This is a genomic window from Dyella acidisoli, from assembly GCF_030160295.1.
Taxonomy (GTDB): domain Bacteria; phylum Pseudomonadota; class Gammaproteobacteria; order Xanthomonadales; family Rhodanobacteraceae; genus Dyella_B; species Dyella_B acidisoli.
In genome coordinates this window covers 1-57671 of record NZ_BSOB01000005.1, presented here as the reverse complement: position 1 = coordinate 57671, position 57671 = coordinate 1, and the positions used below count along the sequence as shown (strand labels likewise).

31 protein-coding genes (1 of these 31 running past the window's edge) are annotated in these 57671 nt (G+C 57.6%); 13 read left to right on the top strand and 18 right to left on the bottom strand.

Annotated elements, in window-relative coordinates; translation table 11 throughout:
- The 3 genes from QQJ86_RS02295 to QQJ86_RS02285 form a co-directional block, all read left to right on the top strand.
- Positions 1-13511, top strand: the 3' portion of a protein-coding gene (locus tag QQJ86_RS02295; RefSeq protein WP_284319286.1) for a beta strand repeat-containing protein. Its footprint begins 2713 nt before the window's first position; the window shows 13511 of its 16224 coding nt (coding positions 2714-16224); the start codon falls outside the window, past its left edge; the stop codon is at positions 13509-13511.
- 546 nt (positions 13512-14057) lie between these two features.
- Complete coding sequence (locus QQJ86_RS02290; RefSeq protein ID WP_284319285.1) at positions 14058-14312, top strand: hypothetical protein; 255 nt, start codon at positions 14058-14060, stop codon at positions 14310-14312.
- Between the two features lie 59 nt (positions 14313-14371).
- The gene (locus QQJ86_RS02285) at positions 14372-14599 is read left to right on the top strand and encodes a hypothetical protein (protein WP_284319284.1); all 228 of its coding nucleotides are present in this window, start codon (positions 14372-14374) and stop codon (positions 14597-14599) included.
- A gap of 195 nt (positions 14600-14794) precedes the next feature.
- On the opposite strand, the gene QQJ86_RS02280 is transcribed toward QQJ86_RS02285, so the two are convergent.
- The 13 genes from QQJ86_RS02280 to QQJ86_RS02220 form a co-directional block, all read right to left on the bottom strand.
- Positions 14795-16564, bottom strand: coding sequence for a cellulase family glycosylhydrolase (locus QQJ86_RS02280; RefSeq protein ID WP_284319283.1), 1770 nt, complete (start codon positions 16562-16564; stop codon positions 14795-14797).
- Between the two features lie 740 nt (positions 16565-17304).
- Positions 17305-20079, bottom strand: coding sequence for a GAF domain-containing protein (locus tag QQJ86_RS02275; RefSeq protein WP_284319282.1), 2775 nt, complete (start codon positions 20077-20079; stop codon positions 17305-17307).
- A gap of 20 nt (positions 20080-20099) precedes the next feature.
- Positions 20100-21191, bottom strand: coding sequence for a chemotaxis-specific protein-glutamate methyltransferase CheB (gene cheB, locus QQJ86_RS02270; RefSeq protein ID WP_284319281.1), 1092 nt, complete (start codon positions 21189-21191; stop codon positions 20100-20102).
- A 9-nt stretch (positions 21192-21200) separates the two neighbouring features.
- The gene (locus QQJ86_RS02265) at positions 21201-23528 is read right to left on the bottom strand and encodes a hybrid sensor histidine kinase/response regulator (RefSeq protein ID WP_284319280.1); all 2328 of its coding nucleotides are present in this window, start codon (positions 23526-23528) and stop codon (positions 21201-21203) included.
- Between the two features lie 5 nt (positions 23529-23533).
- Positions 23534-25003, bottom strand: coding sequence for a methyl-accepting chemotaxis protein (locus QQJ86_RS02260; protein WP_284319279.1), 1470 nt, complete (start codon positions 25001-25003; stop codon positions 23534-23536).
- A 39-nt stretch (positions 25004-25042) separates the two neighbouring features.
- Positions 25043-25684 (bottom strand): chemotaxis protein CheW, encoded by a 642-nt coding sequence (locus tag QQJ86_RS02255; RefSeq protein WP_284319278.1) that lies wholly within the window; start codon positions 25682-25684, stop codon positions 25043-25045.
- Positions 25685-25698: 14 nt separating this feature from the next.
- Positions 25699-27132, bottom strand: coding sequence for a CheR family methyltransferase (locus QQJ86_RS02250; protein ID WP_284319277.1), 1434 nt, complete (start codon positions 27130-27132; stop codon positions 25699-25701).
- A complete protein-coding gene (locus QQJ86_RS02245; RefSeq protein ID WP_284319276.1) occupies positions 27129-27596 on the bottom strand; it encodes a chemotaxis protein CheW in 468 nt (155 codons plus the stop codon). Before QQJ86_RS02245 ends, QQJ86_RS02250 begins: the two co-directional genes overlap by 4 nt.
- Before the next feature lie 491 nt (positions 27597-28087).
- A complete protein-coding gene (locus tag QQJ86_RS02240) occupies positions 28088-28231 on the bottom strand; it encodes a hypothetical protein (RefSeq protein WP_284319275.1) in 144 nt (47 codons plus the stop codon).
- A 204-nt stretch (positions 28232-28435) separates the two neighbouring features.
- Positions 28436-29302: a hypothetical protein gene (locus QQJ86_RS02235; RefSeq protein ID WP_284319274.1), complete on the bottom strand. Its 867-nt coding sequence runs from the start codon at positions 29300-29302 to the stop codon at positions 28436-28438.
- A 129-nt stretch (positions 29303-29431) separates the two neighbouring features.
- Positions 29432-29926, bottom strand: coding sequence for a hypothetical protein (locus QQJ86_RS02230; protein WP_284319489.1), 495 nt, complete (start codon positions 29924-29926; stop codon positions 29432-29434).
- Positions 29927-30432: 506 nt separating this feature from the next.
- On the bottom strand, positions 30433-33150 hold the full coding sequence (locus tag QQJ86_RS02225) for an RICIN domain-containing protein (RefSeq protein ID WP_284319273.1): 2718 nt from the start codon (positions 33148-33150) through the stop codon (positions 30433-30435).
- Positions 33151-33494: 344 nt separating this feature from the next.
- Entirely contained in the window at positions 33495-34370 is an 876-nt protein-coding gene (locus QQJ86_RS02220) for a LysR family transcriptional regulator (protein WP_284319272.1), read from the bottom strand.
- A gap of 98 nt (positions 34371-34468) precedes the next feature.
- Here QQJ86_RS02220 and QQJ86_RS02215 point away from each other — a divergent pair, with 98 nt between their 5' ends.
- The 5 genes from QQJ86_RS02215 to QQJ86_RS22775 all read left to right on the top strand — a co-directional run bounded on the left by QQJ86_RS02215 (position 34469) and on the right by QQJ86_RS22775 (position 38778).
- A complete protein-coding gene (locus QQJ86_RS02215) occupies positions 34469-35371 on the top strand; it encodes an SDR family NAD(P)-dependent oxidoreductase (RefSeq protein WP_284319271.1) in 903 nt (300 codons plus the stop codon).
- Between the two features lie 43 nt (positions 35372-35414).
- Positions 35415-36488: an alkene reductase gene (locus tag QQJ86_RS02210; protein ID WP_284319270.1), complete on the top strand. Its 1074-nt coding sequence runs from the start codon at positions 35415-35417 to the stop codon at positions 36486-36488.
- 11 nt (positions 36489-36499) lie between these two features.
- Positions 36500-37243, top strand: coding sequence for a pirin family protein (locus QQJ86_RS02205; protein WP_284319269.1), 744 nt, complete (start codon positions 36500-36502; stop codon positions 37241-37243).
- A 555-nt stretch (positions 37244-37798) separates the two neighbouring features.
- Positions 37799-38320, top strand: coding sequence for a hypothetical protein (locus QQJ86_RS02200; RefSeq protein WP_284319268.1), 522 nt, complete (start codon positions 37799-37801; stop codon positions 38318-38320).
- Entirely contained in the window at positions 38320-38778 is a 459-nt protein-coding gene (locus QQJ86_RS22775; RefSeq protein WP_423372933.1) for a DUF3617 domain-containing protein, read from the top strand. The genes QQJ86_RS02200 and QQJ86_RS22775 overlap by 1 nt, the downstream gene beginning before the upstream one ends.
- A gap of 24 nt (positions 38779-38802) precedes the next feature.
- Here the strand turns inward: QQJ86_RS22775 and QQJ86_RS02195 are convergent, their stop codons facing one another.
- Both QQJ86_RS02195 and QQJ86_RS02190 read right to left on the bottom strand, forming a co-directional pair.
- Positions 38803-39882 (bottom strand): sensor histidine kinase, encoded by a 1080-nt coding sequence (locus QQJ86_RS02195; RefSeq protein WP_284319267.1) that lies wholly within the window; start codon positions 39880-39882, stop codon positions 38803-38805.
- A 3-nt stretch (positions 39883-39885) separates the two neighbouring features.
- Entirely contained in the window at positions 39886-40572 is a 687-nt protein-coding gene (locus QQJ86_RS02190; RefSeq protein ID WP_284319266.1) for a response regulator transcription factor, read from the bottom strand.
- A gap of 153 nt (positions 40573-40725) precedes the next feature.
- Between QQJ86_RS02190 and QQJ86_RS02185 the strand changes: the two genes are divergently transcribed.
- From QQJ86_RS02185 to QQJ86_RS02165, 5 genes are all read left to right on the top strand, one after another.
- Entirely contained in the window at positions 40726-42210 is a 1485-nt protein-coding gene (locus tag QQJ86_RS02185; protein WP_284319265.1) for an efflux transporter outer membrane subunit, read from the top strand.
- A complete protein-coding gene (locus QQJ86_RS02180; RefSeq protein ID WP_284319264.1) occupies positions 42207-43352 on the top strand; it encodes an efflux RND transporter periplasmic adaptor subunit in 1146 nt (381 codons plus the stop codon). The genes QQJ86_RS02185 and QQJ86_RS02180 overlap by 4 nt, the downstream gene beginning before the upstream one ends.
- Positions 43349-46444, top strand: a complete 3096-nt coding sequence (locus tag QQJ86_RS02175) for an efflux RND transporter permease subunit (RefSeq protein ID WP_284319263.1) — start codon at positions 43349-43351, stop codon at positions 46442-46444. Before QQJ86_RS02180 ends, QQJ86_RS02175 begins: the two co-directional genes overlap by 4 nt.
- 79 nt (positions 46445-46523) lie before the next feature.
- Positions 46524-47936, top strand: a complete 1413-nt coding sequence (locus tag QQJ86_RS02170; RefSeq protein WP_284319262.1) for an FAD-dependent monooxygenase — start codon at positions 46524-46526, stop codon at positions 47934-47936.
- Between the two features lie 339 nt (positions 47937-48275).
- Positions 48276-48662: a VOC family protein gene (locus QQJ86_RS02165; RefSeq protein ID WP_284319261.1), complete on the top strand. Its 387-nt coding sequence runs from the start codon at positions 48276-48278 to the stop codon at positions 48660-48662.
- Positions 48663-48755: 93 nt separating this feature from the next.
- On the opposite strand, the gene QQJ86_RS02160 is transcribed toward QQJ86_RS02165, so the two are convergent.
- The 3 genes from QQJ86_RS02160 to QQJ86_RS02150 all read right to left on the bottom strand — a co-directional run bounded on the left by QQJ86_RS02160 (position 48756) and on the right by QQJ86_RS02150 (position 57211).
- The gene (locus QQJ86_RS02160; protein WP_284319260.1) at positions 48756-54251 is read right to left on the bottom strand and encodes an autotransporter-associated beta strand repeat-containing protein; all 5496 of its coding nucleotides are present in this window, start codon (positions 54249-54251) and stop codon (positions 48756-48758) included.
- A 447-nt stretch (positions 54252-54698) separates the two neighbouring features.
- A complete protein-coding gene (locus QQJ86_RS02155) occupies positions 54699-56549 on the bottom strand; it encodes a sensor histidine kinase (RefSeq protein ID WP_284319259.1) in 1851 nt (616 codons plus the stop codon).
- Entirely contained in the window at positions 56546-57211 is a 666-nt protein-coding gene (locus QQJ86_RS02150; RefSeq protein WP_284319258.1) for a response regulator, read from the bottom strand. Before QQJ86_RS02150 ends, QQJ86_RS02155 begins: the two co-directional genes overlap by 4 nt.
- Between the last annotated feature and the right edge of the window lie 460 nt (positions 57212-57671).

Here is a 57671-nt window from a genome sequence, read left to right as displayed (position 1 = left end):
GCGGCAAGCGCTACATGCTGAGCGTGATCGAGCTGGCGGCATTGACCGACGATCCCACGCAGCGGCCCTATCCGCCGAATTTCTGGCCCGATTCGCGCTTTTGGCAATTTGCCAACCGCCACAATCCCTATCTCGACATCCGCTATGCGGGCGCAACCGAGGACGCGCGCATCGCCAAGGCGCAAGCCGATACGGCGGCGATCGCCAAGGTCATGCGAAGAAAGCAGGAGCCCATGCAGATGTATCTGGATACGGACGGCATGGTTGTCTGGCCGATCCTGGGCTTTCCCTTCGACACGCACAGCCAGTCGGTGGATCCCAATCACTTGCTCGAGCTGGCGAACGAAGTCCTCAACCTGCTGAAAGTACAAATTCCCACGGCGCCAGCGCCGGGCATCGGCGTGTCGGAAGGTCAGCAAGTAGTGCTGCCCGGCGCTGCAAACCAGCAGAACCCCTATACCTATGGCGTCGATTTCTCATTGGCCGCAACGGCGGTGGCGACCAGTGCGGTCTCGCTGACAACGGGCACGACAGCAAGCGCGATCAACGGCATCGTGGTACAGAATTTAACCGCCGCGATCAGCACCTCACCATCCAATCTGGACACGGATCTTCGGCTAGCCGATCTGCAGGTACAGAAGACCGCGGCCAATCTTGCCCAGGTGAAGATGAGCGGCCCGCAGTTCGACATCGCGACCGCGCAGAGTACGACGGTCACAACGGCCGAAAGCGTGGTGCCCCAGCAGCAGAAGCCGCAGGTGACTTACGGTTTTTCGGTCTACAACATCAAGACCGGCGAGTGTTACCTGATCGAGCTGGTGCCGACCGACCTCACCACTCCCAACCAATTGCCGGACCCGACGCAGGGCGCGACCTACGACCCCTATTACGTGCGGGTCGTGTTCGTGCAGCGGTTGAAGGCCTATAACATGTCGATCATCGTGCCGTCGCTCGCGCACGATCAGTTCGGTCATCTGGCGCAACCGGACACGGGACCGACCTACACCAATCTGATCGCGAAAACGGACGATTTCTCTCTTGGCTACATGTGGTCGCTTGCCGATCAAGGCAATCGCTTTGACACATTGGCCTTCCATTCCATTATCACGGACAGCACGATAGGTGCCGCGCAAACGTATGTTTGCACCAACCTGCCCTATTATTCGCTTGGCGCACTAGCGACTGCAGCCATCGCTGACATCCGCCCCATCACCTTCGCCTGTCGCCGCCGCAACTGGAACGCCACCTGTACATTGATGGTGTCCACGCGACCCACCAATACACATCTGTTTCTCGCCTTCGGTGGCGGCGACCTGGTGCCGATGCGCCTGGATGACGCATTCAACGTCGACACCAGCCTGCCCGCGCATATGTACAACCTGACGGGGAGTTTTTCTGTCCGCCAGTATGAGGCCGTCCAAACCATCAGCGTTGCCAACGTGCCGTTCGTTATCGCCGCCGGCAATCTGCTGGATACGCCGGTCTTTTCCAGCTTCGCGATCAACGCGACCACGGGCACCACGCAATTGCCGATGAGTGCGGACCAGGTGCTGACGTTCCCGACGGAAATCCAGGTTGTGGGCCTGGCAAGCACCACGCTCGCCGATGTCACCACGCTCGGTTATGGGCTCAGCGACACCAATGGCTTCTTCACGCCTGTGGATCAGAACGGACTGCCCACGCCGCAGTTCAAGGTGATTCCCTATAACAACCTCGTCTATCTGGTGCGCGCGATATCGAATTGCAGCGCGTTGACGGCAGTGGGCGGACTCGGCTGCAGTTCGGGACTGCTGATCGATACCTTTGTGCCAACTTCCGACGGCCATCTCGTGCTGGCGCAGGGCGCGCGCTACAAGCGCAGCGCCATGCAATTCTTCGGTGAAAGCTACACGCCCACCACCATGGTCGATTCCCTCGACACGCTGGATTTCACGAGCATCGCCGGCACCACTTTCCTTGCCCCGACGATCTTCGTGCCGATCCCGGAGCTTGATGCGAGCAAGGGCTTCGTCGCCGACATCGCGAATTTCCTCAGCGAGCAGTTCTGGACCTTCATCTATGCAGAAGTGATCGCGCAGCCTGGCGAAACGGTGAACGGCGTCCCTTATCCGCAGGGTTTCAATCTGGATGGGGACGGCAAGCCGATTCTCTCGCTACAGAAGCTGCATTTCGTCTACGACCCGCTTGCTGTTCTGTTCACACCCAACGACCTGACGCACAAATATTCGCTGAGCCCGAAACAACAGGTGCTGGCGCTGACCAACGGCCAGATCCAGGAAGGCATCTGCTGGCGAACGGACCATTTGCAGGTCGACGACCGGGAACCTCCGTACAACATCTGCGCTCAGCAGGATCTGCCCGGCGGCTGGTACATGGACCGGACCAACATCATCTATTCATCGCACAACCGCCCGGTTTGGACGTCCCTCGGACAGCAGACCAAAGGGCTTTCGGTGAACAGCTTCCTCTCCGTCGCGGGTGGGGTCTACAACATCGAGGAGTCGACGCTTTCCAATTCGCTGTCCAGCGACCAGACCGGCGGACAACTGATTTCCACCGTATCGTCGGTGGCGAACATGCTGATCGCGGTGTTGTTCGACTATGACAACAACGACATGGCCGATCTGAAAGCTTATGACCCTGCGCTCACGAACAAGGGTATGGTGCTGCTGAACGGCTACCTGGGGACGACTGGATACACGTTCTCCAGCCCGGATCATTTCGACGTCAACGACGTGCTGCCCAGCCAGGTGCCACTGCTCGATCAGGTGGCCAACCTCTTTGGCTACGAAGTGGCCATGTACGACACCGACCTCAGCCTGCCTCGGCAATACTGGAGTCTGATCTATGACGCGCAGACCGCACCCGGTCTGCCGAACTACATTCCTAACGTACCGCCCTCGATCGCCGATCCCACCTTCAGCAATCGCACCCGTTCGCTGTTGCTCAACTTCGAGAATCAGGTAAGGCCGCAAGCGATCGGAGTGATGGACACGTTCAGCTCGGTCGTCTCGATCAATCTGCATCTGCGGAACGGCGTGACCGGATCGGTGTTCGTCAACAAGAAGGCGGACCGCGATGTCGCATCGCTCGGCACCAATCCGTCGATATCCAACAGCTTCCCGCTGTATGGACTGCCGACCAAATACGACTTCTTCCTGCTCTCGCGCGATCACTACTACACACTGGACAACGCCACGTTCGAGCTGATCGATCAGGGCTACGCCATGTGTCTTGTCGATGACGGCACGGGGACCGGCAACAAGGTCGCCAAGTATTACGTCGATACAGACGGCAACTACTACGAGCTGTACACCTATGTGCTCTATACGCGTGGCAGCGGCATCCTCGAAACCAACACCTTCACGCTGCGTGTAACACTTGCCGCGCCGCCGAACCCCGCTGCAACACCCGCTGTCGGAGAGACGCCCAACAACGTCAATCCGCAGGATCTGGTCACGCAGATCAACAAGCTGTCGAACATCGCGTACGCCGTGTTCGGCGCTTCTTCGTCAGGTCAGCCGCCCGCTTATATCCCAATACAGGCGGTGGCCGGGCCGCCGGTGCCTGGTTCACCGGTCCCGGCCGCGCCGATCTCCGGCGCGCCAGGCTTCAGCGGCTACAGCTTGAACGTGCTTGGCGCGGGCAAACAGCCGGTGCTGATTTCGCAGATTTACTCGGCCAACATCGCCTATCCCATCGCAGGGTCGACCACTCTCCAACCCCTCGATCCCAAGAAGGGCAAGCCGTTGGCGTTCTACGGGTCGCTGTCGCATGGGTTGGACAAGCAGGTGACGGTCGATCAACTGCAATCGGCTGACAAGAGCAGCTACCTGCCTCGTACCACTTCCCCGCAGACTGTCACCGCCGGGATGTATGGCGGCAACGGCCAGGGCGCACTGATCGGCACATCTTTCAGCCAGGCTTTCCAGGGCGCGGGCGCCATTCCGCCGCAGATTGCTGCCAATCCCAACCCCGGAACAACGATGAAGGGGGATGACAGCGTCTTCTATACCTACAACGCCGTGACTGGCTCGGTGATGGATTCGACCGGCAAGAGCGGCAGCGCTGGTGGCGGACAATATTTCGTCGATACCACCGATCCGCAAAACCCGATCTGGGTGGTGATATCCACGCCCAAATTCTCGTTCAACGGCAACAGCTATGCCGTCAACATCAGCACCACACTGAGCGATGGCGTGACCTCGCGTTACACGCTGGTGGTGGGCGACAAGAGCTATCTGTTCGAGGCTGGCAACACTCAGGTGCAGGTGGACCGCACTCTCTTCACCTTCAATCCGATGAAGGGCGGGATCTATACCGTCACATACGCTTCGCTCGATGCGCCGCAGACCAACGAGGCGCCCTCACCTATCACGCTCAGCCCGTTCTCCATGACAGGCGGTGGGTTGCCTGCGAACGAACAGGTCACCACCGTCGACGTGTTCAACGCACCCGGCAATCTCAACGGTATCGGGCTGGGCGTTGTCGGTCGGCAATACAGTGTCGATCTCATCCACGGCACCGTCACCATCACTGCAGGAGCCACCAGCACCACCGTGCCGATCCAGACTGGAGTGACCTTCGCCTCCAATTCGGCGTATGGCTATGTGATCGGCTTTGAAGACGGCGTCTACACGGCGAACGGCAGCCCGATGTTCCCCTATGCCGCTTCGACAACCGGCAGCCCAGCGAGCTATCCGCTGATGACCGCGCCGCAGATGTTCACCTTCGGCAGCGCTTTCTACACCTTCGATGTCTCCGAAAGCGGCGCTTGGGTCAGCGTCACCGGCAATGGCCAGACGCTGCCCATCAATCCTTACCAGTTCTCGCTCAACGGCGTGGTCTACATCATCAACACCAATCTACAGCCGTACACCGTCAGCGGTGGCGGCAACACGGTGGTGATGACGACGAACAATACGCAGTTCGTGCTGGACGGTGCTCAATACACGGTTACGTTGAAAGGCGGTTCGCTCGCCGGCGCGACGATCTCCGGTCAGTTCAACATCAATCAGGGCAATGTCGTCGCCATCGAGGACTACATTTATCTGCTCGATACGATGAACGGGCAGATCGTCGGCAATGGCACGGCCTATCCGCTGACCACGTCCGGCTTCACGTATACGATCGCGACCGCCAACAACAGCTTCACCGTCACCACCGAGGCCAATGCCGATACGGTGACCATCGGCAACATCGTCTACCGCATCGATGGATCGTCCGTCGTGGGTGACGGCATCACCTACCCCATTCTGGTGTACCGCACCTTCGTCGATGAAACGGTGAGCTACGTCATCGGCAATGACGGCACCGTCAGCCTTCCGCAACCGCTGGCAGTGGCCGCCTTCCAGTTCACCGACGGCGGGCAGACTTATACCGTGAAGCAGAGTGCGGCCTTTGATGGTGCTGCCTACTACCTGATCACCAGCCCCGCCGCCAACGCCGCGCCCCAATTCAAGGCCGGCGCCATCACTTACCAACTGCGCAACGACGCAGCGGCGATTACCGTGGGCGGGAGCAAAACCTTCCTCGTCAACAGCGGTCCGCTTGCTCCCAATCAAGTGCCTTTCGGTGCGAAGACGCTGTTCTTCGGGCGGGCGAGCGATATCGCCGCCTTTGACGGCACGCATTATTTCCCGATCGCCAATAGCCAATTCACCGACTCCAACACCGGCAAGCTCTACACACTGAGCGCAAACACGGCCGTGTGTGATGGCAATAGCTATGAAATCTTCAGCAACCTTGGCCAGGGCGGTTATTTCGAGGTGCCTGGAGGGCCGACCTATTATGTGAACATCGCTGTCGCCGATTTCGGTACGGCCGCGGGCGACATCACCAGCGTCTTCCCGATCAGCGGCAGCAACTTCACCATCCCGCTGGTTTACACGATCACGGTTGCGGGCAGCACGGTCTCGGTCAACGCCTTGACCTTCGGTGCCGTCACCCCGGTCGCGACACTGACAGCGGCGGCGAACGCACTGACGGGTGGTTCCTTTACCGATCCCGTTACCAGCATCGTCTATACCTGCGTGCGGCAGGGCCAACAGGTCGTCTTCATCGATTCCAACAACAACGCCTACCCGCTGCCACTCAGCGGCGGCAACTTCACTGCGCTGGTTCCGGTGGCGACCGGAGTAACCGTGGCGATCGACAACCAGGCGCCGCCCAATGTATTGCTGGTGCAGAACAACAGCTTCATTGCCGGGCCGGCCGCGCAGCCGACGACCTATACCGTCAATCTCTATGTCGCCTTTACGAATGCCGCCGGGCCCTATTGGCCGATGGTGGCCGGACGCTTCATCGTGCCGCAAGCCGCTCCGCTTTCCGCCCTTGCCTATACGGTGAGCGTGGACAAGACCGGCAAGGGCAAAGCGATCAAGGGCTATCTTGTTTCCGAGGACGACGAGTTCTCGCCCGACGGCAAAGCCGTCTATGCCATCAACGCCGTCAATGTCACCAAGGCGACCAATCAGGCGCAGCTGGCGGGCCAGACGGTGACGCTGGATTATCAGGGCCAGGTGCTGAGCTACACGCTCAGCGCCACCACGGCGACGATCAAGCCCGCCGGGCTCACGTACAACAGTGCAACCAAGCAGTTTGCCGTTACCTACCCAGGTGGTGCTGTCACGTACACGGTCGGCGCAAATACCGTCACCGACAATCGCAAGAGCCCGACCGCCTTCCCCGCCACGATCGCCGGCAACATGGTGAGCTTCACCGATACGATCGCCGGCGCCAGCTTCAGCTTCGACAGCAGCGGCAACAACCCGATCTCGGTGAGCTTCCCTTATCGCAGCCAGTTCTTCATCGACACGCTGACCGGCATCACCTTCTACGTCGATACCGCTGACAATCGGGTGGAGGCGCTGCTCATCCTGCCGGAGACGACGCGCTATGCCTTCACGCCTGCGGACGGCAACACCTATCTGATTCACTACAACGCCGTGCAGGTGGTGTTCCCGGTGATTTCGGGCGCCAATGTCAACGCCGGAGTGGCGACGGTTGGCTCCGACATTTTCACCGTCGAGATCGACGAGGTTGATCCCGTAGCAAGCGGCGGCGTGCCTGTGCCGGTGAACCTCGACAGCTTCGAGATCAACGGCGAGCTCTACACCATCACCGCCGGCGCGGTGGGCAACAACTACAGTGCCTGCAAGGTAGTGGGTGCCGGCAAGCCGCCGTTCCCATTCACTGGGCCCAATACGTTCACGCTGAGCGATTCCACCATTGTCTACACGCTCCATCTAGACGAAAACAATCTGCCGCAGACCGTTACCGCCAGCTTCCCGGTGCTGCCCAGCCGCGACCTGATCTCGGTGGGCGACCAGATCTTCGTGATCACTTATGCCAGCACGACCACGGGCACGCTCCGCGGCCAGGGGCAGTCGGCGATCCCTATCGCCAACTCTGCCTTCACCCTCTCCAATCCCTTTGACACCACCACGGCGAAATTCATCTTCGCCGATGCGGACATCTACAACGCTGCGTCCGTGGTGGGGCAGTTCACCGTCAACCAGATTCCCACCTTCACTATCGGCAGTACCACCTTCACGCTCGACACCACCAATCTGGTGGTGACCGACAACAACCGGCGCCCGTACCCGCTCATCGCCAACCCGATGATGTTCAGCATCAACGGCGCCAATTACCTCATCGATACCAATCAGGCACCGCACACCATCGTCGGCAATAACGACCGCTCGCCGCTGCAGACCGATATCACCGTGCAGGCCGGTCAGCCGATCGCCAATTCCACTTTCACGCTCAACGGGCAGATCTATGCCTATGTGGAAGACAGCCAGCACAACCTGCTGACGATCACTGGCACCAAGAGTTATTTGATCGCGCAGCCTGCGCTGACCTTCAAGCTCGACTCGAGCCTGCTGTTCACGCTCAGCATGGGCGCGCCTGGCGCTGGCAATTACGCGGGTTCGGTCGCGCCCATCGGCAAGGTGACAGCCGGAACCACGGTGTTGAACGTCTACCCCGGCACCGCTGAATCGGGTTACGCCGACTTCTTCACTTACAAGAACGTGCTCTACACCTTCGTGAAGTCCAGCGGCGTCTATGTCGCCGTGCAGAAGTCCTATAGCGTCTACGTCTCCGCGCCGGTCGTCGGGCAGCAGCAATTGGCCGTCTTCGATATGGGCGGCACGACTTACATGGTTACGGACGGCACTACGGCGGGTGATGCCAAGCCCGCGGGGATCAATCCCGGTTCGATGTGGTCGGCGACTTCGCTCAACACGGTGGAAAGCCAGTTCGGCCTCGTCTATGGGCTCGCTCAGCAGCCGACCAATGTCATCGTCAACGGCACCACCTTCCAGTTCCCTGCCACCGATGCCTCCGGCAATCCGACGCTGTTCGACATCATCTACACGCAGGGCAGTAGCGCCAACCAGATCGTTGCCGACGTGCCGAAGCTGCTGCCCAGCTTCACGCAAACCGCCACCTTCACCTTCTTGCCCGCCTACGCCCCACTGACTTTCGAGACTGGGGGTTACAACGCTTTCACCACTGCGGTGGATGAAACCGCGAGCCCGGTGGAAAGCTTCTCGGCGGCATGGAACACGCCCGTCGTTTCCTTTGACGACGCCATCACCAACCTGATTACACCGCAGGGCGATTTCACCGTGGAGTTCTGGCATTCGATCCCGGTGACGCCCGTGTGGGAGCAGTCGATCTTCACGTGCATCAGCAACAATTCGCTGATTTACTACACGGATATCACTTTCCCCAACACGTCGCTGATCACCGTCACCGTCAATGACACGGTGATGCAGGCCTCTACGACGCCGTCTACGCTCACCACGGGCTGGCGCCATGTTGCGCTCTCCTACACCCAGCCCTATGTGATGGTGTGCACCGGCTCCCCCTTCGTGGTCGCCAACGGCAGCGGTTTCAATTTCGAGCGCGATTTCACGATCGCCATGACCGTCGCCGCCAGCGCCACCGGAAACACGCAAGGGCTGCTCTACAAGGGCACCGGTTCAGCGATCCCTGCACCGCAGACACATGCCTCTTTCCGGGTGACGCTGGACGCGCAAAACCATGTGGTGCTGGATGTGGTGAACGGCGACGGCACCGTCGGCAGTTTCACCGGCCCGGCGCTGGGGGAAGGGTTCTTTCAGGTACTGATCACCAAGCACACCAAGACCCCGATGGGCTCGGATGACGCCGACACCGATCCCTACTCGCCGCCCTTCGATCCGAACACCATGATGAAAACGCCCAAGGGGCCAAGTTCGGTCAAGATCGGTAACGACAACACTATCGCCGTCGCGCCCGACGACAGCGACGGCGCCACAAACTTCGAGACATTCGCGGCATCGCTGCCGCAACAAAGCACCGACACGGGTTACATCATTTCGATTGCCGTGCGCCCGATGCAGACGGATGGCTCCTATGGTGCGTGGACCAGCCTGGCGAGCCCGCTGATCAACGCCGCCGACGCCGCGCTGCTGGTCGCGAACACTGGAGCGGCCAATCTGGTGATCGGTGGCGCTTACCAGGACGACGGCACCGCGATCCCGTTCGGCGCGAACGGATCGCCCGGCAATATTCGCGAGGTCTATCTCTTCGCCAGCGCGTTCCGCAGCAAGAAGGGCATCCGCACCAGTCAGGGCTTCGTGCAGATCGACCAGGCCAGCTACACCGATCTGCAAGGCGCCGGCTTGGTTGGCTGCTGGAAAGCAGCCTACGATCCAAACGGCATCGTCGCCAATCAAGTGGACAGCAGTGCATACGCCGCATCCAGCAACGGCACGCAGGCGGTGCTGGCGCCTTTGCCGCATCGCGAGATCGAAGGCATCACGCTTTACGTCAACGGCAGCGCGGTTACGTTGAGCCCACTGTCCACCAATGCGGCGAGCCCGTCCGGATTCAACTACCTCAGCTTCAATGCCGGCATTACCTACCGCATCCAGGAAATCAGTTTCTGGAGCATGGCGCGTCAGGCCTATCAGGTGATCAACGATATGTTCGGGCAGTTGGTCACCACCAACGAGCCGTTCCTGACGCTCTATCTGCCCGGCTCGTTCTCTGTCGGTACATCAGGTGTCTACGTGCCGCTGCTGCCGATGGCGAAATACATCGAGAACGTGACGGTAAAGAATGCGGCGGCATTCACTATCGATCTGGTCAATGCCTCGCTCGACCTGCAAGGTTGCCCGGCGATCGGCCGATGCGGCCCGCTGGTCTCACCCAATCTCTACACGCCTCCCGGCGTGGCGCTGACCGTGTGCGATACGCCGCCAAGCCTTACTACCTATTCGATGACGGTCAACTCCGTCACCGGCGGGCTCGCGGGCGTGCTCAACGAAGCCTATGTCTTCATCAGCAACAATGTGCTGACGGTCTATGCCGGCAAGAAAGTGGGCGATCTGTCACTGGTCTGGGTGTCCCAGGAACAGGGTGACGTGCAGATCATCGGCTATGTCGAGGGCGCCCCGCCCGCGCCGATGGCCAACCTCACCAACAAATCAACGTATGCCGGCGCTACCAGCGTCACCTTCAACGCGCCGATTTCGCTCTCTTTCAAATACGCGTACAGCGACGACGGCGCCACGACGAACAAGGGGAGCGGCGGTGCCTCGGGCAACTATGACCCCGCGAGCATCTCTGCGCCTTCGTCGGCGAGCGTGACCATAACCCAGGCGGGCGTAAAACCCTCGGACACCCAATACACGATCACCAATAACACGCCGGACGGAGTTCTTAAGCAGACCTTCAACCAAGACGACACGCTTCAGAAGACGCAGTTTGATACTCCGCCCAAAGGCGGTGGCGGAAACATGTCCTTCCAGATGGGCATCGGTCCGGTGCTTGCGGCTCTGGGCTTCGGGCTGAAAGGCGAAAAACTGACCGTCAACATCGGCATATCCGCGGGACTCACTGTCAGCGGCGGCGGCGGAACCGGCAGTACCACGCAACAAACCGCCACTGAAAAGCTGGATGAGGGCCACAAGTACACCGTCAAGCTGGAAGGCACGATGGCGCCCTATACCGGCGACAGTTTCATGGCCAATCTGAACTCGCTGAGCGTGCCGAGCGCGACGGTGGGAACACCGGCATCAAAAACCCCGATCCTGCCCAGCCCTGCTCTGGGCGGCTTCACCACGTCCAACCCGCCGGGCGCGCTGCCCAAGACCGCGCCCACCGAAGAACGCTTCGGGCAGCGCATGTTCGTGCCCTCATCGTATGGACAGGCCTTCGTCACCTCCACCACGCTGGACGTCTATCAGCAGATCTTGTTGCAGACCAACACCACCTTCGGTTTCATTCGCGTGCCCGACGCGCAAATCCCACGCGATCTCAACATTCTGTCGTTCCGGATGAGCAGCAAATACATCCGCCCGGGCGTGCTGGACGGCATGATCGGCTATCAATACAACGCTGCCCGGCTGGCCTCTGGTGTCACCACCTGGCAAACCACCACCGGCCAGCTCTCGCCCGTTTACGACGGCAATTTCTCGCAGGGAGAGGTCGGGCACAACGCAAGCTACATGCGCGTGGTGGAGGCCTATCAGCTCAAGAAGCAGATCGACCAGCAAGCATTCAACGCCATGGCGCTCTATCAATCCACCTATAACAGCCAGGGTTCGTTGCCGAACGATGCGCTGACACCGGGATTGGATTTCTACAACGAATATGTGTGGACCGCCCGCGGTGGCACGCAGGAGGTGAAGCACACCTACACCACCACTTACGAAGAAGTTTTGACCACGACACAAAGCTCGTCACTGGATGTGAAAGTGGATTTCAACGCGAAGGTCAGTGCTGGCGGATCGCAAGTGCTCGGCTTGTCGGGCGGCTATGAATGGGTGCAAAGCCATACGAAGAAATTCCAAGTCACTTATTCCGGCAATGTCCAATTCGACGTCGCGTCTTCCTTCGACGGCATCGAAAACGACACACAGATGCGCTATGCCGCCAACAATGACGCGCATTTCGTGATGAATTTCAATTCGACGTTCAATCCGGCCAACCAAAGCGGATTGAACCTGGTGATCGGTTCAGACGGGCTGGTCTACAACATCGTGCCCTCGGTTACGTCGGGCGCAGGGCTGCCGATCTCCGACAATATCGACTCCACCTTCAGCTACCAGCAGCCGCAACCTTCTTATGCCACCGGCAACGCCAATGGCCTTACCGGCAATCTGGAACCGTATGATCGACCGGGCAAAACCAAAGGATTCCGCGCGTACACCTTCTACCTGCAGCCCAAACAACAGAACGCGGATGATTTCTGGAACACGGTGGTGGATCAGAACTGGTTGAACAACAGCGGCGACACGGATGCCATCGCGCTGCTGAGCGCGAAGAAGTCCAACAACTCGATACCGTGGCGCCTGTTCCACCGCGTCACGTATTCCGAACGCTTCCTGCCGCCGATCTCCACCGCCAGCACCGTTGTGCCGCAGATCAATCCAGTGTTCGCGGTGCCGGTGATCGACTCGGTGAGCGATTTCCTGTTCCAGCCGCCGCGCAGCCCTGTCACCTCTCCGCGTAATCCGTACAACGATGTAGAGGCGAATGTCGTGCTGGTTGCGCCCACCGCATCAGGCCTCAGCATCGGCACGGTGCCCACCAGCGGCACCGGCCAAGGGCTGCCCGTGCTACCCAACAACGTCATCCCCTTCGACATTCCGAAGAACCCGGCTCAGTTGGTCAACTGGGGCGACAGCGCCAATGCCAAGCTCTTGAGCGCGCTGACACTCTCGATCACGCGGCAGAACACGGTGCCGATGTCGGCGTTTGCGCCGGCAGGCTCCACCAAGGTCACCGATGTCGTCGAACCGGGCGGATCGACGGTGTACACCGTCTATCTCGATCCCAACGGTCTTACCGTGAATGTGCCTATCACCGCAGGAACGTTGGTCTATCAAGACGTGAACGGCAACCCGATCCAGTATTACGACGGCAAGCTCTACCACTCGCTGCAGGCGGATTATGTGCCGACGGTGGACGGCACCATCACCTACTACATCCAGCCGCCCTCCACCTATGACCAGAGCGTGTTCAATCTTGCCGGCGACGACGACCTCTACGGCACTCCCGGCGACCAGTGGCGGTACTACCTCGTCTCCGGGATCAGCTCGGATATGACGGCGAGCGAATCGCTGCAATCCTCCGGTCCGTTCCTGAACTCTGCTGAGTTCACCGGCTTCACCATCGCCGATACCATGCACAGCAAGACCACGGGCCAGTGCCAGGTGAAAGGCTATGTGCTGGTGCAGGGAGTGATGCAATGGCCCAACCTAAACGTGGCGGCGGAAAGCTTCGCCGACGTGCAGGTCTACAAGGCAATGAGCGTGCTCGACACGTTCCCCATCGGCGATCCGGACGTACTGATCCGCTTCCTGCGAGCGCAATATCCCGCTGCATCCTTCGTAGGCAAGACAGTGGGCAGCACCATCACGCCCGACAACACAGAGATCGAACTGGTCTTTGCCAAAAACATCGCCACGTATTTCAACACGCTGCAGCAGGCCCTGGTGCCGCAATAGAGGCAAGGTCCGCAAAAAAGAAGGGACAGATCGGTATCGAAAAAATTGTTGACGGTGTAGTCCAACTTCGCTTGGATTTACACCGTCATGGTTAGCGTTGTTGCTGGCCAATCCCAGATAACGCCCTCTAATCGTGACAAGGGAGATTTATCGCTAATAGAACGAGCCGAAACTTCTCCACGGCTCAATTTCGCCCTCGCCGAAAGGCTCTCCTATAAAGCCCTTCACCTACGAGACGCTTCTTAAAGCACATTTTGACGCGTGATTTACATACAAATTGATATAGTCAAACTCCTGGGGTATTTCGTTAGCTTCATTTTGACCGCCCGTATTTTTGTGGCGGCCTCCAGCATCGCCACCTTGTGGCCGACGTAACTCATACGTCCTCCTAATTAGCATCACAGCTTCGACTTAGATTTTGCGTTGCAAAACGTAGGTCGGTATCACCGAAGCACCAGCACTGCCGCTCATACCGAGCGCAGAGGTCAATTGGCGTGTTCTTGAATTGGACGCGGTTTCCGCGAAGCCAAGAAGGAGATATTTGACATGTCATCCATCACACTTGGAAACATTTACATTGCAAATGGTCAGTCGCAAGGCTGGATCACAACGTGGAATAACTCTGGCTGGCAAGGTGATACGTTCATTCAGCCCCAACCGCTGAATACCGGGGCTTCCTTGCTTTACGCAGGGTCAGAATCCGTCAACTTGAACAACCATGGCCAGTATTCGTTCGGCTACACGGTTAAGAACAATGGCCCAAACTCCACCTACTACAACCTGCAGGTTGGCAGCAATTAACTGCTGGATAACCGGCAGACGACAAGGAACAACAATCCACATGAAATAAGGGGCAGATCATGAAACTCGCAGTCAGCTATGACTCGGATGGAACCATCCTCACCATGTTCGACCCGGAAAAATTGCGTGGTCCCGATTTCACGGTGCACTACGTTCCATCGAAAGGTGAGAAGCACGAAGTTCTTGAGGTTCCAAAAGATCTTGAGGCTGTGCCATTCACAGACCTTCACAAGGTGGCTCGAGTGAATGCACAGAGTGGAAGCCCAAGACTGGAACGCTTCCACTAGGGATTGTAAGTCCAGGCCACCAAAGACTCTCTTTGCGCCGAATCAACGGCGGCAATGCCTAAAACAAAACCGGCGCGGACATAGTCCGCGCCGGCTTATGCACTTTGGAAAGAAGCGCATTAACTACCTCGCCTCCGCAACCGGCGGAGACGAGGTGAAGTTGAAAAACAGCACCAATGTTACGTATCTGGCGAATTATTTAACCAGGATCACTGACCATTTCTGATTGCCTTGACCATCCAATGGCCATTGATCAAGATCCTGCCCCGCCGTCAACGTTGAGCTGGCCCCGGGATCGCCCCTGACGTCCCAAAGCTGGTAATCCTGCTCATTTGCAAAAAACACCGACTGATCCAAGGCAGCTTGAATCGGCAACCATTTTTGGTTCTCTTGATCATTGACGCCGTAGAAGTCGAGACCTGCATTTGAAGAAGTTGAATTTCCGTTGACCTCAACGACCTGGCCATTCTGTGGAACACTGTTATTACCAATGTAATAAAAACCATCGGAGTTCTCCGTGTTGCAAATGTAGAGATTCACGCCTGTTGCTGTTGGACCGGCCGACGCCCAACTTTCTCGGTCATACACGTACCCTCCCGTGCCTTGATAAGAGGCTATGTTTGACTGGGTACCCGAGCATCCATTCTGAAATTCGCCGGAAAGCAGCGTGTACATGCTGCTTTGACCCGCTGCGGCTGACAAAAGTGTGGAGAGACCGGAATTGGCTGGCGTGCTTGAAAGGAGCATGTAGGGTGTCGCTGCATACTGCCCAGCGGATGTTTCCGTACTGCTGCTGAAAAAGTTATAGCCATCCAAGCTGAGGGATTGAGCCGTGGATTGATTCTGTGTGTACGAGCCTTTGAAGCCAGGCCACCAAATCATGCCGGCCCCAAAGGTGTAGGCATAGTTGGCGATGCCCTGTATAGATGGAACTTTCTCGCTGCTGTTGTCATAACCATTGTTTGGATTGTCGTATCCGGTGTTGCTGGTTTCAGCGCCAAATTCCGTAATGACAACCCTGGGCCAGTGCCGATTGATCAACCAGGCAAGATAAGTCGGCCAATCCGTGTGCCTCCTATGCGGAATAAGAGGTTCGCTCGAGATAGTCCCCCCGTGCTGCTCGTCATATACGAACGAATACATATGGAATCCCAACAGGTAGTCATCCCAGTAGGAATCGTTGGCAAGATCCTTGATGTCCTCCTCGACCATGCCACCTGCCAGGATGACTCGATGCTTGATTGAGCTTGGAAGTGACGTGGCACTCGTACCAGTAGCCGTGCCTTGGTAGGCCTGGAGGGCCGTCGATTCCCAGTTCTTATAGAGCTGCTTGAGAGAATCCAAATCTCCGGTGTCATGCAATGCGGAAAGATCTGACTGAATCCAGGTGCTATATCCCCAAGGTTCATTGATAGGTTCGAAGTAGACGGATGGATTGTTGATATAGGCGCTGAGAACCGTACTCCACGCACTATCCCAATTGGCCTGATTCACCGTTCCATACGGAACGCCAAATCCATCTCTGCCATCAGGCCAATAGCAGATGATGACGTTCAAGCCACTTGCGAGCAACCCGTCAATCGCACCTTTATAACTGGCCCAATAATTCGCATCGTTTACCGTGGCGTAGTTGATGGGAATTCGCACTGTGTTGACAGGGGAAAATCCTTTCTTAAACGTTGATGCAACGTATTGCGCAGCAGTAGAGAAATCGTTATAGCCATAGGTAGAAAGCGTTCCGGATAGAACAAGTTCTCCGCTTTGGAAGTTATCGCGAGCATCAGCCCAATTGAACCCGATCAACCGAGTTCTTGTTGAAGCGAGTGCCCATGATTCATCCGCATTGACGGCGGTCGTTCCCAGCACGCACAACAAAACCATCGAAATGAAGAAAGACCACCACTGGCCCTGCCAATTGCTTCTTAGACTTGCACCCTTGAGAAAGTCAGATGTGACATTTTTCATAAGTAACCCCTTAAAAGTCGTTGGCTCCAACAAACCATCGTTTTGACTAAATTTATATGGCTCCTCCTTTCAGCCCAGATCGACGCATCGTGAAAATTCGAAAGGTTCGGCGCCGCTTCTCGCCGACGTCACACGCATCCCCACTGGAAATATCTTTCGGCCCTTGGCCGAGCCCTTCCACCGCTGCCAACCATTGTGCAAAACAGCATTTTCGCCTCAAAGAAGGCGCGTTTCGTAATTTATAGTATTTAATGACCATTTAGATATAGCACCTTGCGAAAGATGTAAATCAGAGGATTCCTAGCCAGTCGCCACCCGATCCGCTTCCGCGTCCAATCAGGCACTTGGGCGTCACCGGGAAGATTTATTTCCGCTCGTACAAGGAATACAGCGGCCTGGGCTGGATCGAGCCGAGCGCCCAAACGATCTGGAGATGGGGAACGCGCGATTGTGTCGCGCATTGTCGGATCCAGTGATCGACAACCAGATCATGCGCGAGATGAGCAAGGGAAACTTCTACGCCCAGCACGACGTCGCCAGGTGGTCGCTCATGTGCGCGAACGCCTGGATCACTCTGAGCGCTGGGTTTTATTGCAATATTTCTGGATGCTTATCGAGCAGTCCGGGCTCTTTTAATTTGGGTAGCCCATCTCTCCCTTGAGAAGAGTGATGGCACGCAACCATTTACGTCGCGCATCGTTTGAGTGGAAAGCATCGCGAACGAGGCGGGAAATGGCCATTCAAAGCTCGCTCGAGACGGACATGGTGCTGTGATGCTCGGGCAAAATAAGTTTGAAGGTAGAGCCACGCCCATATTCACTTTCAAAGGAAATGCTTCCGTTCTGCATACTCGCTAGGCGTTTGGAAAGATAAAGACCCAAGCCGGTTCCTTCGATGGGGTGCTCCGATGCCTGGTCGATCTGCGAAAAAGCCTGGAACAAGGCATTCTGATCTTCCGGCCGAATGCCGCAACCTGTATCGGCAACGCGTATCTCGCAGCAAAACAGGCCATCGATCATGATGCGCTCTGCTTCGAAGGAAATCCTGCCGCCATGATCGGTGAACTTTATGGCGTTATTGCCAAGATTGATCAGGATCTGGCTGAGTGCGCGTCGGTCGGCATAGACATCCAGCTCGGTAGACTGCAAATGGAGTTCAAGCGAAATATTCTTCCGCTTGACCAATGGATGCAGCAAGGATGTCACTTCCTCGATAACTTCCTTGCAGGGAAGGTATCGCATGTTCAGCTCGGTACGCCCTGATTCGATCTTGGCCAGATCAAGGAGGTCGTTGACCAGCGACAGCAAGTGGCTGGCACTGGATTCAACGGTTTGCAGTTGACTTTCCTGCTCCTGGTTCAGCTCGCCGGGCAATCGCGTCAGCAAACAGCCGGTATAGCCGAGGATCGCATTGAGTGGCGTGCGCAACTCATGCGACATGGAGGCCAGAAAGCGATCCTTGGCTTCGGACATGGCACGCAGTTCGATATTTTTTTCGCGCAGCCGACGCTCGTTTTCCTCATTCTGCAAGTGACTCATCGCGAAAGAAATATCGCTGGCTATTTCAATCAGCAGCTGTTTCTCGTCCGTATCGAATGCATCCTTTTCGGACGCATAAAAGCCCAACACGCCAACCAACTTGTCCTGTATCACCAAAGGAAACATGGCTGAAGAATGATAACCTCGCTTGCGCGCCTCTCCACCCAATGGTTGCAGACGATCATCCTCAACCATGTCGTTGCATATCACCGGCCGATTTTGCAGAAGTGGGTGAACGACCCATGCATCCTGCAGGCCAGCATCCTTGGCATCCTTCAACTTAAGGGTGAATCGGTACGTATCATTGTGGCCTCTACACGCAACGGGTGTCACCACCTGGCTTTCTGCATCCATCAGGCCTATCCATGCAAAGGCGAACTTTCCAAGCACCACGGCAATACGGCAGGTTTCCTCGAAAAGCTGCCCGCGCTCCTTCACACGCACGATGGCAGTGTTGATACCGCTGAGTACGGCGTAGAGCCGATTGAGGCGGGCTATCTTCGCCTCATAGATCTTGCGTTCCGTCACGTCGCGAATGGCGACAGCAACCATGGTGCCGCCGTCTGCCTCCATAGGGCTGAGACTGATGTCCACGGGAAATGTTGTCTTGTCGTTGCGCACGCCGAGCAGGGCAACGGCGTGCAAACCCACTTCTCCCAGCCTGATCTTTTTGTGCAAATCCATATGAGCTTCGTCGAGGAGGCGTGGCAAAAGTTTGTCGACTTGCTCGCCGATGAGCTCGTCCCGTCGATAGTCAAACACCTCCTCTGCCTGGCGGTTGACGAGTGCAATCTTGCCACTCCCATCCATGATCAGGACAGCGTCGGGCGCATACTCGAAAAGATTATGAAACTTCAACTCCATCCGCTTGCGTTCAGCAACCTCTAAAGTCAACGCAGCGGTCCGCTCATCCACCAGACGTTCCAGATGTGCGTGCAAATTGGCGCGCTGTAGCGCAGTGGCCAGCTGATGCCCCACGCTGTCAAACGTTTCCAGTTCACTTTCCTTGAAAGCCTCTTCCCCACCAACCAGATTCAGGATGCCCCAGCTCTCCTCACCACCCCATAGCGGCACAAAGGCGTGAGTCCGCGCGTCGCCCCCGGCCTTCGCGAGCCGCTCACAAACTGACACATTTGCCGCTCGATCCTTCCCACTTGCAAAAAATTGGCGCTGGCACTCGCACAAATCATGGGTCGCACACTTGGCGTGCAGCGCTGCCGGAAGATTGTGCATGCCACCAAGCCGAAACGACTCGTCGTCATTTCGCAGATAGATCCATCCGCCCTCCACCCCTGGAAGATGCATCGCATTTTCGAGGGCTTGTTCGCATACCTGCCGCTCGCTCATGGCGCCATTCAAACCCTCGGCAATGCGATAGAGGCCGGCCAAGGTAAGGTTGAACTCAGACAGCTCGCGCTCGCGTTCCTTCAGTTCCGAAGCAAGATGGACAGCTTCTTCGTAAACCGATATCAGCAAATCCACGATTTGCTGCCGCTCTGCCGTAATGAAATGCTTTTCCCCTCCGAGATAGATTTCCACCCCCATGCTTATCTTTTGATTCCGACGCAACTCATTGGTCATCAGCAAATAATCGACCCGTGCAAGCAAATAGTTATCCTCGTACGGCTTGCGTATGAAATTGTCGGCTCCGCATTTCAATCCTTGCATGATGTCCGAGACATCCGAGAGCGAGGTGAGAAGAATCACCGGAACGTCGTGGAGCTGCCCATCACACTTGATTTCGCTGCATAGTTCGAAACCGGTCATCTCCGGCATCATCACGTCGCTGATGATCAGAGCAGGCTTCCGCTGCTTCGCTGCATTCAGTGCGCGGCGACCATTCGACGCAATCGTCACCGTATAACCATGTTCTTCGAGCAGATAGCGCACACGTTCGGCCTGGGTCGAACTGTCTTCGGCAACAAGAATCTCGATATCGCGACTTTTTTCTTTGATCTTACTGATTTCGCGGTTCATGATTCACCTTCCAGTGTGGTTTATATGCGTCGATGAGCGGCCGCTATGAACATGTCGGCAATCTTGTCCAGAGATAGAACGTGCATCGCCGCATGAAGTCGAATGGCTTCACCGGGCATGCCGTGCACGACCGAACTGGCCTCGTCCTGTGCAAACGTGATGGCACCCTTCTCTCTCAGCAATCGCAGCGCTTGGGCACCATCTCGCCCCATGCCGCTCAGTAAGCCGGCGATAACCTCTCCGCCGTAAACCTCGGCAACGGAACGAAATAGATAGGATGCCGATGGACGTGAGCCGCTCTCGGGCGGGTCAGTCGTCAATACGATGGCATCGCCGTACGACACCTTCATCTGAAAACCGTCTGGCGCCACGTAAACATGCCCAGGTTGCATAACCTCATTGTTGCGGGCCACATGGATCGGAAGCTTAATGCTCGGCCTAAGCCATTCGACGAATCCTTCGGTAAAGCTGGTCGTCATGTGCTGCACGATCAACACAGGTATCGGAAATTCTCGTGATAAGCGTTTAAGTACCGCTTGAATCGCCGGCGGACCGCCCGTGGAAGCCCCGATGGCCACCACTCGAATTCTTGCCGGAGCCGATGGGCTCATCGTTTCCGGCAATAACGCGAAAGCCCCGTTATTTGTACGCGGCCAACGGCGTACCAGCTTGATTTCCGACATCAGCTTTACTGTCTGTACCAATTCCTTTGCCGTGCTTGCATGGTGCGGATGACCAATGGCCTTCGGCGTTGCCAACACGGTCAACGCACCAGCCTCGATGGCCTTGAACGTTGCCGCCAACTCGCTTGCACCGCGGCTCGAAGAGACGATAACAATGGGCGTAGGTATGGTTTCCATGATGCGGCGCGTGGCTTCCAGTCCATCCATCTTCGGCATGTGGATGTCCATCGTGATGACATCCGGCCTATAACGACGCACGGCATCCAATGCTTCTTCGCCATCGCGCGCGGTACCGACTACTTTCAGGTCGGGGTCCGAACCCAGCACGTAAACAAGAAAATCGCGGACCGTGGACGAGTCTTCCACGATAAGAACCTTGATCACGCGCGTTTCCTCCTGGAAACCTCTAGAGAAAGGATCGGGATCCATCGGGTGGCGTCATACCAACCTCCTAACGGCATCCAGCAAATTGCTCTGATCAAAACTGCTCTTCACGATGTAGGCATTGGCGCCTACATCGATCCCACGTTCGCGGTGTTCGCGCGATCCCAGCGCCGTCACCAGCACCACTGGTAAATCCGACAGCTGTTTGTCGGCACGTAATTTGGCGGTAAGGTCAAAGCCATCCATGCGCGGCATTTCCACATCGGAGATGACCAGATCGAACTTGCCGGTCTTGAGCGTAGTAAAGCCATCCACACCGTCTACTGCCGTACTGACCCGATAACCCGCTGTCTCGAGGATGCCCTTTAGCAGGGATCGTGAGGTGATCGAGTCCTCGACCACGAGGATCGATAGCTTTTCGGCAACTTCGCTTTTACCGTTGACTGAGTCGGCACTGGCGGCCTGTGGCGTGAACGCTTGCCTCATTGCCGATTTCAGCAAGTCTGAAACGTTCAATACCGGTACGACCTGCCCCGTACCCAGTACGCTCGCACCGGCAACATTGCGTACGCGCACCAGTTGGCGGCCCAGCGGTTTGACCAGCACTTCGTGCTCGCCAAGTATCTCGTCCACGCGGAACGCCACCTTCACGTGTGCCATGTCAACGACCACCGCCAACGTGCTATGCGCTTGTGGTTCGTCCGCACGTGATCGCGGCATCTCCAGCACATCGCCAAGCTTCACCAGTGATACCGCCTGACGATTCACGAGAATCGTTTCCCGATTTTCCACCGTACGAATATCGCTATTCGGCAAACGCGTCACGCGTTCGACGTGGATGGTTGGAATGACGAAAAGTTGGCCGCCTTCGCGAACGATCAAACCGTGGAAATTCGCCAGCATCAACGGAAGGACGATGCGAAACGCTGTCCCGGTATCGCGATGCGATTCAATGGCGATACTTCCGCCCAGCTTCTCGACCTTTTCGCGAACGATCGCCAATCCCAGACCGCGACCGGAGACATCCGTGATGATGGGGCTGGTGCTGAGGCCGGATTTGAATACCAAAGCCAACGCATCCTGCTCATCCGTGCCACCTCCATCCTGCAAGGAGGTGGTTCCGAGCTTGCTGGCTGCTGCCTTCACTGCGGAGACATCGATACCCGCGCCATCGTCAGCGACGACCACCTCGACCTTGCCGCTGTCCTTTTGCGAGATGGCCACCGTAATCATGCCCTGCGGCGACTTGCCCTTGGCGCTTCGCACCGTGGGTGTGCTGATGCCGTGATCAATGCTATTGCGCAGCAAATGAATGAGAGGGTCCTTCATCGCGTCCAGAATGCGCCGATCGATTTCAATGTCACCTCCCTGCATCACCAGTTCCACGGTCTTGCCTTGCTCGCGGGCCAGCCCGCGAACAAGCCGTGGGAAGCCTTCCAGCAGCGAAGAGAACGGTAACAGCTGCATCTCCTTGCAATCGCGCAACAGACTGTCACTCATGCCGGCCAGAGCGCGTTGGTCGTGCTCCCCGGATCGACTGAGTCTGGCCAGGTGATCCTCCAGAACTTTCATTTGCACCTGCTCGCCATCCAAATACTCGAGCAGCTTCAATAGCTCCTGCTTCCGGCTTGTCGCGCCATTCAGAGCGCCATGATCGCCGCCTTCCCCCGTCACACCCAACGACGGAGCCTGCAGCGAATGCTCGATTACGCGCAAGATGGGTTGCAGGCGTGCCCGCTGCTTCTTCCACGTTGCGAGCATCGCAACAGCCTCGCGCAGCTCCAGCAGGCGCTGACTTGCAGCCAGGCGAGGTGCAAGCAGCTCCTCCACGTGCCGCATCACCGTATCCAATTTCGCGATGGAAACACGCACGGTTTCCGGAGCTACGATGGGGGTAACGTGCGGCATCTCGGCTGGCGCTTCGGTAGCGGGCTCGTCAAGCTGTCCAGCGTTTGTCGGCGGCTCCTTCAGCGCATCATCGAGCCGCCGTGCCACTGCCGCCGCCAGTGGTTGGCGCTTGCCTAATAACGCCACGTCCATCGAAAGCAGATGACCAATCGCGTCGAGCGACTCGTGCAGGAGATTGAGCAGCGGTGGCATAAGCTCGAGCCGCCGTGCTTTCAAAGCGGCCAGGACGCTTTCCAGTGACTGACATACCACCCCGATGGGTTCAAGGTTTACCGACTGCGCAGCCCCTTTGAGGCTGTGCGCACTGCGGAATATGGCCTCGACCAGGTTTTTCGATTCGTCTGAGGACGCGTGCTCCAACGTCAGCAAGTCCGATGACATCGACTTCAGATGCTCGTCAGCCTCCGACTGGAAAGTCGCACGCAGCCGCTCGAGAAGATCATCGCTTTTCTTGTCGTGGGGATTCTTGCTCATGACCGTCACACCGCTGCGCGATGGCTTCCGATCAGATCACCCAGCCGCATCCCCAGCTGATGCAGACTTTTCGCCGCTTCTTCCGCCTGGCGCGTACCCGCCACATTTTGCGTGCTGGCCTGCTTGATGCTCTCCATCGCTACCACGACCTGATCCATGCCCACCATCTGCTGTTGGCTGGACGCGGCGATTTGCGTGGCGGCTTGGGCCGCTTCCGTAATGTTGTCAGCCAGCATGCGAATGGAATCACCGGTATCGCCGGTTTGTTTTACGCCGGCCTCCACGGCCTTGCTGCCCTGTTCAGTAGCGAGCACGGCGGCGCTGGTCGCTTTCTGGATGTCACCCAGAATGGTCCGCACCTGGGCCGTTGCTTGCTTGGACTGCTCGGCAAGGCTTTTTATTTCCTGCGCCACCACGCCGAAGCCCTTGCCTTGCTCACCGGCTTTGGTTGCCTCGATCGCGGCGTTGACCGCAAGCAAGTTCGACTGCTCGGCCAATCCATTGACGGTAGCAATGATCTCGCCGATCGCCTGACTTTGCTCGCTCAGCCGGACGATGCTGTCTGCGACGGATTCCATTTGCGATTGAATGCGGTGCATCCCTTGCACGGTATCGTCCACCGCAGTACGGCCCGCCGTAGAAACAGTCGACGCCCTTTGCGCACTGTCCAGAACATAGCGCGCTTTTTCGGTCGCGAGCTGCGCCGTCTGTTTTACCTCTTCCACGGTCGCCGTCGTCTCGCTGACAGCGGTAGCCGTCTGCACGACACTGGAGGCAAGCTGGGTGGTCGTGGCAAGTATTTCCGATGCGGAGGATGCCAGCTTGGTAATGCCTTCCCGAAGCTCGTGCGTAATCTTGCGTACGATCACAAAACCCAGCAACGCCAATGCTGCGCAGGCAATCGGTATGCCATAGGCGATAGTATGAATGGAAGCATTCGATTTGACGGTGAGTTCGGCATCACTCTGGTCCAGCGTCGCCTTTGCCTTGCTGCTCATGTCCGCTATGACAGCCCTTATGTCGTCCATGATCTTCTTGCCCTTATCCGTTTGCACCACCTGCTCGGCGGCTTGAAACCCCTTGTCCCGCCGCAGTGCGATGGTTTCCTTGAGCTCGTCGAACTTGGCGTCTATCAGCGAGTGGAGTTGATCGAGCTCTCGCTGCTGCTCTGCATTGCTGCCGATAAGCGCTTTAAGGTTCTGCAAATTCTTGTATGCACTCACTAATGCTTCATTGTAGGGAGCCAGATAGCGATCCTCGCCTACGATCAAGTAGCCACGCTGCCCTGTTTCTGCATCCTGCATGGACGAAAGCGTGGCAGTTAGATTCTCGATCACCTGATAATCGTTCGCGCGCTGCTGCACGGCGTCCACATAGCCGCTGGCGTTCCGATACGAAGCAATGCCGAACACGGCAATGATGATTAAGGCGACGGCATAACCGGCACCTATTTTCGCCCCAACGGTGAATTTCATATTGCCCCCTTGCCTGGTATTTTGGATGAGTTTTTCCGCTCAACTTTCGTGTATCTGCTCGTTTACGACGATACCCGCGTCGGACAGCAACCTCCCGCCATCCAGAATCGCCACACAGTCCGCTGTCAGGCCTTTGAGATAGGTTTCGTGGATCCGGGTCGTGGCTGGCAATGCCGGTTGAATATCGGCAACTCGAATCTTGTCCACTCTTGCAACGGCATCGACCAATACGCCAAAACTCATGTGCTCCGATTCAAGCACGATAACCTTGTTGAGATCGGGAAGCCCCGTTTTGGGAAGATCGAAAAATACCCGGATGTCGATGACCGAGGTGATCTCGCCCCGCAGATTGACGACGCCGAGTAAGTACGATGGCGTGCATGGCACTGGAGTGAGGTTTTCAAGTGGATAGACCTCACGCACGTAGTGGGATTCGATGGCGTAGCGTTCGTAGGCCAAATTGAATTCCACAACTTCGATATACGTCTCAACTGCCTCATCCGCCAACTTCTCCATGGCCAGCGCCTGCGCTCTCGACGCGAGGATCTTTCGACTCTCTTCGGGTGTCGGCGTCCAGACCGACTCGATGGCGGCATGCGCGGCAGCCAGTTTCCTTTCTATTCTTCCGTAGTCGAAACCAACGGCCGATGTCCTGCTCAATTTGGATTCACCGCTCTGCATACCATGCATCCCCTTTATGAGTTCGCCGCTGCAACCCCATCAAGACTTTCCAGCAAGGTCGTAACAATTTCTTCGAGGCGACCGGCGCTCAGTCCATCCGACTCGGGAACGACCTCTCCCTTGGATAGCGGAAGCAGAAGGTCAAGCGCGTTTCTGAAATATCGTCTTGCATCGCGAGGTCGTCCGATCAACGAATAAAGATTGCCCAACGCAAAATGGGCCAGCACAAACGAAGGGTCGAGATACAAGGCACGCTTTAGCGATTGCACGGCCTGCTCGTACTGGCCTTGCTCTTGCTTGATCATGGCTAGCAAATACTGAGGGTTCGGATCGGTCTTGTTGGCAGCGATGACTGTTTCACAGCACTCCGCGGCTTCGGTCAACTTTCCCTCGTTGGCGTAGCTTCTGGCCTGGTGGTAGGACACCGGTCCCACGTGCTCAATTGATATCGATGCAGTCTCTTTCCGCGTTTCAGGCACCTTGATCTGCTTGCTTGCCGGCACACTCTTCCCGACGGGATGTTTCAAGGAAGGCAATTCGAATGTCGGATAAACTTTCCTTGCCGGCGGCATCGACGCTTCATCGCTCTCATGCTCATGCTTTTGATAAAAAATCGCGCCGGGAAATTCCACCATCTTCAGGCCCTGGCGTGGATGCACCCAGGTCTCAGCAGGCGCGACAATCAACCATCCGCCGTCAATCAACGAATCCTGAAGCTTCCTGCAAACCCGTTCCGCCTGGTCCGCAGTGAAATACTGCATCACGTTGCGGCAAAAAATGATATCCATGGCGTTGGTATTGTTCGCTATGGATGGATAGATATCATCGGCAAGATTTAGATACGAAAACGATACATATTTTCGTATACGTGGCTTTATTTCGCGCTGCGACGCAGAAATGCGTTGAAAGTATCCATCCATGGACTCAGCCCTGACCGACGTGTTTCGGAACGACCATTGCGCATAGACACCTTTTGATGCCCTTCGCAGAAACGAAGGATTTATATCGGTAGCCAGAATGGCCACATTCCAATCATGGACGTCCGGAATAAGCCGATCAATCAACATGGCGATGGAATAAGGTTCCTCGCCAGTGCAACAACCGGCACTCCAAATACGCAAACGCCGCTCACTTTTCATCCGTGCATGAATCAGCTCCGGCAGTACATTCATCTCCAATGCCGTGAAGCAGCACTCATCGCGAAAGAAATACGTTTCACCGATCGTCAGACAACTGGCCAATGTCTCAATCTGACCGCGCGTCGGTGGCGTAGACAGCAACCAATTTGCACAGGACTCGGCGTTGGGCATGCCAAAGGCCGAGGCGGCAGCGGCCATGCCTCGCTCCAGATCGCTCCTGCGCTCCATGGGGAAGTTCAAGCCCATGCGGGTGGCAAGCCAATCGCTGAGCTTCGACAAAGTCTGTGCGGGAATCGTCGGCTGCATCATAGGGAGTGGCTTGCTTCCAATGCGCCATCCAGCAGCTTTTCTTCATCCAGTGACAGAAAAGCATCGAGGTCATGCACCAGGACCAATCCATCATCAAGCTGGATGACACCCCGCACATACTCCATCGCTGGCAGGATGTCCCCGGCATGGGTCACATCCGATTTATCGCACTCGATCACACCCGTGACCATGTCGACCCATAGCGCCACCGTTCGTCGCTCGGTACGCGCAAAAATGATCTGATCAGCCAGGTGAACTTCTCGTTCCGACAGGTGAAACCGCCGACGCACATTGAAGACCGGCACGATCCGCCCCTGCAGGCTTACGACGCCTAGAACGATATCGGGGGCTTTTGCCAGAGGAGTGACGTACACCGCGTGCACCACTCTTTCGACCGCGGTCAAATACAGCGCGTAACGCTTTTCGTCGAGAAGAAAAACGACATAGTTTTCCTGGTCGCACATATCGATCGGCACCCCAGAAGTCGGCCTTGAGCAAGGACACTGGCAATGACACTTTCGATCAGATCACCACTCCCTGGATCACCCCTTTTGCCGCACCCGATACTGGAAGATCGTCGCGACCCGCGCACCACGGTCAGCGATGGCGTAGTGGACGTTATACTTCTGTGTATTGGCAATCAATAACTTTATTGCTTAGCGTTCCGTTCCACTAGAAATGTTAATGGCACGTGTAAATGCGGTCGAGATTATATGAAGGCCGATCTGAAGTATTCGCTTCCGTAACTTCGTCCTGTTACTCGTGCGGCTGCCCTGCCGCTCATGGACCTTGCTGATATGTCAATCGCCTCGGCCGTGCATCGAGCTAGCCAGGGCTCGAGATACCCTACTTTCGCTATTTCTCTCAGGCCGGTTAATGGATTAGGCGTTGACGCTTCTGGGGACCATTGACGTTGAGCTCTCGCCACCGGCTCGGCGTCACTCCTTCCCAATCCCTAGAGCTGACAAGCTACTTCGTCGATATCGGCTGCTGCGTGGGACAACAGTTGGCGCCCCAATTCCTGGCGCGCTTCCACGAGAGGCTCGCGAAAAATCTTTCCTTCGTCGGTGATGCGGCGCTGCAGTGCGCGCTCGCTCATGCCCACAACTCGTGCCGTTGACGCATATCGCCCAGCGATGAAGAGTCAGTGGTTACTGCCAACCGAAACGCTTCGACCACTGAACTCTATCAACTATAAAATCCGACCAATGACATGGTTTCGGCATGTCATATCCACCTCCTGCCTCCGGGTAGGCCACGATTCCGGCGAAGCGTTCAGATGTTTTTAGATGATTATAAGTAGCTACTCTTCTAGCTCATCTTCTATAACCACAGTGCCAAGATTTTTTCTTTTATTAAAAAAATATGCATCTATATTTAGCTGAAAACCAATAATGTGTGGTGAAGTCCTCTTTGCTATCTCATCCTCGATAGCCTTCTCACACTTGGCAATGGCTTCTTTTTTTTTCAAGGCACCGACGGTTGCTGGAAGGCTTTTTGCGGCATTCAATCTCTGTACTAGATTGTAATTCCGATAATCAATTGCTTCCACCTCGAGCACACCACCCTTTCCCTTTCCAATATAACCCACCCCGTTGATACCACGTATAATTATTGGCTTTATGATGCCAGCAGCTATACATTTCTTTGCAATATCAAGACATATGAATTCCAGCGTACTTACTCTTGCGTAGTCATTTTTTTTAACACGACGATGTACGTTGACTATGTGACCTTGATACATCGGTGCTATTAGTTCGCCAGCGCCGCTGCTGCCCATATGAAAACCTCTTCTTGTGGCAACTTCGCAGCACCAAATACTAATCTCGTTGACCTTATACGTTTTTATGCAATGCCACGCGAAGTCAACGACGTCGCCAATGGGTAGGCCGCCCAACCTACGGTCTTCAAAGCGAAGAGGTGCCTCGCTGGGGCCGCCATAGAAGCAAGAATGCCCGGCAAACATCACTTCGTTAAACATCCCTTCAGTGCTGCGCATAAGCTTTTTGAGTTCGTCGGCCGAACGCACATTGACTCTGGTCGGAAAACCGGATCTAGCTTTGACGAGTTCGGCAAAGCCTACTGCCATATTTTCCATGCTGTGATCATCATCGTTTTGCAGAAGACCGACGATGAGAACCTTATTCATTGAACTTGATGTTGCGGCCATCAGCCCTTACCCCGTTGAAGTCCTGCTCACGTTTCCTGCCGCGCCTTCCCTACGAACACAATGTATCGACAAAGTATGGCGCGCCAACCAAAAGATAGCGCGCCATCTACGAGGCGCCGTCGAATATCTTTATTTCTGATCGGCCCCAAGCTTTGCGCCCAACCCACTTTCGAAGGGTTTCGGATCGCTGGTGACGAGGCAGTTGTAATCCTTATCGGCATTAAGAACCAGCACCGACGATTTCGCGCCCTTGAAGTCGAGCCCGATAGAGAACAACACGTAGGTGTCAGGCAGTGCGGTCGGACGGAATGCGCCGAAGGCGTACTGATTCGCCAGACCGAGCGCTGAGAGCTGAATAGTCAGCATAAGCGGTAGCGTGGCTTTCGGAGACGGCAGCGACGATGATGCACTCATCATCAGCGACTGCGCATCGATGGAGTAGCGCGTCGTGACGGTGACGCCAAAGTACCGAGAGTTAGGTGACGACACCTGTTTGCGGCAGGCGGCGGTATCTTCAGGCTTTGGATCGGGCTGACCTGTCTGCAACGTCGCGAACACATGGGTCAACTGCACCTTTGCTGTCCCTGTGACGGGAGCCGCGAAAGCAGCTTCTCCATAAGACATGGCGATCAACGATGACACGCCGCATGCCAGAAAATAGCCTAAGCGAGTGTTCTTCATGCGCATATTGGCTCTCCTTGTTGAAGGGATACAACGAATGGCCCTTACTTCGGTGACATGACTGCCGAAATTTCTCCAGACGGAAAAACTACGGCCAAGACTCAACCGCAGTCGAACTGTCGTTCGATTGCCAACAAAAAGCTTGATGAAATGCACCAGCGTGCAGCTGGAGAAGCAGCCAACCAGTAGAAACGCCAAAATGACGCCGAAAACTCGACGACCATTTCTAGATGCAGCGAATTGACCAATCCTGGCCGACTAAAATGAATTCCTGAATTCCCCAAGAGCGGCGCGAAGCTATCACGAGGCAGCGTGGAAATGGCGTGAATGACGATTTTTTGGGATAAGCACCGATGGCCGGCCGTAGGCAGTTATTGGCTTGTAACAAGCAAAGAGCATCACGGCCCCGCATTCAGCGGGGCCGATTAACCGAATACATCATGTATCTCTCATGGCAACACGGACACATACCATTGCTGGTTGACCGTATTCGCATTGGGGGCCTGAATGATACGTTCCGAGCCCGATGTTTCCTGAGTCATCGCCATGCCGGATGAAGCCGAAATCAGATTGAAATAGCCGTCGCCGGACGGAACCAGGTACCAGCGCTGGAAACTCGCGCCTGTGTCGGCTTGCGTTTGCAAGCTGCTCCAGCCCGCAGCTGATGCCCCCTGCAAGCCAAGCACCTGACCATTACCCGCTTCGATTTTGTACAAGCCACTGCCCGTGTCCGTCAGCATCCATGACTCGCCAGCGGAACCCGCGACGTAAACCGCCTGTTGAACGCTGTTGGCGGAAGCCGTATCCAGCGTGTTGTGATTCCAACGATTGGTCAGGTGATACGTGTCGTTGGCGAGCACATGTCCGCCACGACCTAGCAACTGAAGTTCACCTAGTTGCACATGCGACGAATCACCGTTGTTCGAGGTGATATTGAGCCGGTAGTACCGGTAGTTGCCCGGGTTGGCTACCGCGTAGTTGCGTGTCATGGAGCGGTATGGAAAAGCCTGACTGCTTTGGGTGTCGACGGCAATCCAATTCACGCCATCGTTGGAACCAAGCAGTTGCCAGCCTCTGGGATCGAAGCTCGGCTCGTAGAGCGGACTGGAAAGTGCATAACTCACGATCGACTGAGGCGATCCGAAGTCGTATTCCAACCACCCCGTAGGTGAATTGGTGATCTCCCATTCCGATAGTGGACTGCCGTCGAACGCCGAGGCAGGTGTAAACGGATAGCCATAACTGCTTGCCGATGCCGTACCCCCGGCAAGAGCCAGATTGCTCACCGCTTGAACCGATGTGGCGCTGTCCATAAGCGAGTGACTGCTTTCGCCGGCAGCATTCGTCGCGGTGACAACGTAGTAGTAGGTGGTGCCGTTACTTACGTTGTTGTCGATGTAGGCGTTGTTGGTAGCCGTGGCGATGGTGCTGAACGGCCCATTGGCGCTCGTTGCACGCTTGATGTTGTAGGACGTGGCCAAGTAAGCCGAATCCCATCGCAACGAAACGCTTCCCGCACCCGCGGACGCATAAACGGAGTGCGGCGCCGGCGGAACGTAAACGGAAGCCGCGCCGTCGCCACCGGTGATTTGCACGTCGCCGAAGGTCGCGGTGAACGGTGTGCCTTGTACGTGGGACGTACCGAATAACCCAACGTAGATGGTGGAAGGAAGGTTGGCGAAGTCGGCCACGGAGGCCGGACTCCAGCTTGCCCCGTCGACCGATACAAAGGTCGACACACGCTGCCCGACACGTTGCATCTTCAGCCAGAACGGAACGCCGGGAATCGCACTCACACGGGTTTCGTTGTTTTGGCCGTAAGCGAGACCCGTCCATCCCTTGATGTTACGTTCGAATTGATAGCCTGGCTCGACCGCAAGCCACACGCGTTCATTGGTGTTCTCCAGCGTATCGCGGAACATGACACCCGCCTTGGCGCCGGAGTTCGCGCCCGCACTCAGTGAAGTGACCTTGGCGATGAACGCAAAGTCACCCGTGATGGGTTTATAGGCGAATTGAACGCCATCGTTGCTTTCCCAATAGGGATCCCAGCCGTTGTAACCGGCTTGCAAAGTCCAGACACCGTTGCCGAAGGTGGTATTGCCTGCGGGCGTGGGACTATTCAAATCCTGAGAAGTCAGGCCCCTGGTCAACCAAGTCGTAGCCGGTGGCGTCGGCAAGCTTGGTGTCAGAGCAGTCGAGGCATCGCCGGGCTTCAGATAGACGAAGGAAAACAGATCTTCATATTCGTTGTCCCGCAAACGCTCGATCCACGGTGTTGCCACGCCCATGCGTACCGCGTAAGCGCTATACAAAATATTGGTTGCCATCCGATCTTGCTGATTGGCGAAGTAAGTCGAAGAGATGGTGGAGAACAGCCCCCATGCCGGACCACCCAACGGGATGTATGGCACGGACGGCGTTTGCAGCATCTGCACGTTATAGCGTGCGTAATACTCCCCTATCGCCAGGACGCGATTGTCGAGCACCCCATACACATTGACGCCCTGCTTCCAGAACGCCTCGGCTATCCAGGCGGCGTCAGCCATATAGAGATGCGCATGGCCTTGGTCGCGACCCGAATCGATCACTTCGCCATTGGGATAACTGCCCTGCAAACCGGAATCGGCATCATCGATATACGCCTGCAGCGCCTGGTTAAACTTGGTGTGGTCGTCATCGAAGATGGCGATGGCCACAGCGCCCTGAATCTGCTCCATGCCTTGGGAGCCGCTCATCACGGGGCCCGGTATGTTGAGCGTTGGCCAGAACACCGTGTTGAAATAGTTCTGTACGATTGACGTATCCGCCGACGTCCAGCCGGACCAGGTGCCACGCAAGATGTCTGCAGCAGTCGCGTATTGATACGCCGCATCACCCACATCGAATGCGGCCTCCGCACCACCAAAAGAGGTTTGCGTCTTGGCCCAGGCCAGCAGAATGTCATGCGCCTTTTGCGCATAGGCCGCGTTGCCGGTGAAGTGCCACATCAGCGTCAGTTCGTAGACCGCCGCCATGTCGCTTACCCAGGCGCTGCGGTTGACATCGGGATTGCGGCTTACCTGTGCAAACGGACCTTGCATCGTGTAGCTGAGCGATGCTTTCGAATCGCTTGTTAGCAATTGATACCCCGATGCCCACGGCGCGTTGCCGAGGTTAGCCTTCACGGCATTGAGATCCTGGATAGTCAGCCCGATGCCAGGATGGACAAACGTTGATGACGTTTGTGCATCTGCCAGCATCGGTCCCAAACCACAAAAACATAGCGCCAGTGCTATAGATGTTCGACGAAGACGTCGTGAAATCTTTTTTACCGAATGCAAAGCCATGCCCCTGTCCTTATATGCGCAGAAATCTCCGCAAAGGTAGTGACAGGGCTACAACTGTAAATTTCCCATCAGGACACCGCCAAAGTCATTTTGGGACATCAATAGAAAAACATCGACTGCATCAAACGAGTGCGCTGGAAGCAATCTCATTTTTTGGAACAGCCTGTTGCCAAAAACTAGGATCAGACCTTCCCCAAACGCTCCTTGAGAAACTCGATGAAGCGCTGTGTCTTCGCCGGGAGCAAGCGCGTTTCAGTGAGCGCATAAACGGGCATGGGCTTTCCATGCCAATCAGGCAGCACGGGAACCAGTCGCCCTGCAGCCAAATCATCCGCAACAATTTCCCTTGGCACCAGAACGATGCCCATGCCTAGCGTTGCCAAGCGGCGTATCAGGCCCACATTGTTGACCGTGAATCGGCTCCCCACTGAAACTTGCACCGACTTGGCCCCACGCTGTAGTGCCCATAAACCGCCTCTCACGATGTTGAGGCATTCGTGCTGTTTGAGCTCAGCGGGTTCTTTGGGCTTGCCTGAGCGTTTGAGATACTGAGGCGACGCGTAGAGATGCGGCAGCAGAGAGGCCACTGGACGCGCGATGAGGCGAGAGTTCTCCGGCTGCCCCATTCGAATGGCCACATCGAAAGGTTCACTCACCAGATCCACTTGCCGTGACGTGAGATCAAAATCAAAAGTTATACCCGGATAGCGCCCCGCAAACTCGGCAATTAACGGCGCCATGTAAGTCACTGCAAAATCCACAGGCAGTGATGCGCGCAATAGGCCACTCGGTTGCGCAAGCATTTCACCCAGCTGTTCATGGGCCAGTTTGGCCTCGTCGACGATGCGCTTGCAGCGTTCAAAATAGATCTGGCCCGCCTCAGTCAGCTCCACTTTGCGTGTCGTGCGGTGCAGAAGGCGCAAGCCGATCGCTTTTTCCAGCATGCTGATTCGCCGTGACAAGGTCGAGTTGGGAACACCTGTCGCCTCAGAAGCACCCCGAAAGCCCTTGGCTTTGACGACCTCGACAAACAAGGCCATATCGTTCAGAAGCTCCATCCCACTGCACCATAAATGGATCAATGTTATCCATTATACCGGCTTTATCCCGCCTGGAGCGCACCTCATGATGTTCGCATCCAGATCTCGAGGGCATCGTGGTGAAGCTAGACAAGCGGGTAACTTGGCATCGCACGGATGATGCAAGCCTCAACTTTCAGAGATGGCGTGTCGCGGTCATCGGTGGAACGGGCGGCATTGGCCGATCATTGAGCCGCTTATTGGCGTCGCGCGGTGCGCACGTCATCGTCGTGGGTCAAACCTTCCGCGACGCCGACACGCCCAACATCGAGTTTATCCAAGCCGATTTGAGTCTGATGCGCGAAGCGCAGCGTGTCGCCGCATTGCTGCCGGCCGAGACCCTGGACCTGGTCATTTTCACCACAGGTATCTTTGCCGCGCCCGAACGCCAAGCAACGGCTGAAGGCATTGAGCGGGATATGGCGGTCAGCTATCTAAGCCGATACGCGATTCTGCGCAGCATCGCGCCGAAGCTAGGCGCGCAGCGTTCTGCGGCCGCACGCATGAAACCGCGCGTCTTCATCATGGGATATCCAGGAAGCGGCCAGATCGGCACATTCGACGATTTCAACGCCGAGAAGTCCTATAAGGCGATGTCGGTGCATATGAATACTGTCGCCGGCAATGAAATGTTGGTGCTCGATGCGGCCAAGCGTTATCCGCATGCAACGTTCTTCGGTCTTAATCCCGGGCTTATCAAGACCAACATCCGCGACAACTTCCTCGGCAAGCATTCGCTGAAATCCCGCCTCATCGAGACATTGATCGGGTGGATGACACCCAACGTCGATGCCTATGCGCAGCACATCGTCCCGCTACTGGCGTCTCCTGATATTGAGATTCACAGCGGGGCGATGTTCAACCAGAAAGGGCGATCCATCCTGCCGTCGTCAGGACTGACCAACGCTCACGTCGTTCAATTCCTGAGCGCTTCTGAAGCGCTGATCGCTCGGGCAACTTCCCAGGGCGTGACTTCGTAATCACGTACATGCTTTCCCACACATCACTTTCGAGGATCACACCGTGAATCCACTCTTTTCCCCTGTTCGCGTCGGCCGCTATACCTTGCAGAACCGCTTGGTGATGGCACCCATGACACGCAGCCGCGCCGACTTCGATGGCACGCCAGGAGCACTGGCTGCCGAGTATTACGTGCAACGCGCGGACTTGGGTCTGATCGTGACCGAAGGTACGCAGCCATCCGATGACGGGCAAGGCTATCTGACCACGCCAGGCATTTACACCGACGCGCACGTCGCAGGCTGGCGCGACGTCATCTCGGCTGTGCATGACAAAGGCGGCCGCATCTTCATCCAGCTCATGCATGCGGGACGCATGTCGCATCCCGACAACACCCCCCATCACCGCCAAGGTGTTGCGCCTTCTGCCATTGCGCCGAACACACCGATGTTCACGATGAAAGGCATGCAGGACATTCCCGCACCGCGTGCGCTGACCACCGAAGAAGTGCACCAAACCGTTAACGACTTCCGTAATGCGGCGCGTCGAGCAATCGAAGCCGGCGCCGATGGTGTCGAGATCCATAGCGCAAACGCCTATCTCATTCAGCAGTTCCTCGCACCCAGCGCCAACGTTCGCACCGACGAATACGGCGGATCGATCAAGAACCGCGCACGCTTTGCAATCGAAGTCGCCACGGCCATTGCGGACGAAATCGGGGCTGACCGCACGGCGATCCGCTTCTCACCTGGCACGACCATGTGGGGTATCGACGAAGGCGCCGAAGGGCCGGATCTCTATCGTTACCTGATCGCAGAACTCAACATGCTGGGTCTTGCCTATGTGCACATCATGCATCAGGGCAACGAGCCGCTATTGGCGGACATTCGCAAGCTGTGGAAGCAGACGTTGATCGTGAACCGGCCTGGTCGCCAGCGCGATCAGATCGGTGAAGACGTGGCCGCCGGATTAGCGGACCTGGAAGCCTACGGTCAGATGGTTCTGGCCAATCCGGATTTCATTGCTCGACTGAAAGCCCATGCACCGATGAACAATGCTGATCGCACCACGTTCTTTGGCGGCAGCGCAAAGGGCTACACCGACTACCCTTCCCTGCGCGAAGCCGCGGAAGCCTAAGGGAGAAAGACATGCCCGCGATCGCTGCCCTTCAGCGCGCCAATCACGGCAAAGGGTTCCGTGCTTACGGACTTCGCGGCATGGCCGCACTGATTGATCCGTTCCTCGGCGTCGATCACGCCTGGATGAGCGAGCCAACGTTTCCACCGCATCCTCATGCGGGCTTCTCCGCAGTGTCGTATGTGTTTCTCGATTCGGAAACCGGCATCCTGAATCAGGACTCGATCGGCACGCACAATCTGATCCAACCCGGCGGCCTGCATTGGACGGCCGCCGGGCGCGGCATCGTGCATGAAGAAGTCCCCGCCGAAACCGGTAAAACGGTCCACTCGCTGCAGATTTTCGTCAGCCTTCCACGCGAGCAGCAGAACATGCCTCCCGCCGCATTGAGCCTGGAGCCTCAGGAGGTTCCTACTCTGCAGATGCCGGGGGCCAAAGTGCGCGTACCCGTGGGGCACTTCAACAACGTGCACTCTCCGCTCCAGACACCAACGACGGTAGACATGCTCGATATCTCATTGGATGACGGCGCTGCATTAGTTATCCCAGTGGCAGCAGGACATTGCACCTTCGTCATGCCGATCTTCGGCGCTGTGGACGTTGACGATCAACGTTTCGCCTTGGATGACCTCACGCTTCCCGTTTTCCAGGCTCAGGACGCGCCACGCACCATCAAGCTTCATGCCCCGCAAGGTCATGCCAAGGTCATGATCTTCAGTGGCGCTCCGCTCCTTTCCACTTCAACGCAACGATAAAAGAAACATCGTCTGGCGTTACGAGATCATCGATGCCTGGCACCGCTTTTTAGGCGGCTCGCTTTCGGCCAAACTTGCATAGCGATACTCGCGATCGCCTTTAGCTTCTGCTAACTAGCGCCGTCTCGCGCTTGGACGGCCATTCTGCGGGTCACTGCACTATAGAGCGCATCCGTCGCATTGAACGCATGTCGCGCGGCGCACCTTATAGCACCGATTTTACCCTGCCTAACGCTACCTGACCGCAGCGAACAGCGGGCGTTTTTATCATGCGAAAAATCCCTACTCACAACTTCACGCCCACTCCTGCATCAAGCGCTCTGCCTTCGCTTAATGAAAGCGATGGAACCAACTTGAAGGAACTTGAGAAATGAACAAGCCGATTGGCTCATTCAAGCATGCTGCCATGCCTATAGCTCGACTCGCCATCGGGACCGTGCTCATGGCGCTGCTCTTATCTGCTTGTGTGCCTCTTGCGCCGCATCCGCCACCGCCAGCGGTGCCTGCTCCAGTCCCCGCTCCAATGCCTGCTCCTGATCCGGAGCTCGGGCCGACATGAGTCGTCATCCTGGGAAATTTGCTCGATGGGTCGCACCGGGTTTTATGCCCGTCGCATTGTTCTTGTCGGCCTGTACGACGGAAGCGCCAAAGGCATCAAGCTCGATGCCGAAAAGCGTGCCAAGCATTTCGGTTCTCATCGATTGTGGGGAATGTCGAGTGCCGCTCAAGGTGCCTGAGCTGATCCGTGCCAGCTATGCGGCGGCGGCAGCGAAGGCGGGCGTTCCGATCGCAGGAGACGCTCAGATGACTCTAACGATCAAGGGCTACACAGAACGCAGTCTGGTGATCCGTGCTGCTTCGTTCGTCGCCGGCCCGCTTGCGTTGGCACTGAAGGATGAGATCAAGGCCGTCGCGCTGGTTGATGGCGAGCAACTTCCGCTCGATTCCCACTACCGCATTCCATTCTTCGGTATCGAGTCCGTTGCTCAGAAGCTGGGACGACTGAGCTTCGATACCGTTGCCAAGAAAGTTGCGCACTCATCGCCATCAGAGGCGCGCAAAGGGACCACCTTGTGATGAGGAATCAAGCACGATCCGCCTTCTTGCTGGCGATTGCGATGATGCATAGCGGCGCATTTGCGCAGGCACCTGTGAAGCCTGGAAAATGGCAGCTAACCGGTACATTCAAAGGCATGCCTTTCGGCAGCGATGCAGAACAGACCCAAACGATATGTCTCTCTGAAGCAGCACTTGGCTCCGGCTTCGAGAAGGCAATGATTGAAGCATCGCCGCAACCCAGCAACGATGCTTCAAGGCCACCGCCCAAGTGTGTCTACACCCAGATGCGACGTGAAGGCGCCAACTCTACATGGGAGGTAAGTTGCGTAAGTCCGTCAATAACAGGAGTTGGCAACGCGACCATACTCTCGTCGGAGCAAGTGAATCTGTTTGAGAAGCTGGAAGTAAGGACGCCTTTCGGATCACGTTCAATCCAACACACCGTGCGAGCACGCCGTAAGGGAGATTGCTCTTAAGCCGGATGGCTCATCGAAGGAAGGCTATCGAAGCGGTTGCTGGTTTGCGGTCACTTGATTTGGCAAGCGTGCGATCACGAGAAGACCACCACCCTCGCGTGGGATAGCGCAAACATCGCCGCCATGCAGCGTGAGTGCGCGCCGCGCGATGGCCAAACCCAATCCGGTACCTGGCACTGACCGCATCGTAGTATTGCGCTGTTGCGGCTCAAGGCGGCGGAACGGCTCGAAGATTTCCTCACACGATTCCGCCGGCACGCCCGGACCTCTGTCGCCCACACTGATTTCAAGCCACCCTGCTCTCCCACCCGTCTCCAGCGTACGCGCACGAACCTCTACGGTGGTATGCGGGGCGGTGTATTTGACGGCATTTCGCACAATATTCTCGAACGCGCGATAAAGCGGCTCTCCGACGACGTCCGCCATAAAGCCATTTGGCGCATCCAGTGTCACAGCGCACTCGCGCGCCTGCGCCTCGAAGGCAGCGTCCTGCACGACGTCGGCCAGCAGTTCCACCACGTCTATACGTTCGCGCGCCGGATTCATCGCGCCGACTTCCAGCTTGTGCAGCGTTAGAAGTTCCTCAATGAGCCGGTCCAGCCTTTCTGCTTCGCGCGCGACACGCTCGATCATGGCCGCTGCGGATTGAGGGTCTTGCTGCATAAGCCCTATGGCAGCCTGGATACGCGTCAACGGTGATCGCAGCTCATGCGAAACATCATGAAATAACTGACGCTGCTGCATCGCGGCCTGTTGAAGACGCATCGCCATGTCGTCGAACTCTTTTGCCAGATGGGCGAACTCGTCCCGACGTGAGCCGAGCGCGGGCAAAACACGCACGTCGAAGCGCGCCTGCGCTGCGTCACGCAGCGCCTGACTGAGATGCCGTACCGGCTTGGAGATGTGCCATGCCAATGCGAACGCTACCGGCAGACCGACGGTGGCACCTGACAGCACCGGGATCAGGAAAAGCCAGTGCGGTGGCTCGGGAGGATGAAAGCCAATGATATGCACATAGAAGCCGGCGCACGCGAATGCGGCCACCATGACGAGCCAGCCTATGGAAAAGATTCGCCAAAACAGACTACCAAGCGGCATCGTCATGGCTCAATCCGCCAAGAGCTGGTAGCCCATACCGCGCACGCTGATGATCCACGGCTGCCCATCAGGGCGTTGGCCCAGCTTTTGGCGGATGCTGCTGATGTGTACATCGATGCGTCGGTCGAAACGTGCCAGCGGTCGGTCGAACGCCTGCAGCGAAATATCCTCCTTGCTAACCAGTCGCCCCGCATGACGGGCAAGGATCTCGAGCACGCTGAACTCCGTTCCGGTCAATTCGAGCGGAATGCCTTGCCATGTAGCACGCCTACTGGAAGGCCACAAAATGAGCGGTCCGGCATGAATCGGACTGCTTGCGCTGGCCGTGCCGCTGTCCGGCATACGACGCAGGATGGCTCGTAGTCGCGCAACCAGCTCGCCGGGCGTACACGGCTTCGGAACATAGTCGTCGGCGCCAAGATTGAGACCGGAGATACGATCGATATCGTCGCCGCGCGCCGTCAGCATCAACACCGGCACGCGACTGGCTGCGCGAATGCGCCGCAGCGCTTCGATACCCGACAAACGCGGCATCATCACATCGAGCACCACGATGGCGAAGCGTCCGGACAGCGCGCCGCTTACGCCGGCCTCGCCATCGTGCACGACCTCTGCCGCGAAGCCTTCGTTGGTCAGATACTGCGCAAGCATGCTGGTCAGCTCAGCATCGTCGTCGACCAGCAGCACCGGCGTCATGGAGGATCGATCAGGACTTGTCATGCAGCCAGTATGGTGCAGCCTATAGCGCACGAGATAGCGGTTTTCGCCAAATTTTGCGCAACTTAACCTAACCATACGGCGCTAAATGATGCGCTCCGGACAATAACGCCCTTCGGCCCCATTCGGGCCGTGGAGCGTGCATTGAGCAGAATCGAGCAAAATCCCCATCACTTGAAATGGCTGGTCGCGATCGCGAGCAGCCTCTTACTGTCCGCCTGCGCATTACAGCCGGCTTATAAGGCCCCACACATGGCCACGGCGACCGGCTGGCAGGCCGAACGGCCGCACGATGGAAACGTGGAGAACCTGGTCGATTGGTGGGGACGCTTTGACGATCCGGCAGTGGCCGAACTGATCCGTACGGCCGAGATCAACAGCCCCACACTCGCCAAGGCTGTGGCCCGAATCAGCGAGGCTCGCGCCACGGTGACATCCACACGCGCCGATGCTTGGCCGACATTGACCGACGATGGATCGGTCACGCGCGCAAAATCTGCCATCACACTAGGCAAAACCAACGTAACGAGCCTGACAACGACGCGCAGCAACGCGCAGGATGCATCCTGGGAAATCGATCTGTTCGGCAAAGTGCGTTCGAGTCGCGAATCCGCACAAGCGCAACTGGAAGCCCGCGTCGACGACTGGCATGACGCACGTGTTTCGCTGGCCGCCGAGGTTGCCGACGACTACGTGCAGTACCGCGCTTGCAGCCAACTTATTCTCGCGTATCAACAGGCGGCGACGTCTTACGCACAAACGGAAAAAACCACGCGTGCCTCCGCTGCTGCCGGCATGACGGCAGCTTCCGACGCTTACCTGGCAGACGCCAACACAGCCAGCGCCAACGCAACGGTGACACAGCAAAACGTCACCTGCGAAGAACTGGTCAAGTCGCTGGTGGCGCTCACGGGTGCAGACGAACCGACGTTACGCACTATCATCGACCGCCCTGGAGCACCTGATCTGCCTCAGCCAGCGGCGTTCCGTGTGGAGTCCGTTCCGGCCGATTTGCTGCGCCAGCGCCCCGATTTGGCGTCATCCGAACGTGCGCTGGCTGCGGCCTACGCCTCCATCGGGCAAGCGCGTGCAGACCGTTTCCCAAGCCTGTCGCTGTCGGGCTCGATGACAGTCTCGGCCACCAACCTGACTGCACCTCTCTCCAGTTGGTCGTTCGGCCCGAGCTTGTCGATACCACTGTTCGATGCGGGCAAGCGCAAGGCTGCGGTGAATTCGGCACAAGCCAGTTATGACGAACAGTTGGCCGTGTATCACAGCGCAGTCCTGACCGCAGTTAAAGAGGTCGAGGTGGCGCTGGTCGATCTCGATGGCGCTGCACGCCGCAGCGATGATGCGCGTCGTGCTGTCGAGCAATACCGTGGTTATGAAAACGCAACGGAAATCAATTGGCACGCAGGCTTTGACACCCTTCTGACATTGGAACAAGCGCGCCGCTCGTACACCAGCGCAAATATCACATATATCGAAGTGCAGCGAGATCACATCCGTAGCTGGATTTCGCTCTACAAGGCCCTGGGCGGTGGCTGGCAAACCAGCGATGCCGTGACATCGACTGCGCGCACCACACCCACCGCCTCGCAAGGAACCACACTGTGAAGTTGAGTCATCCCAAGACTGCATGGGCAGTCCTTGCCATCGTTGCCGGAGTCACCATCTGGCGACTGGCGCCTAGTTCGCCTGCCCACGCCGAGACACAAACACCACTTGCGGCACTAACCGTGAGTGTGGTCCAACCCGAGTATCTGAATTGGCCTGACACCATCGAGGCCGATGGCAACACCGCCGCGTGGCAAGAAGCGGTGATCGGCGCCGAGACCGGCAGCTTGCGCATTACCGATCTGTCCGCCGACGTAGGCAGCGAAGTCAAACGTGGTCAGTTGCTTGCGCACCTTGCAGATGACACGGCGACCGCAGACGTGCGCAAGCAGGAGGCTGCCGTTGCGCAGGCACGCGCCAATCTGCAGCAGGCCGAAGCTGACGTGAAACGCTCCCAACTGGTTGCTGACAGCGGCGCCGTATCGACGCAGAAGCTTGATGAGTACCGCATCACGGAAGCGGTCGACCGCGCTGCGCTGGCCTCGGCTGAAGCCGACCTGCGAAACAAGCGCATCGCCTTATCCCAAACGCGCATCGTCGCAGTCGACGACGGCATCATTTCGTCGCGCTCTGCATTGCTTGGGAACGTAGTGAGTGTCGGCACGGAACTGTTCCGGCTCATACGACAAGGGCGAATCGAATGGCAGGCAGAAGTCGATGCACAGCAGTTGTCGCGCATCCATGCCGGACAGCCTGCACGCGTCACGTTGCCCGGTGGAAAAGTGATCAACGGCACGGTGCGCTTGGTGTCTCCAACGCTGTCGACCAACACTGGCCGTGCCATCGTCTATGTCGCGCTGAACGGACATGACGCCCAACCCGGCATGTTTGCCAGTGGTTACATCGAACTGAGCGCAACGCCGGCATTGACGTTGCCGGAATCGGCACTGGTATCGCGCGACGGCCGCACCGATGTGTACATACTCAATAGCGACGGTACGACCGTGGCAAAGCGCACCGTCATGGCGGGACGTCACCACGACGGACGCTGCGAAATCCTCTCCGGACTCGAATTGTGGGCGCGCGTGGTGACCAGCGGCGGCGGCTTTCTGTCTGAAGGCTCGACGGTAAGGGTGTCGCAGCAAAAAGAGACTGCCAGCGTTACCGAAACACATGGCACGACGCAGGGGACGAGTCTGTGAACATCTCTTCCTGGTCGATCCGCAATCCCGTACCCGCGGTATTGTGCTTCATTCTGCTCACCATTTTCGGCCTGCTCGGCTTCCACAAGCTGCAGGTGCAGGATTTTCCGGATATGGATCTGCCGACCATCAGCATCTCCGCCTCGCTCGAAGGCGCCGCGCCGTCGCAGTTGGAAAACGAGGTAGCGCGAAAGATCGAGGACAAGCTCACCTCGCTATCGAAGCTGGATCACATCACCACCAAGATCACCGACGGAGCGGTGAACATCAGCGTCACTTTCAAGCTGGAAAAAGATCCGCAAGCCGCGCTTAGCGAAGTGCGTAATGCAGTGGACAGTGCACGTGCCGATCTGCCTGGCGAAATGGCTGCTCCCACGGTATCGAAAGTCGACACGGCCGGCTCTGCCCTGCTCACCTACAGCATCAGCTCTGCAACGATGGACGAGCAGGATCTATCCTGGTTCGTCGACAACGACCTGAGCAAGGCGCTGCTTTCCGTCAAAGGCGTTTCCAAGGTCGACCGCATCGGCGGCATCGACCGTGAAGTGCACATCGACCTGAATCCGGCCCTGATGTCGGGCCTTGGCTTGACCGCAGAAACCGTCTCGGACCAGCTAAAAGCCATGCAACGCGATCGTTCGGGCGGCCAAGGCGATATCGGCGGTCAGCGTCAATCGGCACGCACGTTGATCGGCGTGGGCTCCGCACGGGATGTGACCGCACTGACCATCACCACGGGCGACGGTCGGCGCGTGCGTCTCGACCAGATTGCCCGCGTTTTCGATGGCGCTGCAGATCGCACCACGTACGCCTATTTGAATGGCAAACAGGTCATCGGCGCGCAGATCACGCGCGCCAAGGGCACCTCGGATGTAACGGTGCTGCACGATATACGCGGTGTCATGGCAGTGTTCGCCGCAGCACATCCGCAAGTGCATATCGTCGAAGCAAGCAACACCGTCACGCCCGTCGAGGAAAACTACGAAGGCTCGATGAGCATGCTGATCGAGGGGGCGCTGCTCGCCATCGCGGTGGTGTGGTGGTTCTTGCGGGATGGCCGAGCCACGCTGGTTTCCGCAGCGGCACTCCCGCTGTCGATCATCCCGACATTCGGCTTCATGTACCTGGCCGGATATACGCTTAACACGGTGACGTTGCTGGCCCTTTCACTGGTAGTCGGCATTCTTGTCGACGACGCGATCGTCGAAATCGAAAACATCGAGCGCCATCTGCGGATGGGCAAAACGCCCTTCCAGGCGGCCATGGAAGCCGCCGACGAGATCGGCCTGGCCGTGATCGCCACGACCATGACGCTGGTGGCGGTGTTTCTGCCAACGGCATTCATGTCGGGTGTTCCCGGGTTGATTTTCCGGCAATTCGGGGTGACGGCGTCGGTGGCTGTGGTGATGTCGTTGCTTGTTGCGCGATTGCTCACGCCGATGATGGCCGCTTATCTGATGAAGGCAGTCAACCCTGTCGAGCATGACAGTCCACTGATGACGCGTTATCTGCGCTGGGTGCGCACGTGCCTTGGCAGGCGGGGCCGCACTATGGCAGTCGTCAGCGTGTTTCTGCTGCTTTCCTTCGCGATGATCGCTGCGTTGAAGACTGGCTTCATTCCACTGCAGGACAAATCGCAGACACAGGTCAAACTGGAACTGGCGCCAGGCAGCACGCTGGAATCGAGTCGCGCCACCGTATTGCAGGCCGAAACGCTAATCCGCCAATTGCCCGAAGTCGAGAGCGTCTTCGCCTCTATCGGCCGCTCCAATGACGACAACGACCCCGTCAATGGTGCGAGCAGCGCCGCCGATGCGCGCACGTCGACACTCATCGTCGATCTGGTTCCGCGTAGCAAGCGCAGTCTGAAGCAGCCGGCAGTGGAAGATGCGATTCGCGCGCAGTTGCGCGATCTGCCGGGCGTACGGGTATCGGTGAGCAATGGCGGCAATGGCGACAAGCTGCAACTCACACTGGGCGGCAATGATGCCGCGTCATTAGAAACGGTAGCGGCGGAATTGGAAAAGCAATTGCGAACACTACACGGCATCGGCAACGTAACGTCGAGTGCAGCGCTACAACGTCCCGAAGTGCAGTACCGGATAGATCCTGCACGGGCCGCTGCCCTGGGCGTAACAGGCCAAGCCACAGCGGATGCCGTGCGCATCGGCACCTATGGCGATTACTCCACCTCGCTGCCCAAGCTGAATCTTCCCGAGCGGCAGATTGCCCTGCGTGTCCGTCTCGATCCGGCGTTGCGGCAGGATCTGGATGCCATCGGGCAACTGCGCGTGGCTGGCAACCATGGCAGCGTAACGCTGGCCTCCGTCGGCACGCTCTCCATCGGCAGCGGTCCATCGCAGATCGACCGGATAGATCGGGATCGCAACGTTACGTTGTCTGTTGAACTCAACGGACGCACACTCGGCGAAGTCAACAGTGAAGCGCAACAATTGCCGGCGCTGCAACATCTTCCTGCCGGTGTTCACCAGGTTGATCAAGGCGAAGTGCAGCACATGGGCGAGCTGTTCCAGAGCTTCGGCCTGGCCATGGCGATCGGCATCTTCTGCGTGTACGCCGTGCTTGTGCTGCTGTTTTCAGACTTCCTGCAACCGGTCACCATCTTGTGTGCACTGCCGATGTCGATCGGTGGCGCAGTGTTTTCGCTGCTGATAACTCGCATGAGCTTTTCCATGCCGGCGTTGATTGGCTTGCTCATGCTGATGGGCATCGTGACCAAAAATTCGATCCTGCTGGTCGAATACGCCGTGATCGCGCGGCACGAACGCGGCATGAGCCGCATGGGCGCACTGATGGACGCCTGCCACAAACGAGCACGCCCCATCTTGATGACGACCATCGCCATGGGCGCAGGCATGCTGCCCAATGCGCTCGGCCTGGGCGCGGAACCCAGTTTCCGCCAACCGATGGCCATCGTTGTGATTGGCGGCTTGATCGCCTCCACGTTGCTTAGCCTGATCGTGATTCCAGTGACGTTTACTTACGTAGACGATCTTGAACAGTGGCTGCGTCGTCGCTTCAAGCGCGCTCCAACGACAGAAGATGCCGACCTGGATACAGCGACGTCATGAAAACGCTCTCTTATCTGATGGCGGTTCGATCGTGCAGCATAGCTCTCCACCAGGAAAGTGGTGCACACGAGGCAGCGCGTTGAGCACCAACGTCGACGCCTCGACTTCTTGCCAGCCCGGATTGCACGCAAAATTGCCACAAGCCGTGGATGTCCTGGTCGTCGGCTTGGGGGCGTTGGGTGCAACGATCGCCAATCTATTGGCACGTTACGGTGTACATGTGATGGCGATCGACAAAGCCATCGACAGCCCGACGATGCACGGCGCCATCGCACTAAACAACGATGCATTGCGCATCCTGCAAATGATAGGTATCACCGAGCGCGACTTTGACGCAACCGCCATGCCACATGTACGCATGCGGCGGCCCGCATTCGGCAAGTTCAGTATGGTGAATAACCTCCATGGACATCCAAAGTTCGTCTCCGTGCACCAGCACGATCTTGAGCACTGTCTGCGCCAGCAGTTGGAACGTGATGACTGCGCAGATATGGTGGTGGGCGCAACGCTCACTGACTTCGCCTCAAAGCAAGACTGCATTATCGCTACGCTGGATCTAGGCCACGGGCGAAGGTATTCGGTCGAGACCCGTTATCTCATCAGTGCAGACGGCGCCCACTCACTCGTACGTAAACTCATCGAGCAAAACTCCAAAGCGAGAATCTTTGCCCAGGATGGAAACCACGAAGACATGGAATCGACGGCATCCAGACGCGTGTTTCTGGCGGGCGATGCCGCCTACACCGCGCCGCCATGGTTGGATCAAGACCTCGCAACGGGGTTACACGATGCGGCCAATCTATGCTGGAAGCTGGCGTGGGTCATCTACGATCATGCCGATGCGCAAATTCTCGACACGTACGACGAAGAACGACGCCCACACATGAATGCGATGATGGGCTTTGGAAATTTCATAAGAAAGTGTGTGACACCTCGCCATCGCGGCCCCGGCCTCATCATGCATGGACTGTTGCGTCTACTGCGATGCGTGTCACCTTGGCCGACTTATCTACAGGAGTTGGGCATCAACCCCAGGAACATCTTTCGGCGAGGACTTTTCGTAAAGCAGAACAAGGGCGAAAAGTTGGCGCACGGCTCCCCTCTTCCACAAACCCGGGTGAGAGGAAGCGATGGCACGACACGCCTTAGCGATGACGTATTGGGCCGCGGCTTTGCGCTAATAGGATTTGGCGTGGATGTCAGTAGTTTTCTGGATGCTTCGATCGCTGCCGCTTTCGCCGCAGCAGGCGGCTCCATTGTTCAGATCATTCATCGCGGACAGCGCTTGCATGTCGAAGCGCATGGTGCCTGGGAGGATCTGGATAGCGCGTTTCTGCCGCGCCTTGTTTCCGTCGGCTGGGCGGCTGTCATACGACCCGACAAAATCATCATTCACGACGGCCCGGCTACTGACGCCAATCGTCTGATACGCGAAAGCCTGACATTGCTAGGCTTACCTATCAATTTCCTGAAATTTTCACTGTGGGGATGACGGTTCCGCAACAGACTGCTGACGGATCACCCGTGTGACCTTTTGCGATGATCTCCGTAATCGCGCCCTCTTTCACAAGATTGTCGCTAAGCCATCCCTAAAAATGACGTAACCGACTGATTTTATTTGCTCCAAACTGGCGTAATAGATTTGAAGGAATGAGGAGAGTGTCATCGACTCGCTAACGCCATCATGCGCGCCTATCGTGTCATTACGGGTAGCGCAAAGCAGCGCTATCGTGCCTTCCATTTCGCCCCTGCTATTCGTTCAACGCAACCGTTAATTCAAGCGTTAGGCCGCACATAATCCGCGTTTCGATCCGTCTGCACTGGAGCAACCATGAAACGAGTCACTGGCATCGGTGGAATCTTCTTCAAATCCAAGGACCCGAAAGCCCTTGGTGCTTGGTACAAAACGCATCTCGGGGTGGACGTCCAGGAATGGGGTGGCGCCGCGTTTCGATGGAAGGGGCCTGACAACCCCGAAGGTGTTGGCACGACCGCTTGGAGTCCGTTCGCTGCGGACACCAGCTACTTCGCTCCGAGTACGGCTCCCTTCATGATCAACTATCGTGTCGAGGATCTTCATGCCTTGCTGGCGACGCTACGAGCCGAAGGTGTGCAGGTCGAAGACAAGGTGGATGAATCGGAGTTCGGCAAGTTCGGCTGGATCGTTGACCCCGATGGGAACAAGGTCGAGCTCTGGCAACCTCCTGCTGGTCAGTGATTGACAGCTCAGCCACGACCGCTAGCTCACAAAGCTCTTATGCCAAGCACAGGCCATACATGCCTGTGTTTGGCCGCCTACTTTTAAATCAAGTCAGAACGCTACGCTCAGGCTCAACCGCACGGCATGATCTTTGTCGCGGCTGGCAAACTGACCGTGATAACCGAAGTCCATCACAGCACGCGAACTGAGCTGCAGGTCGAGTCCTGCATCGACGACCATGGCATTACGCGCGATTGGCAGACCATCCACTGTGAAGGACGAACCTCCTGCGGCGAACTGTGCCTGGATCGCCGGCATCGTGACACCCCATGCACGCCGCCAACCCAGATCGGCATAGGCATGCGCGATACCCTTGTGATCGAGTCCGGCATGGATACGCGCGCCCAAAGTGGCTGTGGTTACGCCTGTGTTTTCACCAGCAATGTCCAGTGCCGCCGTGGAATATCTTTCGTGGATGGCGTCGGTGTGCAATTGCATGCGTGCGACATTGAGATAAGGCTCCAGTGCGGTTTGGCCAAACAAAAACTGATATGCGCCTTCGACATAGCCGTGTGTCAAGCCTGCGTCGTAGCGTGCGCCAGTCGTCGCCATGCCGGTCAATCCGGTTGTGCGCGTGCTGTCGATCCGTTGCCATCCATAAGCCAAACCGGCACGCAGCTGCCATGCGCTCCATTGCGTGGCGCCATAGACGCCTGCATGTGTGGCATGCACCGTGGCACTGTCGTCGCGTGTCACCATCCGCAAGGATTGCTCGCCGCTACCGGCAAAAACGCCAAGCCTGGATTGATTGTCCGCAACGATATCGGCGCCCACCAGCACGCCGCCGCCATTCGCATTCATTTGCGATGCATTGCCGTCGCTGTCGATTTGTCTTGCATGCCCCCATACGGACGTCCACGCCGTAACGTCGCCACGTGTCGCGGATCGACCATCACCGCCTGCACCATCCTGTCCAAGCAGATGACGATTGACCGCGTCTCTTACGTAGTAGCTGTCGTCCATCAAGGCGGTGCGTGTGCTGGCGTGCAGCTCACCGCTCAGCGCGTCGTAACTGGCACGGGCCTGCGCGGCATTCATGCCCAGCACCGTGTCGTAAATCGCCTGACCGTAACCCAGGCTGTCGATGCCGCCGGCCACGGCGCGCTGGTTGCGTGTTGTTGCCACGTTCGTCAGCGCGATGTCGTTGCGCTGCAGGGTGAGATCCACCGCATTGGCGGTGTAGCTCAACACCGGCGTGAGGAAAGCGAGATTGCTGCTGACGCCATCGAATCGACCGCTGACGCCTTGGCTGGCAGTGAGCACGGTGTACTCGGTACGCGTAGCGACGAAACCGGGCTGGGCAAGCACGGTGACATTGCCGCCAAGCAGATTCGCCTTGCCGCCCACCACGATCTGGTCGCTGCTGCCGTTGGGTAGCGCTTCGAGCTGGTAGATGGAGCCTTTCTGGAACACTACATCGCCCGTTACGTGCAAGGTGCCGATGGAGTTTCCGGGCGCTATGGTGCCGGCGAGATTCAGGCCGCCGATGGTGCCGATGCCTTGCAAGGTCGCACCTGCATTCACCGTGACCAGACCACCCAGCGATGCATCGGCGTGGCTATCGTCGCCAACCACCAGCGTGCCGGCATTTACCGAAGTGGCGCCACTGAAGGTGGTATTGGCATTGTCGATCACCCATGTGCCGCCGCCCTGCAGGGCGATCTGGCCGTTGCCGGAAAGCGTGCCGTTGAATACGCCGCGATCGTTCTGATTGAACACCAGCGCAGCATTGTCGACGATGCTGCCCTGCAGACTGTGTGTATCGCCTTGCAACGTGCCCGCACTGATCGTGGTGCCGCCGCTGTAGGTGTTGGCGCCGGTGAGAGTCAGAGTGCCTGTACCGGTCTTGTTCAATGCGCCGTTGCCTGCGATGACGCCCGAGACGGTGAGATCGGCATGGGTTTGCAACGTGCCATTACCAGCAAGCGTGATCGCTCTGCCCGTGCTGAAAGCCGCGGTATTTTCCAGCGTACCGCCATTAACGCTGAGGCCGCCGGAAGCGTTGCCGAGGTTGGCATCACTCGATACGACCAACGTGCCGCCATTGATGGCGGTACCGCCGCTATAGGTATTGATGCCACCCAGCACCAAGGTGCCGGCATCGGTCTTGGTCAATCCAGCATTGCCCGCCAGCACGCTGTCGATGGTGGCGGTCATGCCGGCGCTCGCACTGGAACCATCGCCAACACGAATCACCGCCGCCGTACCCGTCAGCGTCAACGTGCCGCCACTGAGCACGTAGCCATTCGTTGCGAACTGCATGCCGCTCGCCTGCACTGCGCCGGCACTATCGTCCACCGTCACCGTGCCCGGCGTGCCGCCGAAGATTGCAAAACCCGGCTGCGGCTGCATGGTTGTATTCGGCACACCGCCGCTGGCATCAGTCCATTGCGGCGCGGTGGCCGACCAGGTACCGCTGCCGCCGCCCATCTGTGTACTGGAAGCCTGTCCGTTGGCATTCCAGAAATTCAGCGTAAGGCCGGTGGTATCGATCAGATTGATCTGCTTCTGCGTCGTCAGGGTTTGCAATTGCAAAATCTGGCCGGCCGGTGTGGTACCCAGCGTCAGGCCACCGTTCGTTTCGCTCAACGTGCCGCCATAGGTGAATACGTTGTACAGCCCCGCTCCCATGCCGCCGACATCGTTGACGTTGAGCGTGGCGCCGTTGAGCGAAAGATTGCCGCCAACATGCACGCTGTCGCCAGTACCCACCGTCTGGAAGTTCGCACCCGGTGAACCGAAGTCGTAATTCAGCACACTGCCTTGTGCCAGGTTGAGGTCGCCATTGATGGTAAGTGTGCCGATGGAATGGCCTGGAGCCAGATACCCGCCACTCAACACATTCACGCTACCGCCGATGGTGCCGTGACCACGCAATATCGCACCGCTATCTACCGTTACGTCACCACCAAGGGTTGCGCCATTGCCGCTCACGCTGCCGACGACCAGCATGCCGCTTGCCACCGTCGTACTGCCAGCGAAGGCGCTGCTATTGCCGTCGAGAATCAACGATCCGCTGCCGCTGTAGTTCAACGAACCGCTGCCGCCGATCAAGCCCGAAAACTCGCTCGTGCTGTTATCCGTGACCTGGAGTGCGGTGCCGTTGAGCTGAAGCGTGCCCGCACCATTGAGCGATGCAATCTGTTGCGCAGTGTTGGCGAGATCCACTTCGCCGCCGCTGGCGATGTTCAGTGCTCCCGTACCAAGGCTGCCCGTGCTCGTCACTGCAATCGTGCCGCTATTCACCACGGTGGCGCCGGTGTAAGTATTGGTCTGACTCAAGGTCAAAGTGCCCGTGCCTTCCTGAACTAGCCCACCGCTGCCACTGATCGAAAGCGACGGCGCCACCTGATCGTTGTGGTTCCAAATCAGCGTACCGTTGTTCGTCAAACCAAACGGCCCGACCATGATGCTGTCGGATACGCCGCCGTTGCCGATCTGAAAGGTCGCACCGCTGTTTATCGTCATGCCGATGATGTTGCTGGCCGTGCCCGTGTCGAGCAACGTGCCATTGCCGCTTATCGTCAGCAGCCCTTCGCCATAGAAACCTTGTTGCAAGTTGAGCGTTGCGCCCTGGGCAACGGAAACGGTGCCCGACCCGTTGATGCCCAGCTGCGCTCCGATCGCCGTACTGTCGGTGACGTCGAGTTCACCGTTGAGCATGAGCGTGGAGCCGCTCGCCGCATTGATTGCACCGTTTACCTGCAGCACCGCGTTGTGCGACACGCTCAGCTCGGTGCTGCCATTTACATTGAGATTGCCGACTGCCACGTTGACGGACGTGCTGCCATCGCCGATCTCGACGATACCGTTATCGGCAGTGAGGGTTCCGACCGATTGCGTGCTGCCTGCGCCATTGAGCACCACCAGCCCGTTCACGCTTGCTGGATCGGCATTCAGCACCAATGCTCCTGCACCGGAAACATTGCCGGTAAGCGTGACTGCATTGTTGGTGAAATTCGTCGGATCACCGCCGTCAGCGTTGAGCGTGCCACCGTTGCTGCCGACCACGATATTGCCGGTGTAAGTCGCCGCACTGCTGTTGGTGAAGTTGAGCGTGCCGCCGTTGAACGTGACGGATGGACCCAGTTCGGCACCGTTGGTCGATGACACCGACAACACGCCTGAATTGAGCGTCCAGCCTGTTCCGCTGCTATTGGTGCCTGTCACCGTCCAGGTGGCCGCGCCGGACTCTTGCAACGTGCTGAACCCGATGTATTGAGTGCCGCTGAGACTTCCTGAAGCGGCCGAAACGACTTGGGTGACGTTGAAGCTGCTGTTGGTACTGCCGCCCAACGCAAGCGTGTCGCCACCGGCACTAACCGCATTGCCGTTCAAGGTCGAACCCGCTTCCAACAACAAGGTGTTACCGCCGCCGGTGAAATTCACCGCAGCAGCTTGCGCGCCGGTTCCGTTATTGCCAAATCCACCCGAAATGGTGCCGGCGTTGATGACGGTTGAATTGCCCGATGCAACGACACCCGCACCGCCCACTCCTGCTGTGCCAGCAGCGCCGCTACCAGGATTGCCACTACTGCCTCCATTGCCGCCGGTGATGGTGCCGGTATTCACCACAGTTATTGCTGATCCCGAAACGCCGGCGCCACCCGTACCGCCATTACCGGCTATGCCTCCACCGACTGGGCCTCCTGCCGTACCGCCCGTGCCGCCGTTACCGCCGGTGATACTGCCCTGGTTGGTCAACGTGAACCCAGAACCGCCGACGCCATCACCGCCGTTGCCACCTTGCCCACCGACGCCGCCGACTCCACCCACCCCGCCGGCGCCACCGCTCGAACCGCCGCTGCCACCATTGCCACCCGTGGCGCTGGCACCGGATTGCACGGTGAGGTTGAACGCGCTGCCTACCAGTCCATCACCACCCGTGCCGCCGCTACCACCCGACGCTGTCGAGTTGCCGCTGTTGGCGTTTCCACCTGCACCACCTGCGCCACCGACGTATGCATTGGTGATAGAGATGGGTGAGGACGCCGCGCCGAGATACCAACCGGCATAACCACCACCACCGCCGCCACCACCGCCGCCGCCCGCGCCACCGGTACCGCCCGCACCGCCGGCGGACCAACCTTGGGAAGCAGCGCCACCCGCACCGCCTGCATAAAGGTTGAAAGGAGTGTATGAGCCGCCGCCGCCGCCACCACCGCTGCCGGCAGTACCTTGGCTGCCGCCGTTGTACTGATCCCCGCCGGCAGCACCCGCTGCGGGCGAAGTCCCGCTTTCTGCCGCTGCGCTACCGCCGGAACCACCGATACCCCAGTCGCCCGGGGGCGAATTGCGCGCAGTACCCGTCGAACCTGCACCGCCGGAAGCACCGACAATGGTTTGTGCCATTGCATGCATCGGCGTAGTCACAGCGAACATGCCAAGCAATGCCACTGCACACGCTTGTGCTAAACGTCGACGTGGACCAGCACTTGCCACAACATCTGCGTGAACAATCGTGCCTTGCGGTGCGTGCGCCAACTCGGAAGCTACCTGCCACACGCGCAGCACGCGGTTCCAGACAAGCCGGTAGGTATGATTCATGTGTGTTTTCCCCTGTGATACGAACTTGAATCGTGTGTTTGTGTGGGTGGTGCGGTTGCGTTCGATGGGCGGAAAATTTCTTAATCAGGCATACATAGATCGATGGTGTGCATGACGACGCGCCGCGATGACTCTCTGCTTCGCGTGATCGATCGAATGATGTTGATCACAGAAATCACGTGTTGCTTCTCGCTACGATGCAACCCAGTTAATAAGACGCTGACGTCACCCCGCTTTACGTTTCGACCGGGATTCGACGCTCCTACCGACGCGACAGAAACCGCAGTCAACACGACACCTTCCCGATCCGCTTCCGGTCAGGTTTGCGCATTCCGCATGGGCTTATCGCGATGGGTGCTATCGCGCACCGAAAAACGTAATGGTTCGGCGCGAAGCTTGTCGGCTGACGTATCTAACGTCGATCCCCGAGCTCGGGGGGCTCGCTATTTAGCTCGCTGCCGTGATAAGCGGGACGACCAATTTCAAGGTGACCCCTGTACCCGATTCGGCATCAAGTGTCCACGCGCCGCTGAGGCGATGCGCGCGGGCACTCAAGCTGCTGAGACCAGCACCACTGGCGGCAGCACGAGCGACGGCCGGGTCGAAGCCGCGGCCGTTGTCTTTCACTGTAACGTGCAAGTTTGCTTCGGCCGCCCGCATGGTCACATCCACGCATGTTGCGCCGCTGTGCTTCATTACGTTGGTAAGCGCTTCTTGCAGAAAGCGCAACAAGTCCAGTTGCTGGGCAGCGCTCAGATGCAAACCCTCCAGCGATTCGAGCTGCCATCGCGCTTCGATATCGATCGCATCCAGGCGTCGCGTCCATCGATAGCGGAACGGCCCCAGCAATTCGGCAAGGTCTCGGCTGTGATCCTGCGCCGTGGTGTCGATGACCAGACGCAAGTCGTCACGCAACTCTTTCAATGTCTCGACGGTGGGTTTGACGTCCTGCTCTGATGTGGGATGCTCCAGAGCCGCAATGGCACTGACCAAGCTGCCTCCGAAACCATCGTGCAGATCGCGCACCAGATTCAGGCGCTCGCTCATGCGAGTGGTCGCCAACGCCAACGTATGCTCGCGCTCCAGACTGGTGGACAGTTCGGTCGTCGCGGCATCGACCTTGGTTTGCAACTCGACGTTGAAGCCATCCACGCGACGCATGGCCGCAGAAAACCGGTATGCCAAGACAAAACCCATGCCGACAAGGGTGAACGGCGCCGTCAATGCAAGCAGATAAATGCGGTCATGCACCCATTGATAAAACAGCAGGATGTCGTGCACCGATGCAACCATGGGAATGATCAGACACAGCGCCAACACACGCTGATCGGCTTTTCGGCTACGCCATGCGTGGATCATGAACGTCGGCAGCGCAATGTAATAAATCAGCGATGCGACAGCGATCCATGGCCCACGCGAAGGGCCAACCCAACCCGGTGCCACCAGTGCACAAGCAAACGCGAGCAAGGACAACGCAAATAGAACGCGCTCCAAGCGTGGCCAGCGTTGTTCGCAATAACGCAGCAGAAACACCACGAAGCTGCATACATAGGCCACGTAAACAGCGACGTTGAAAGCCTCGAAACCGTCAGTACCGGAAAATGGCCAGACGTCCGATGCAATGTAATTCCACTCAAACACTGCACCGATCAAGACGTTGAGCGCATACCAGCCGTAAGTGGCATCTTTGCGGCGGAACAGCCACATCATCAGGAACACGCCACCCAGCACAGCACTGATCGCAAAATCGAAAAAGCGAAGCTGGTAGCGCGCCAACCAACCTTTGCGGTACTCCGAATAAGCCACTTGCACATCGCCGTAACGAACGGCGCCCAAGCCTGGTTGATAAGCCGCCAGGCCCGAGACACGAATCAACACGATGTTGTCGCCAGATTGCAGCAACGGCTTGTCGAGCAAGAAATACTGCGGCGCTACCCAACTGCGTGAAAGCGGCTCAGTCAGGCTGGGATCTTGATGAACCAGGCTGCCGTTGACGTATACGGCATCGGCGAGGCACACATAGTCGAGCAACAAGCCAATCGGCTGGTTCGCATCGCGCACGTTCATGTGCAAGCGATACCAGACCACACCGTCGTGACCCGGCCAGCGTTTACTCCAATCATCGAGCAAACTCACTGGCATCCAGCCCTCAACGGGCGCTTCGTTGCCTTGCCAGCTTCCCCGTACTGCATCGGCCTGGGTCAGGGTAACCAGCGCGTCGCGATCGGTCGCACGGTGAGACGCGCATCCCGCCAAAAGCCACAACAAGGCGATGCCAACCAGGACACGCCACGTCACTTGAGCAAACCCAAGGAGTTCGCTTCGAATACAGCCGCCATGCGCGAGTTCACCGCCAGCTTGCGATAGATCTTTTTGGTGTGATCTTCGATGGTGAAACGCGAGAGCCCGGTCATGGCCGCGATTTCGGGGTTGCTGTAACCGCGCGCGACCAGGTGAAGAATCTCCAGTTCTCGTTCGGAAAGCTGTGGCGTGGACGTTTTGTCGGTCTCGACGGTGGGCTCGGGCACCGACACCTGCGCAAGAATTCGCCGCGCAATCACCGGATCGATCGGAGCACCGCCCCGCCGCAAGCTTTTTAGCGACAGGCTGAGCTCGATGTCTTCGCTTTCTTTGAGCAGATAGCCGGTCGCTCCGCTACGCAGCGCTGCCAGCACGGTGTCCTCATGCCCCCAGGTAGAGATCACTACCGAAACGGTATCGGGCGCATGCATGTGCAACCAGGCGATAACGTCCACCCCGTTGCCATCAGGCAAGCCCACGTCGACCAATGCCAACGCGAACCGCTCCTTCCCAGCCGCCGCCATCGCCGACGCAACGGAATCGGCCGTTGTAATAACGGCATCTGCACCAAGCAGCCCGACCAGCAACGCATGCAGGCGCCGCCGAGTGGCCGGATCGTCTTCGACGATGAGCGCCGGACTCAGCTCTATCGATGTCATGGACTACCCTGCCCCGATCCGTACGTCGTACCGACTGCGTATTATGCGTTAGGCAGTTGCCCTCTCCAACGCTGGCTTGCTTTGTAGAAGCCGGGCGGCTGCGCGACGTGGCCGCTATCAACAAAGCGCTAAGAATTCTATGGCGCCCCACGATTTTTCGTTTTCCTCACGAAAAGTCGAGGTTCACAGTGATTCTGTTTGAGAGCGTATCGTCATACCGGCGAAGGTCCGCTGCTGTCCGGGGAGATTTGCAGCGTGCCCCCTCCCTCCCGGACCTGATTAGCCTCTCGCCTCAGCTGAGCATGTCGTGGTGTTGGGGCATTGCCTGCGGCGCTTTCGGACCCTAAAGGGCCCGAGTCACTTTTCTTTGCGGGCCCAAAGAAAAGTAACGGCGGTCTCTAAACTCAAGTGCAACACCCTCTCCCAAAGGAACGTCATGGGTAAGCACTACAGCCACCTG

What these genes read in the sequence shown, in the direction of transcription:
- QQJ86_RS02290 (WP_284319285.1), top strand. Translation starts at nt 14,058, where the DNA reads ATGTCATCCATCACACTTGGAAACATTTACATTGCAAATGGTCAGTCG.
- QQJ86_RS02285 (WP_284319284.1), top strand. Translation starts at nt 14,372, where the DNA reads ATGAAACTCGCAGTCAGCTATGACTCGGATGGAACCATCCTCACCATG.
- QQJ86_RS02280 (WP_284319283.1), bottom strand. Translation starts at nt 16,564, where the DNA reads ATGAAAAATGTCACATCTGACTTTCTCAAGGGTGCAAGTCTAAGAAGC.
- QQJ86_RS02275 (WP_284319282.1), bottom strand. Translation starts at nt 20,079, where the DNA reads ATGAACCGCGAAATCAGTAAGATCAAAGAAAAAAGTCGCGATATCGAG.
- cheB (WP_284319281.1), bottom strand. Translation starts at nt 21,191, where the DNA reads ATGGATCCCGATCCTTTCTCTAGAGGTTTCCAGGAGGAAACGCGCGTG.
- QQJ86_RS02265 (WP_284319280.1), bottom strand. Translation starts at nt 23,528, where the DNA reads ATGAGCAAGAATCCCCACGACAAGAAAAGCGATGATCTTCTCGAGCGG.
- QQJ86_RS02260 (WP_284319279.1), bottom strand. Translation starts at nt 25,003, where the DNA reads ATGAAATTCACCGTTGGGGCGAAAATAGGTGCCGGTTATGCCGTCGCC.
- QQJ86_RS02255 (WP_284319278.1), bottom strand. Translation starts at nt 25,684, where the DNA reads ATGCAGAGCGGTGAATCCAAATTGAGCAGGACATCGGCCGTTGGTTTC.
- QQJ86_RS02250 (WP_284319277.1), bottom strand. Translation starts at nt 27,132, where the DNA reads ATGATGCAGCCGACGATTCCCGCACAGACTTTGTCGAAGCTCAGCGAT.
- QQJ86_RS02245 (WP_284319276.1), bottom strand. Translation starts at nt 27,596, where the DNA reads ATGTGCGACCAGGAAAACTATGTCGTTTTTCTTCTCGACGAAAAGCGT.
- QQJ86_RS02240 (WP_284319275.1), bottom strand. Translation starts at nt 28,231, where the DNA reads ATGAGCGAGCGCGCACTGCAGCGCCGCATCACCGACGAAGGAAAGATT.
- QQJ86_RS02235 (WP_284319274.1), bottom strand. Translation starts at nt 29,302, where the DNA reads ATGGCCGCAACATCAAGTTCAATGAATAAGGTTCTCATCGTCGGTCTT.
- QQJ86_RS02230 (WP_284319489.1), bottom strand. Translation starts at nt 29,926, where the DNA reads ATGTCTTATGGAGAAGCTGCTTTCGCGGCTCCCGTCACAGGGACAGCA.
- QQJ86_RS02220 (WP_284319272.1), bottom strand. Translation starts at nt 34,370, where the DNA reads ATGGAGCTTCTGAACGATATGGCCTTGTTTGTCGAGGTCGTCAAAGCC.
- QQJ86_RS02205 (WP_284319269.1), top strand. Translation starts at nt 36,500, where the DNA reads ATGCCCGCGATCGCTGCCCTTCAGCGCGCCAATCACGGCAAAGGGTTC.
- QQJ86_RS02200 (WP_284319268.1), top strand. Translation starts at nt 37,799, where the DNA reads ATGAGTCGTCATCCTGGGAAATTTGCTCGATGGGTCGCACCGGGTTTT.
- QQJ86_RS22775 (WP_423372933.1), top strand. Translation starts at nt 38,320, where the DNA reads ATGAGGAATCAAGCACGATCCGCCTTCTTGCTGGCGATTGCGATGATG.
- QQJ86_RS02195 (WP_284319267.1), bottom strand. Translation starts at nt 39,882, where the DNA reads ATGACGATGCCGCTTGGTAGTCTGTTTTGGCGAATCTTTTCCATAGGC.
- QQJ86_RS02190 (WP_284319266.1), bottom strand. Translation starts at nt 40,572, where the DNA reads ATGACGCCGGTGCTGCTGGTCGACGACGATGCTGAGCTGACCAGCATG.
- QQJ86_RS02165 (WP_284319261.1), top strand. Translation starts at nt 48,276, where the DNA reads ATGAAACGAGTCACTGGCATCGGTGGAATCTTCTTCAAATCCAAGGAC.
- QQJ86_RS02160 (WP_284319260.1), bottom strand. Translation starts at nt 54,251, where the DNA reads ATGAATCATACCTACCGGCTTGTCTGGAACCGCGTGCTGCGCGTGTGG.
- QQJ86_RS02150 (WP_284319258.1), bottom strand. Translation starts at nt 57,211, where the DNA reads ATGACATCGATAGAGCTGAGTCCGGCGCTCATCGTCGAAGACGATCCG.